Origin of the sequence: Pseudomonas sp. Irchel 3E19 (assembly GCF_900187585.1) — a bacterium.
Lineage (GTDB): Bacteria > Pseudomonadota > Gammaproteobacteria > Pseudomonadales > Pseudomonadaceae > Aquipseudomonas > Aquipseudomonas baetica.
Genome location: NZ_FYDT01000039.1, coordinates 1 through 56,716 on the forward strand (window position 1 = coordinate 1; position 56,716 = coordinate 56,716).

The 56,716-nt window shown below is 59.5% G+C and carries 56 protein-coding genes (1 of these 56 cut by a window edge); 22 read left to right on the forward strand and 34 right to left on the reverse strand.

Features of this window, described 5'->3' with window-relative positions:
• Window positions 1-834: 834 nt before the first annotated feature.
• The 3 genes from CKW18_RS21550 to CKW18_RS21560 all read right to left on the reverse strand — a co-directional run bounded on the left by CKW18_RS21550 (window position 835) and on the right by CKW18_RS21560 (window position 3,894).
• A complete protein-coding gene (locus CKW18_RS21550; RefSeq protein ID WP_095190652.1) occupies window positions 835-2,493 on the reverse strand; it encodes a cation acetate symporter in 1,659 nt (552 codons plus the stop codon).
• Window positions 2,490-2,801 carry a DUF485 domain-containing protein gene (locus tag CKW18_RS21555; RefSeq protein ID WP_047600264.1) on the reverse strand — a complete coding sequence of 104 codons (312 nt, stop codon included), beginning with the start codon at window positions 2,799-2,801 and terminating at the stop codon, window positions 2,490-2,492. Before CKW18_RS21555 ends, CKW18_RS21550 begins: the two co-directional genes overlap by 4 nt.
• 241 nt (window positions 2,802-3,042) lie before the next feature.
• Window positions 3,043-3,894: a glycine betaine ABC transporter substrate-binding protein gene (locus CKW18_RS21560; protein WP_095190653.1), complete on the reverse strand. Its 852-nt coding sequence runs from the start codon at window positions 3,892-3,894 to the stop codon at window positions 3,043-3,045.
• Window positions 3,895-4,181: 287 nt separating this feature from the next.
• Here CKW18_RS21560 and CKW18_RS21570 point away from each other — a divergent pair, with 287 nt between their 5' ends.
• On the forward strand, window positions 4,182-5,777 hold the full coding sequence (locus CKW18_RS21570) for a beta (1-6) glucans synthase (protein WP_095190654.1): 1,596 nt from the start codon (window positions 4,182-4,184) through the stop codon (window positions 5,775-5,777).
• 97 nt (window positions 5,778-5,874) lie between these two features.
• On the opposite strand, the gene CKW18_RS21575 is transcribed toward CKW18_RS21570, so the two are convergent.
• Entirely contained in the window at window positions 5,875-6,243 is a 369-nt protein-coding gene (locus CKW18_RS21575; protein ID WP_095190655.1) for a hypothetical protein, read from the reverse strand.
• A 224-nt stretch (window positions 6,244-6,467) separates the two neighbouring features.
• Between CKW18_RS21575 and CKW18_RS21580 the strand changes: the two genes are divergently transcribed.
• The 7 genes from CKW18_RS21580 to CKW18_RS21610 all read left to right on the forward strand — a co-directional run bounded on the left by CKW18_RS21580 (window position 6,468) and on the right by CKW18_RS21610 (window position 15,158).
• Window positions 6,468-7,766, forward strand: a complete 1,299-nt coding sequence (locus tag CKW18_RS21580) for a serine/threonine protein kinase (protein WP_095190656.1) — start codon at window positions 6,468-6,470, stop codon at window positions 7,764-7,766.
• Window positions 7,759-8,547, forward strand: a complete 789-nt coding sequence (locus CKW18_RS21585) for a VacJ family lipoprotein (protein WP_095190657.1) — start codon at window positions 7,759-7,761, stop codon at window positions 8,545-8,547. Before CKW18_RS21580 ends, CKW18_RS21585 begins: the two co-directional genes overlap by 8 nt.
• A gap of 642 nt (window positions 8,548-9,189) precedes the next feature.
• On the forward strand, window positions 9,190-10,410 hold the full coding sequence (locus CKW18_RS21590) for an MFS transporter (protein WP_238156269.1): 1,221 nt from the start codon (window positions 9,190-9,192) through the stop codon (window positions 10,408-10,410).
• Between the two features lie 115 nt (window positions 10,411-10,525).
• Window positions 10,526-11,725 carry a hypothetical protein gene (locus CKW18_RS21595; protein ID WP_095190659.1) on the forward strand — a complete coding sequence of 400 codons (1,200 nt, stop codon included), beginning with the start codon at window positions 10,526-10,528 and terminating at the stop codon, window positions 11,723-11,725.
• A 14-nt stretch (window positions 11,726-11,739) separates the two neighbouring features.
• Window positions 11,740-13,599 carry an aminotransferase class I/II-fold pyridoxal phosphate-dependent enzyme gene (locus CKW18_RS21600; RefSeq protein WP_095190660.1) on the forward strand — a complete coding sequence of 620 codons (1,860 nt, stop codon included), beginning with the start codon at window positions 11,740-11,742 and terminating at the stop codon, window positions 13,597-13,599.
• Window positions 13,586-14,260, forward strand: a complete 675-nt coding sequence (locus CKW18_RS21605) for a formyltransferase family protein (RefSeq protein WP_170947299.1) — start codon at window positions 13,586-13,588, stop codon at window positions 14,258-14,260. The genes CKW18_RS21600 and CKW18_RS21605 overlap by 14 nt, the downstream gene beginning before the upstream one ends.
• A 73-nt stretch (window positions 14,261-14,333) precedes the next feature.
• Entirely contained in the window at window positions 14,334-15,158 is an 825-nt protein-coding gene (locus CKW18_RS21610) for a Cof-type HAD-IIB family hydrolase (protein WP_095190661.1), read from the forward strand.
• Window positions 15,159-15,173: 15 nt separating this feature from the next.
• Here the strand turns inward: CKW18_RS21610 and CKW18_RS21615 are convergent, their stop codons facing one another.
• Window positions 15,174-16,088 carry a DUF808 domain-containing protein gene (locus CKW18_RS21615; RefSeq protein WP_095190662.1) on the reverse strand — a complete coding sequence of 305 codons (915 nt, stop codon included), beginning with the start codon at window positions 16,086-16,088 and terminating at the stop codon, window positions 15,174-15,176.
• A 135-nt stretch (window positions 16,089-16,223) separates the two neighbouring features.
• On the opposite strand from CKW18_RS21615, the gene CKW18_RS21620 reads away from it, so the two are divergent.
• Entirely contained in the window at window positions 16,224-16,829 is a 606-nt protein-coding gene (locus CKW18_RS21620; protein ID WP_007959290.1) for a TetR/AcrR family transcriptional regulator, read from the forward strand.
• A gap of 113 nt (window positions 16,830-16,942) precedes the next feature.
• Here the strand turns inward: CKW18_RS21620 and CKW18_RS21625 are convergent, their stop codons facing one another.
• Entirely contained in the window at window positions 16,943-17,401 is a 459-nt protein-coding gene (locus tag CKW18_RS21625; protein ID WP_095190663.1) for a transposase, read from the reverse strand.
• Between the two features lie 212 nt (window positions 17,402-17,613).
• Complete coding sequence (locus CKW18_RS21630; protein ID WP_095190664.1) at window positions 17,614-18,054, reverse strand: heme-binding protein; 441 nt, start codon at window positions 18,052-18,054, stop codon at window positions 17,614-17,616.
• A gap of 268 nt (window positions 18,055-18,322) precedes the next feature.
• On the opposite strand from CKW18_RS21630, the gene gcl reads away from it, so the two are divergent.
• The 8 genes from gcl to CKW18_RS21670 all read left to right on the forward strand — a co-directional run bounded on the left by gcl (window position 18,323) and on the right by CKW18_RS21670 (window position 27,982).
• Entirely contained in the window at window positions 18,323-20,098 is a 1,776-nt protein-coding gene (gene gcl, locus CKW18_RS21635) for a glyoxylate carboligase (RefSeq protein WP_095190665.1), read from the forward strand.
• A 140-nt stretch (window positions 20,099-20,238) separates the two neighbouring features.
• Complete coding sequence (hyi, locus tag CKW18_RS21640; protein ID WP_095190666.1) at window positions 20,239-21,021, forward strand: hydroxypyruvate isomerase; 783 nt, start codon at window positions 20,239-20,241, stop codon at window positions 21,019-21,021.
• 158 nt (window positions 21,022-21,179) lie between these two features.
• On the forward strand, window positions 21,180-22,073 hold the full coding sequence (locus CKW18_RS21645; protein ID WP_064594449.1) for a 2-hydroxy-3-oxopropionate reductase: 894 nt from the start codon (window positions 21,180-21,182) through the stop codon (window positions 22,071-22,073).
• Window positions 22,074-22,227: 154 nt separating this feature from the next.
• Window positions 22,228-23,502 (forward strand): glycerate kinase, encoded by a 1,275-nt coding sequence (locus CKW18_RS21650; protein WP_095190667.1) that lies wholly within the window; start codon window positions 22,228-22,230, stop codon window positions 23,500-23,502.
• Entirely contained in the window at window positions 23,499-24,914 is a 1,416-nt protein-coding gene (gene pyk / locus CKW18_RS21655; RefSeq protein ID WP_095190668.1) for a pyruvate kinase, read from the forward strand. The genes CKW18_RS21650 and pyk overlap by 4 nt, the downstream gene beginning before the upstream one ends.
• A gap of 204 nt (window positions 24,915-25,118) precedes the next feature.
• Entirely contained in the window at window positions 25,119-26,033 is a 915-nt protein-coding gene (locus CKW18_RS21660) for an urea transporter (protein ID WP_095190669.1), read from the forward strand.
• A gap of 21 nt (window positions 26,034-26,054) precedes the next feature.
• Complete coding sequence (locus CKW18_RS21665) at window positions 26,055-26,879, forward strand: ion transporter (RefSeq protein WP_095190670.1); 825 nt, start codon at window positions 26,055-26,057, stop codon at window positions 26,877-26,879.
• A gap of 104 nt (window positions 26,880-26,983) precedes the next feature.
• Window positions 26,984-27,982, forward strand: a complete 999-nt coding sequence (locus CKW18_RS21670) for a sulfate ABC transporter substrate-binding protein (protein WP_095190671.1) — start codon at window positions 26,984-26,986, stop codon at window positions 27,980-27,982.
• Between the two features lie 185 nt (window positions 27,983-28,167).
• Here CKW18_RS21670 and CKW18_RS21675 read toward each other — a convergent pair whose 3' ends face one another.
• Window positions 28,168-28,788 carry a DUF5666 domain-containing protein gene (locus CKW18_RS21675; RefSeq protein WP_095190672.1) on the reverse strand — a complete coding sequence of 207 codons (621 nt, stop codon included), beginning with the start codon at window positions 28,786-28,788 and terminating at the stop codon, window positions 28,168-28,170.
• A gap of 243 nt (window positions 28,789-29,031) precedes the next feature.
• On the opposite strand from CKW18_RS21675, the gene CKW18_RS21680 reads away from it, so the two are divergent.
• The 3 genes from CKW18_RS21680 (at window position 29,032) to CKW18_RS21690 (ending at window position 31,609) form a co-directional block, all read left to right on the forward strand.
• Window positions 29,032-30,219 (forward strand): MFS transporter, encoded by a 1,188-nt coding sequence (locus CKW18_RS21680; protein ID WP_095190673.1) that lies wholly within the window; start codon window positions 29,032-29,034, stop codon window positions 30,217-30,219.
• Between the two features lie 156 nt (window positions 30,220-30,375).
• Entirely contained in the window at window positions 30,376-30,576 is a 201-nt protein-coding gene (locus CKW18_RS21685) for an SDR family oxidoreductase (protein WP_256587053.1), read from the forward strand.
• A gap of 145 nt (window positions 30,577-30,721) precedes the next feature.
• Window positions 30,722-31,609 carry a LysR family transcriptional regulator gene (locus tag CKW18_RS21690; protein ID WP_095190674.1) on the forward strand — a complete coding sequence of 296 codons (888 nt, stop codon included), beginning with the start codon at window positions 30,722-30,724 and terminating at the stop codon, window positions 31,607-31,609.
• A gap of 71 nt (window positions 31,610-31,680) precedes the next feature.
• Here the strand turns inward: CKW18_RS21690 and CKW18_RS21695 are convergent, their stop codons facing one another.
• The 12 genes from CKW18_RS21695 to ccmA all read right to left on the reverse strand — a co-directional run bounded on the left by CKW18_RS21695 (window position 31,681) and on the right by ccmA (window position 41,367).
• Window positions 31,681-33,204 carry a hypothetical protein gene (locus CKW18_RS21695; protein ID WP_095190675.1) on the reverse strand — a complete coding sequence of 508 codons (1,524 nt, stop codon included), beginning with the start codon at window positions 33,202-33,204 and terminating at the stop codon, window positions 31,681-31,683.
• Window positions 33,191-33,658, reverse strand: a complete 468-nt coding sequence (locus CKW18_RS21700) for a hypothetical protein (protein WP_095190676.1) — start codon at window positions 33,656-33,658, stop codon at window positions 33,191-33,193. The genes CKW18_RS21695 and CKW18_RS21700 overlap by 14 nt, the downstream gene beginning before the upstream one ends.
• Window positions 33,659-33,989: 331 nt before the next feature.
• Window positions 33,990-34,394 (reverse strand): hypothetical protein, encoded by a 405-nt coding sequence (locus CKW18_RS21705; protein ID WP_095190677.1) that lies wholly within the window; start codon window positions 34,392-34,394, stop codon window positions 33,990-33,992.
• A gap of 25 nt (window positions 34,395-34,419) precedes the next feature.
• On the reverse strand, window positions 34,420-35,619 hold the full coding sequence (ccmI, locus tag CKW18_RS21710; RefSeq protein WP_095190678.1) for a c-type cytochrome biogenesis protein CcmI: 1,200 nt from the start codon (window positions 35,617-35,619) through the stop codon (window positions 34,420-34,422).
• A complete protein-coding gene (locus tag CKW18_RS21715) occupies window positions 35,616-36,086 on the reverse strand; it encodes a cytochrome c-type biogenesis protein (protein WP_095190679.1) in 471 nt (156 codons plus the stop codon). The genes ccmI and CKW18_RS21715 overlap by 4 nt, the downstream gene beginning before the upstream one ends.
• Window positions 36,083-36,619, reverse strand: a complete 537-nt coding sequence (locus CKW18_RS21720; protein ID WP_095190680.1) for a DsbE family thiol:disulfide interchange protein — start codon at window positions 36,617-36,619, stop codon at window positions 36,083-36,085. Before CKW18_RS21720 ends, CKW18_RS21715 begins: the two co-directional genes overlap by 4 nt.
• Complete coding sequence (locus CKW18_RS21725) at window positions 36,616-38,604, reverse strand: heme lyase CcmF/NrfE family subunit (RefSeq protein WP_095190681.1); 1,989 nt, start codon at window positions 38,602-38,604, stop codon at window positions 36,616-36,618. Before CKW18_RS21725 ends, CKW18_RS21720 begins: the two co-directional genes overlap by 4 nt.
• Before the next feature lie 3 nt (window positions 38,605-38,607).
• Window positions 38,608-39,063 carry a cytochrome c maturation protein CcmE gene (gene ccmE / locus CKW18_RS21730; protein ID WP_095190682.1) on the reverse strand — a complete coding sequence of 152 codons (456 nt, stop codon included), beginning with the start codon at window positions 39,061-39,063 and terminating at the stop codon, window positions 38,608-38,610.
• Complete coding sequence (gene ccmD, locus CKW18_RS21735) at window positions 39,060-39,236, reverse strand: heme exporter protein CcmD (protein WP_095190683.1); 177 nt, start codon at window positions 39,234-39,236, stop codon at window positions 39,060-39,062. Before ccmD ends, ccmE begins: the two co-directional genes overlap by 4 nt.
• On the reverse strand, window positions 39,233-39,988 hold the full coding sequence (locus CKW18_RS21740) for a heme ABC transporter permease (RefSeq protein ID WP_095190684.1): 756 nt from the start codon (window positions 39,986-39,988) through the stop codon (window positions 39,233-39,235). Before CKW18_RS21740 ends, ccmD begins: the two co-directional genes overlap by 4 nt.
• A gap of 78 nt (window positions 39,989-40,066) precedes the next feature.
• Complete coding sequence (ccmB, locus tag CKW18_RS21745; RefSeq protein WP_095190685.1) at window positions 40,067-40,735, reverse strand: heme exporter protein CcmB; 669 nt, start codon at window positions 40,733-40,735, stop codon at window positions 40,067-40,069.
• Window positions 40,732-41,367, reverse strand: a complete 636-nt coding sequence (gene ccmA / locus CKW18_RS21750) for a cytochrome c biogenesis heme-transporting ATPase CcmA (protein ID WP_095190686.1) — start codon at window positions 41,365-41,367, stop codon at window positions 40,732-40,734. Before ccmA ends, ccmB begins: the two co-directional genes overlap by 4 nt.
• 197 nt (window positions 41,368-41,564) lie before the next feature.
• Between ccmA and CKW18_RS21755 the strand changes: the two genes are divergently transcribed.
• Window positions 41,565-43,136 carry a flagellar hook-length control protein FliK gene (locus tag CKW18_RS21755; protein ID WP_095190687.1) on the forward strand — a complete coding sequence of 524 codons (1,572 nt, stop codon included), beginning with the start codon at window positions 41,565-41,567 and terminating at the stop codon, window positions 43,134-43,136.
• Window positions 43,133-43,462: an EscU/YscU/HrcU family type III secretion system export apparatus switch protein gene (locus CKW18_RS21760; RefSeq protein ID WP_047599966.1), complete on the forward strand. Its 330-nt coding sequence runs from the start codon at window positions 43,133-43,135 to the stop codon at window positions 43,460-43,462. The genes CKW18_RS21755 and CKW18_RS21760 overlap by 4 nt, the downstream gene beginning before the upstream one ends.
• Window positions 43,463-43,586: 124 nt before the next feature.
• Here CKW18_RS21760 and CKW18_RS21765 read toward each other — a convergent pair whose 3' ends face one another.
• From CKW18_RS21765 to flhA, 14 genes are all read right to left on the reverse strand, one after another.
• A complete protein-coding gene (locus tag CKW18_RS21765) occupies window positions 43,587-43,979 on the reverse strand; it encodes a DUF2802 domain-containing protein (RefSeq protein WP_095190688.1) in 393 nt (130 codons plus the stop codon).
• Window positions 43,980-44,465 (reverse strand): chemotaxis protein CheW, encoded by a 486-nt coding sequence (locus CKW18_RS21770; protein ID WP_095050193.1) that lies wholly within the window; start codon window positions 44,463-44,465, stop codon window positions 43,980-43,982.
• Between the two features lie 90 nt (window positions 44,466-44,555).
• Window positions 44,556-45,500 (reverse strand): CheW domain-containing protein, encoded by a 945-nt coding sequence (locus tag CKW18_RS21775; protein ID WP_095190689.1) that lies wholly within the window; start codon window positions 45,498-45,500, stop codon window positions 44,556-44,558.
• Between the two features lie 117 nt (window positions 45,501-45,617).
• Window positions 45,618-46,406 (reverse strand): ParA family protein, encoded by a 789-nt coding sequence (locus CKW18_RS21780; protein WP_095190690.1) that lies wholly within the window; start codon window positions 46,404-46,406, stop codon window positions 45,618-45,620.
• Window positions 46,407-46,449: 43 nt separating this feature from the next.
• Window positions 46,450-47,340, reverse strand: a complete 891-nt coding sequence (motD, locus tag CKW18_RS21785; protein WP_095190691.1) for a flagellar motor protein MotD — start codon at window positions 47,338-47,340, stop codon at window positions 46,450-46,452.
• Between the two features lie 12 nt (window positions 47,341-47,352).
• Window positions 47,353-48,093 (reverse strand): flagellar motor protein, encoded by a 741-nt coding sequence (locus CKW18_RS21790; protein WP_095190692.1) that lies wholly within the window; start codon window positions 48,091-48,093, stop codon window positions 47,353-47,355.
• On the reverse strand, window positions 48,093-49,241 hold the full coding sequence (locus CKW18_RS21795) for a chemotaxis response regulator protein-glutamate methylesterase (protein WP_095190693.1): 1,149 nt from the start codon (window positions 49,239-49,241) through the stop codon (window positions 48,093-48,095). Before CKW18_RS21795 ends, CKW18_RS21790 begins: the two co-directional genes overlap by 1 nt.
• A 49-nt stretch (window positions 49,242-49,290) precedes the next feature.
• Entirely contained in the window at window positions 49,291-51,558 is a 2,268-nt protein-coding gene (locus tag CKW18_RS21800; protein ID WP_095190694.1) for a chemotaxis protein CheA, read from the reverse strand.
• Between the two features lie 35 nt (window positions 51,559-51,593).
• Window positions 51,594-52,382, reverse strand: coding sequence for a protein phosphatase CheZ (locus CKW18_RS21805; RefSeq protein WP_095190695.1), 789 nt, complete (start codon window positions 52,380-52,382; stop codon window positions 51,594-51,596).
• A 17-nt stretch (window positions 52,383-52,399) separates the two neighbouring features.
• A complete protein-coding gene (locus tag CKW18_RS21810) occupies window positions 52,400-52,771 on the reverse strand; it encodes a chemotaxis response regulator CheY (protein ID WP_008072643.1) in 372 nt (123 codons plus the stop codon).
• 166 nt (window positions 52,772-52,937) lie between these two features.
• Window positions 52,938-53,678: an RNA polymerase sigma factor FliA gene (gene fliA, locus CKW18_RS21815; RefSeq protein ID WP_095190696.1), complete on the reverse strand. Its 741-nt coding sequence runs from the start codon at window positions 53,676-53,678 to the stop codon at window positions 52,938-52,940.
• Window positions 53,675-54,505, reverse strand: coding sequence for a flagellar synthesis regulator FleN (gene fleN, locus CKW18_RS21820; RefSeq protein WP_095190697.1), 831 nt, complete (start codon window positions 54,503-54,505; stop codon window positions 53,675-53,677). The genes fliA and fleN overlap by 4 nt, the downstream gene beginning before the upstream one ends.
• Window positions 54,506-54,621: 116 nt before the next feature.
• Complete coding sequence (gene flhF / locus CKW18_RS21825) at window positions 54,622-55,962, reverse strand: flagellar biosynthesis protein FlhF (RefSeq protein WP_095190698.1); 1,341 nt, start codon at window positions 55,960-55,962, stop codon at window positions 54,622-54,624.
• Between the two features lie 11 nt (window positions 55,963-55,973).
• Window positions 55,974-56,716, reverse strand: the 3' portion of a protein-coding gene (flhA, locus tag CKW18_RS21830; RefSeq protein ID WP_095190699.1) for a flagellar biosynthesis protein FlhA. Its footprint extends 1,387 nt past the window's final position; 743 of the gene's 2,130 nt are visible here — the last part of the coding sequence; its start codon lies off the right edge, out of view — the gene reads right to left on this strand; the stop codon is at window positions 55,974-55,976.

Genomic DNA, 56,716 nt, shown 5'->3' on the forward strand with positions numbered 1-56,716 from the left:
CCGGGGGCATCGCCCACGGTTTGCTTCGCTGCACCTCCTCTCGATGTATGCGGCTTCGCCGCACGGCGCTGCGCGCCTGCCCCCCCCCCCCCCCCGGATGAACACCTACGCTCGGCCTGCCGATGGGCCTGGAGATCAAAAGCAACGTCAAGAGCCTTCGCGACGCGAAGCAAGATCAAAAGATCGTCCGATCGCGGCCCGAGCCTTCGGCAGCTCCTACATTGGAGTTGAGTACACCTGTCAGATATGGGTCGGCTGTCAGGCCGCCTTCGCGAGCAGGCTCGCTCCCACAATGGGGTTGAGTAGACCCGCCAGAGATTGGTCGGCTGTCAGGCCGCCATCGCTGGCAAGCCAGCTCCAGAAAGAGAATAAGAACACCCTGCATGCGGCAAAGCCGCCCCACTCAACACAATGAGCGCAAGCTCAAGTACCGCTCTTGATCTTGATCTCGGAGCCCGTCGGCAGGCTGAGTGAAGGGATTGATCCGGGGGTGGGAGCGCAGCGACCGTTTGGCGAAGCCAAACACATCGAGAGGAGGTGCAGCGCAGCAAACCGCAGGCGACTGCGCCCGGATCAATCCCGCAGCGAAGGGACCCGAGCCTAAGCGAGGGCCGTACGTCAGGGTAAAGCCCTTTTGGTTACTTTTGGCTGGGCCGGCATTCCGGGCGTTTGTCAAAAGTGACCCGCCGTCAGGGCGGAACCCTAAGCCGCCGTTACCGCAGCAACGGATATACACCCAATCAAAAAATACACACCAGAGCCCGATAACCGCCCACAAAAAATGCCCCGATCTCTCAACCGGGGCATTCACTAAAACGTCAAACCATCAAACCATCAGTGCGAAACCGCCCCACTCGCCCCCAACCCCGTCTGCGAACGCACAAACTGCGGGAAGAACAGCGCCCGCTCGTTATCCGCAGCCGCCGACTTGTCAGTGATCGAGAAGAACCAGATCCCAACAAACGCGATGATCATCGAGAACAACGCAGGATACTCGTAAGGGAAGATCGCCTTCTCATGATGCAGAATCTGCACCCAGATGGTCGGGCCAAGCACCATCAGGCCGACCGCACTCACCAGTCCCAGCCAGCCACCGATCATCGCACCGCGAGTAGTCAGCTTCTTCCAGTACATCGAAAGCAGCAGCACCGGGAAGTTGCAGCTCGCCGCGATCGAGAACGCCAGGCCAACCATGAACGCGATGTTCTGGCTTTCGAACAGGATACCCAGACCAATCGCCAGCACTGCCAAGGCAATGGTAGTGATCTTCGATACGCGGATCTCATCCTTCTCGTTTGCCTTGCCCTTCTTGATCACACTGGCATACAGGTCGTGAGACACCGCCGATGCACCGGCCAGGGTCAGACCCGCCACAACCGCCAGAATGGTCGCGAACGCTACAGCCGAAATGAAGCCGAGGAAGATGCTACCGCCGACGGCGTTGGCCAAGTGCACCGCCGCCATGTTGTTGCCGCCGAGTAGCGCGCCAGCAGCATCCTTGAAGGCAGGGTTGGTGCTGACCAGCAGGATCGCGCCGAAGCCGATGATGAAGGTCAGAATGTAGAAGTAGCCAATGAAACCGGTTGCGTACAGCACGCTCTTACGGGCTTCTTTAGCGTCGCTCACGGTGAAGAAGCGCATCAGAATGTGTGGCAGGCCAGCAGTACCGAACATCAGCGCCAGACCGAGGGAGAACGCCGAAACCGGATCTTTCACCAAGCCGCCAGGGCTCATGATCGCTTCACCTTTAGGGTGAACCTTGATCGCCTCGGAGAACAGCATGTTGAAGTCGAAGTTGACGTGCTTCATCACCATCAGCGCCATGAACGAGGCACCGGACAGCAACAGCACAGCCTTGATGATCTGCACCCAAGTGGTCGCCAGCATGCCGCCGAACAGCACGTACATGCACATCAGCACACCGACCAGAATCACCGCCACGTGGTAGTCCAGACCGAACAACAGTTGGATCAACTTGCCGGCACCAACCATTTGCGCGATCAGGTAGAACGCCACCACCACCAGCGAACCGCAGGCAGACAGGGTGCGAATCTGGGTTTGCCCGAGGCGGTAGGACGCCACGTCGGCAAAGGTGTATTTACCCAGGTTACGCAGACGCTCGGCGATCAGGAACAGAATGATCGGCCAGCCCACCAGAAAGCCGATCGAGTAGATCAGGCCATCGTAGCCGGAGGTGAACACCAGCGCTGAAATCCCCAGGAAGGACGCCGCCGACATGTAGTCACCGGCGATCGCCAGACCATTCTGGAAACCGGTGATCTTGCCGCCCGCCGCATAGTAGTCGGCCGCCGAGTTGTTTTTCTTCGAGGCCCAGTAGGTGATGTACAAGGTGGCGCCAACGAACGCCACGAACATCAGGATGGCTGGAATGTTCAGTGGCTGCTTGGCCACTGCGCCCGTCAAGGCGTCAGCCGCAAAAGCACACGGCGCGAAAGCTGCAACGGTCAATAGAGAAAGTAGACGCCGGATCATTGCTGAGCCTCCTTGAGAATCGCATTGTTCAGGTCGTCAAACTCGCCATTGGCGCGGCGCACGTAGATCCCGGTGAGGATGAATGCTGAAAGAATCAGTCCGACACCGATCGGAATGCCCCAGGTAATCGAGGATTCAGGACTGAGTTTGGCGCCCAGTATGTGCGGCCCGTAAGCGATCAGAAGGATGAAGCCAGAGTAGAGCCCGAGCATGATCGCCGAGAGTATCCAGGCGAACTTTTCCCTTTTTCGCACCAGCTCCTTGAATCGGGGACTGTTTTGAATCGAGAGGTAAATGCTGTCGTTCATTGTTTTTATCCTCGCAGCACAGATTATTGTTGGAACGTAGCTAATGTATGCGGCTGCGGGAGAGGTTCCAGACGACCTTAGTAGTAGAACGCCATGACACTTTTGCCAATTTCCGGTACGCCACAAAACAACTGTGGGAGCGAGCCTGCTCGCGAAGGCGTCAGATCAGTCGATATTTGCATCAACTGACAGATCGCATTCGCGAGCAGGCTCGCTCCCACAGGGTTAGGCGGTGAGGCTTTTATTTAGTCCAGTCAGCCACGCGATCCGGGTGTTTGGCTACCCAATCTTTCGCAGCAGCGTCGGGCTTGGCACCATCCTGAATCGCCAGCATCACTTCGCCGATTTCGTCTTTGGAAGCCCACTGGAAGTTCTTCAGGAACTTGGCCACTTCCGGCGCCTTGGCATCCAGCCCTTTGCTGCCGATGCTGTTCACGGTTTCAGCCGCGCCATACACGCCTTTCGGATCGTCGAGGAAGCGCAGTTTCCACTTGGCGAACATCCAGTGCGGCACCCAACCGGTGACGGCGATGGATTCATTTTTCTTCTCGGCACGGGTCAGCTCGGCGATCATGCCGGCGCCAGAACTGGCTTTGAGGGTGTATTTGTCGAGGCCGTAATCCTTGATCGCCTGATCAGTCTTGAGCATCACGCCTGAACCGGCATCAATGCCGACAATGCGATTCTTGAAGGTGTCGTCGGTTTTCAGGTCTTCGATGGACTTGGCTTTAACGTACTCCGGAACGATCAGGCCGATTTTCGCATCCTTGAAGTTCGGGCCGTAATCGACGACCTGATCCTTGTTCTTCGTCCAGTATTCGCCGTGGGTGACCGGCAGCCAGGCGGAGAGCATGGCGTCGAGTTTGCCGGTGGCCACACCTTGCCACATGATCCCGGTGGCGACGGCTTGCAGTTTCACGTCGTAGCCAAGTTTCTGCTTGATCACTTCGGCCGCCACGTGGGTGGTCGCGACGCTGTCGGACCAGCCGTCAACGTAACCGATGTTCAGGGTCTGTTTTTCAGCGCTGGCGAAAGTGGAGCTCATCGCAAGCGCCAGAGCGGCACCTGCGCCTAAAAGTCGTCGCATCTTCATCGTTACTTCCCCGAAATGCTGCGCCCGACGGATGACGGGCGGCGTCAACGTATTGTTATGGTGCACAGCGCCCCCATCACGCCTAATCGCAAACTCGGCCGGACATCAGTGGAGTACTGACGCTTTCGATCATCAACCTGACGCCCGAGGCGACCTGCTCTGTCAGCGACCTCAAGGCAACGAGAAACGACATCAGAAAGCCATTAATCGCACCTATATAAATGACGCCAGAAAATCCGCCCGAACTTTGCATGTCAAAACCATGCAAGCCACCAACCCCCTGCTAAATGCAGGTAACATGCGTCGCTTTGCAGCCACTCGGCCTGACCATGTCCGCGACGTCCCGCTTTGCTTTGCTTCCTTACATATTCGCCTGCCTGCTCGGCCTCTTCGGCCTTGGTGGCTTCTGGTACGGGCTGGGCAAACCGGTGAGCCTGCCGGACGCCGCCACCCCGACGCACAAGCTGCAGTGCGCGTCTTACACGCCGTTCGACAAAGACCAGTCGCCGTTCGACGTGCCGTTCAAGTTGCGTCCGGAGCGCATGGACGCCGACCTCGCCCTGCTGGCGACGCGCTTCGAATGCATCCGGACCTATTCGATGACAGGCCTCGAAGCGCTGCCGGATCTGGCGCGAAAACATGGCCTGAAATTGATGATCGGCGCCTGGGTCAACAGCAACCCGGTGGACACCGAGAAGGAAGTCGATCTGCTGATCCAATCGGCCAATGCCAACCCGGACGTGGTCAACGCGGTGATCGTCGGTAACGAAGCATTACTGCGTAAAGAAGTCACCGCCGCACAACTGGTCAGACTGATCACCAAAGTGAAGAGCCAGATCAAACAACCGGTCACCTATGCCGATGTCTGGGAGTTCTGGCTCAAACACCCGGAAGTCGCGCCGGCGGTGGATTTCCTGACCATTCACTTGCTGCCGTACTGGGAAGACGATCCGTCGAATATCGATGCGGCGCTGCAACACGTGGCGGATGTACGTCAGGTATTCGGCAACAAGTTCGCGCCCAAGGACGTGATGATTGGCGAAACCGGCTGGCCGAGCGAAGGCCGTCAGCGCGAGACCGCCCTGCCGAGCCGGGTCAACGAGGCCAAGTTCATTCGTGGTTTTGTCGCGATGGCCGAGAAAGAAGGCTGGCATTACAACCTGATCGAAGCGTTTGACCAGCCATGGAAACGCGCGAGTGAAGGTGCGGTCGGCGGTTATTGGGGCCTGTTCGATGCCGATCGCCAGGACAAGGGCGTACTCGCTGGCCCGGTAACGAATGTGCCGTACTGGAAACAATGGCTGGCGGTGGGTGGTTTGATTTTTCTTGGGACGCTGATTCTTGGCGGCCGCGTACGCACGACGCGTGCGGCGCTAGTGCTGCCAGTGTTGGGCGCCCTCGCCGCTTGTTCCATCGGTGCCTGGGGTGATCTGGCGCGAGTGACCACGCGGTTTGCCAGCGAGTGGTTGTGGGTGGGCTTGCTGACAGCGTTGAATCTGTTGGTGCTGGCGCATGCCGCGCTGACGCTGAGCGCACGTACCGGCTGGCGTGAACGGGCGTTCAATCTGCTGGAACGTCGCGCTGGGTGGCTCGTGGCAGCGGCAGGGTTCGCGGCGGCGGTGATGATGCTAGAGATGGTATTCGATGCGCGTTATCGCAGTTTTGCGAGCATGGCGTTTGTCGTGCCGGCGCTGGTTTACCTGTGCCGACCGGTCAACGTACCGCGTCGGGAGATTGCGCTGCTGACCTTTATCATCGGCGCCGGCATTGCGCCGCAGTTGTATGAAGAAGGATTGCTGAATCAGCAGGCCTGGGGTTGGGCGCTGGTGAGCTTGTTGATGGTCGCGGCACTGTGGCGCTGCCTTCGCGTCCGCACCCGCTGATCTTCAGCGTCTGTACTGGCCTCTTCGCGAGCAGGCTCGCTCCCACATTTGGAATGCATTCTCCTGTGGGAGCGGGCTTGCTCGCGAAGGCTGATTGTCAGGCGCTACGGGAGGCTCTGACCAGGCGCAGCCCGGCAATCACCACCGCAAACACCGCCAACGTCGTGTTGTACAACGCCAGCGCCGGCAGCCCGAACACCAACGCCAGCACCGCCAGCCACCACCCTGTCCGCCCCGGCACGACATAGCCAATCACCGCCGCACCCAGCGCCGCCCAGCCCAATACCTTGAAATGAATCATAAGCCCCAGGTTCGACCGTAGCTGACACTCCCAGCGACTGGTCTCATCAACGCAGATGCCGACCCACTGCCCATCCTCCATGAAGCCATAACGCGCGCCATAACTGGCGGCCAGCCATAACGGCAGCAAAACGAGCAGCAGAATCACGGGCAAGCGGCGGGACATGGAGCACTCCAATCAACGGAAATCGGCGGCCAGCTTAATCTGCCGCCCGCTATACGCAAGCGCTAACAACACTTAACTGGTCAGCCAAACCTTGCAAAGTGTATCGTCCAGCTACTATTACTCCGAATTCTGCCTGTTTGGTGCCGCAGCATGGCACTTTGGCGCAACCCCGGTGGTCATAGCCTGCGAACTTCATTCGGCACCTTCCTCTAAGGGATCTAGTCATGCTCCGTTCCTTGCGCTTCGCCGCGCTGTTCAGCGGCCTTATTTTGAGTGCGTCCGCACTGGCGGTGGATATCGACGCCGCCAGTTATGGCTATCCCCTGACCAACCCGTTCGAGGCGACCATCGCCACGACACCGCCGGACTTGCGCCCGGAGTTGCCGCTGGACGACGACATCAATCAGTCGGACCGCAGCGTCACCTTGCGCCCGGAACGCGAGTTCATCCTGCCGGACAATTTCTGGCCGGTGAAAAAGCTTACCTACCGCATCGCCGAACAGGACAAGCCAGCGCCGCTGATCTTCCTGATCGCCGGCACCGGCGCGCGCTACGACAGCACGCTCAACGAATACCTGAAAAAGCTCTACTACAAGGCCGGCTATCACGTCGTGCAGCTGTCGTCGCCAACCAGCTTCGACTTCATCAGCGCCGCCTCGCGCTTCGCCACGCCGGGTGTGACCAAGGAAGACGCCGAAGACATGTACCGTGTGATGCAGGCCGTGCGGGCGCAAAACCCGAAACTGCCGGTCACCGAGTACTACCTCACGGGCTATAGCCTCGGCGCTCTCGATGCTGCATTCGTCGCGCATCTGGACGAAACCCGTCGTAGCTTCAACTTCAAGAAAGTCCTGCTGCTCAATCCGCCGGTGAACCTCTACACCTCGATCACCAACCTCGACAAGCTGGTGCAGACCGAGGTCAAAGGCATCAACAACAGCACCACGTTCTATGAACTGGTGCTGTCCAAGTTGACCCGGTACTTCCAGCAGAAAGGCTATATCGACCTCAATGACGCCCTACTCTACGACTTCCAACAGTCCAAGCAGCATCTGAGCAACGAGCAGATGGCGATGCTGATCGGTACCTCGTTCCGCTTTTCGGCTGCCGACATCGCCTTCACTTCGGACCTGATCAACCGTCGAGGCCTGATCACCCCGCCGAAATTCCCGATCACCGAAGGCACCAGCCTGACGCCGTTCCTCAAGCGCGCGCTGCAATGCGACTTCGATTGCTACCTGACTGAACAAGTGATTCCGATGTGGCGCGCGCGCACCGACGGCGGCAGCCTGCTGCAACTGATCGACCAGGTCAGCCTGTACGCCCTGAAGGATTACCTGCACGACAGCCCGAAAATCGCCGTCATGCACAACGCCGACGACGTGATCCTCGGCCCGGGTGACCTCGGTTTCCTGCGCAAGACATTCGGCGATCGCCTGACCGTTTACCCACTGGGTGGCCATTGCGGCAACCTTAACTACCGCGTCAACAGCGACGCCATGCTGGAGTTCTTCCGTGGCTAAATATCTCCTGCTGATTGCAGCGTTACTCTGTGCAGGCGTGGCCCAGGCCGACAACAGCAAAGCCAATGCACCGGTGGTGGTCGACAGCGATGGCTTCAAGGAGCCGCTGTCCAAACTCAAGTTCAACCCGGGGCTGGATCAGCGCGAATTCGAGCGCTCGACGCTCAACGCACTGAACGTCTACGACCCACTGGAATCGTGGAACCGCCGGGTTTACCACTTCAACTACCGCTTCGACCAATGGGTGTTTCTGCCCGTGGTCGATGGTTACCGCTACGTCACACCGGGCTTCGTGCGCACCGGCGTGAGCAACTTCTTCAATAACCTTGGCGACGTGCCGAACCTGGTCAACAGCCTGCTGCAGTTCAAGGGCCAGCGTTCAATGGAAACCACTGCGCGCCTGCTGCTCAACACCACCATCGGCATCGCCGGCCTGTGGGACCCGGCGACCGCCATGGGCCTGCCGCGTCAGAACGAGGACTTCGGTCAGACCCTGGGCTTCTACGGCGTACCGGGCGGCGCCTACTTCGTCCTGCCGATCTTCGGCCCATCCAACCTGCGCGATACCGCAGGCCTGGCTGTCGACTACACCACCGAATCAGCGATCAACTTCCTCAACGTCTCGGAAGTCAGCTCCAACCACCCGGAAATCTGGGCCCTGCGCGCGGTCGACAAGCGCTACCAGACCAGCTTCCGCTATGGTCAGCTGAACTCACCATTCGAATACGAAAAAGTGCGCTACGTATACACCGAGTCACGCAAGCTGCAGATCGCCGAGTAACTGCTGCAAAGCGCTGGCAAGCACCGATTTGTGGGGGCTTGCCAGCGCCCCCGCCTCCCCCCCGCTGCCTCTTTCATGCCAGCACCCGGCGTCCGCCAGGGTAAAGACCGCCATTGCCGATTCGTCTATTAAATTGGGCGCCCTGCGCTTAACGAACTCGGGAGTGACAGCGATACGCGCATTCGAAATCGAACACAAAAATTTAAATGTGAATTTTTTATTAACATTTTGTGACGCTTTATGTAGACTCGGATCAACACTGCCAAGGAAGCAATGATGTGTTCAACGACAATCAAGGAATGATATCGGTCTCGCCCTATCCTCCCTCTCGACGCGTTTCTACCCGCCACTTACAGGTTGTCGGTAGCCGCGGACGTTATTATTCAATTTTCAGCGAAACTTGCGCATAGCGAGTTGCTCGCATGATGAGTAAAACATCCATCGACACGTTAAAACATGCCACTCGACTGGCATAACGCGCCGTGCATCTTCAAATAGATGCGGATGAAATACTACAGCGCGTGACTTTGGCAGTGCATTGATCAAACAACTTCAACCTGCACCAAATCAGAGGTTGAACTGCGGCCACCTTTAAATATGCATATTTCAATAAGAACCGGTATCCGTCGATATCTGTCCGAGATGCCACTGTTCATCTGGATATTGTTTATCGGCACCTTTGTCACCCGCGCAACATCAATGATGGTCTGGCCGTTTATCTCGATCGTGCTGTATACCCGATTTGGTTTCAGTGCGACATTTATCGGTCTGATCCTGACACTGTCCATCGCACTGTCATCGATCGTGAGTTTTTACAGCGGCTACCTGTCAGACAAGATCGGCCGCTTGAAAATCATCGTACTGGGCTGCGTCGTCGCTGCAACTTCTTATCTGCTGCTGGGTGTCAGCAGCAATGCGTATGGCTACATCGCAGGCACTTTGCTGGCGAACCTGTCGTGGGCGCTGGTCAACAACCCGATCAAAACCGTCATTGGCGATATCATCGAGTCACGGGCTCTGATCGAGCGCGCCATGCATCTGCGCTACTTTTTTTTGAATGCCGGAGCGGCGACCGGCCCCTATTTCGGCCTGAAATTGGGGATCTCCTCAGACTCTCTGTCGTTCGTGCTGGTGACAGCCTCCTACGTTCTGCTGCTGGTCAGCGTGCTGGTCTTCGGAAAAGGTGTGAGCCTTAAAGCGGTCAATACCACCAGCTTCAAAAGTACCATGGGCGTACTTGCGAAAGACCGTTTATTCCTGGCGCTGGTGATCAATAACATCATCATGATGTTCATCTTCGGCAGTTTTGACTCCAGCCTGCCGCAACTGATGGCTGCCCTGGCTTTCGACGGCTACCTGCCCTTTGTCGCTTCACTGATCGTCTTGCATGCCTCGACGATCGTCCTGCTGCAACTGCCGCTTGCCAGCGCCCTGTCATCGGTATCGTTGAATACCAAGATCTACCTGGGCTCGGCACTGCTGGTCATCAGCGAGGCGGTTTTTGCCTTGGCCGCGCATTTCTATGACGTCAAACCGCTGTGGTACAGCGCCGTACTGATCATGAGTATCAGCCAGACGTTGCTCTTTCCATGTATCAATATGTTTGTCGACAGCCTGGCCCCGCCGAACTTGCGCGGAGCCTACTTTGGCGCAGCCTCTTTATATAGCATCGGCTTTTCCCTTGCGCCGATTGTCGGCGGCGTGTTTATACAGAGACTCAGCGGAACGGCGCTTTATATATTCCTGACGCTTGCCAGCCTTCTGATGACGGCCATATTTATCGGCATCTTCCGGCACAAAAAAGCCATTGCTGAAACAGACGCTTCGGCGATCAACATCGAAACGGCGCCAGTGCATAACTGACCACTCGACACGAAGTTTCCATAGTTCCATCCCTGCGCACCAACAACGGTAGCGGGAAACTTCTTCGCCTCGAAAAAGTAAATTTCTCGAACTTCTCAACTATCAGGCAAACACCATGAATACGCCGATTTATGACCTCATCCTATGTGGTGCCGGACCCGCCAATATCTCGTTGTTACCTGATCTTATTCACAATGAACAGATACAACGCTGCCTGATACTTGAGAAATCCAAAACACTGGGCAGCGGCGAAATCGGTCAATACCGGATTACCGCCAACTCGCTTGGCGTGGTCTTTCTGGAAAAATTCCAGGACCGTACAGACGATCTGAGCCGCTTCCTGCAGAGCACAGCAGAATGGAAATATTTTTCCGAGCGGCGCACTGAAGCAGTTGAGCTGCACCACGTTGGGCGCTTCCTCGAACACATCGGCACTTACGTTACCGAGCATCAATCGCTCTACAAACGCTTCGAAATTTCCACTGAGTCGACGGTCTGCGAAGTTCGCCTGACCCCGCAAGGCCACTACCGCGTCAGTTACCTGCTCGATGGCCAGCGTGTAGAGGCGCTGTGCAAAAAGATCATCTTCAACATTGGCGGCCGGCTCAATCAAGCCACCGTGCAGCACCCGCATCACAACATCAACTCGGACGCACTGCTCAAGGGCACGTACGACCAGGCATTGAAAAGTGGCGCATACAAGAACCTGACCATCGTTGGTTCTTCGCACAGCGCCATTTCCTGCCTGATTCGTCTGGTTGAACAGCTGGATTTCCCAGGCACCATCACGTTGCTGACCAAACGCGATTTCAAACTGTTCTTTGACTCCCCAGCCTCCGCCCGCGAGCAAGACTATCCGTTTGTCGATGCCGATATTTGCCAGGCAAGTCAAAGGGTCAACCGCTATTCGGGCCTGCGCTACGACTCGTTTGAATTCGCCCGCAAGATCAAACAAGGGCTGATCCGCAATCTCGACATCGTGGACATAGCGCACGCCTCTACCGATCAGGTGCAGGGTCTGATCGCACGATCCGATTTGCTGATTCACAGCACCGGGTACAAGGCCGGGCTGGTGCCCTTGCTGGATGTCGACGGCACACCACTGGAACTTCAACAGGACGACTTCGGGCTGCTCACCAACGCGCAACTCAATCCGATCACTCGCGAGGGTCGGGTGCTGGAAAACTTCCACTCATTCGGCCTCGGTGCCGGGATCAAGACCGGTGGCGACAGCGGTGGCGAGGAGAGCTTTCGCGGCAGGATCGACGGCGTATGGGTCTACCAGCACGTGGTGCCCGGACTCATCTTTCATTAAATAAGGAAATGACAATGAACAACCAGACAGCCATCATTCTGTGTGCCGGACGCGGAAGTCGCCTGGGCAAGCGCACGCGCCACACGCCGAAGCCGTTGGTGAAGACCAACAATATCGCCTTCATCGACAATGCCCTGAACAACCTCCGAACGTTGGGTATCACCAACGTGGTGGTGGTGGTCGGCTATCAGTCCGAAACCATTACCGCTCACCTTCGGGCAATGGACACCGCCATCAACTTTGAGTTTGTCAGCAACCCGGACTGGGCCACGACCAACAACATCTACTCGCTGTATCTGGCGCGCGAGCACATTACCGCAAACACGCTGATCATCGAGGGCGACATTTATTTCTCGGCCTCCAGCCTGCAACAGCTTCTGCAAAAACCCGGTGACCTGATCGCCCTGGTGTCGCCGCTCGGCAAGAACATGGAGGGCACCTACGCCGTGCTCGAGGGAGACCATTTGCAGGGTTTCGGCTCAACCAAGGACATCGGCCACCAAGCGCATGACGGCCAATACAAGACCGTCAACCTGTACCAGATCGGATCAACCACGTTCGCCGAGCACGTCAAAAAACAACTCGCCAGTAACGTGCGCAAAGACAACGTCAACGCCTACTACGAAGACGTGTTCAAAAAAGCCTCGCTTGAGGGCAAGTGGGATATTCAGACGGTCATCGTGCCGACCACCGAATGGTATGAAGTCGACACTTATTACGACCTGAAGGTCTGCAACTACATTTCCAGTCTTGATCGTCTGGGCTTCGTACAAAACCGCCACGGCGGTTACTGGCGCTACCCGATGCTCGACTTCGCCCTGATCTACAACTTCCACTTCCCGCCACAGCAGATGAAAGACAAGATCAGGGACAACTTCGATCACATCCTCCTGAACTACCCTGGCGGCAGAAAGCTCATCGAAGAGTCGCTCAGCGAATTCCTCGGTGTCTCCGCAAGGCACCTGTGCATCGCCAATGGTGCGGCGGAAATCATCAAATTGCTGCCGTCCGTCTATACCGGCAGCGCGTTGGTGACAGTACCGTCCTTCAACGAATACGCGAACGTGTTCGGTGAGCAGCGCACGCTCTGCCACTACACGCGAGAAGAGGATGACTTCGCTATCGACATCGACGCGTTGCTCGCCAGCTGCCGGCAGCAGCGTCCCGAGGTAGTGATCATCGAGTCGCCCAACAACCCGACTGGCGCCCTGACGCCCGCCTCGGCGCTGGCTTCGCTTGCTGTTCAGTTGCTGGAACTGGACATCTCGCTGATCGTCGATGAGTCGTTCCTCGACTTCTCTAACCATGCCAGCAGCACCATGCTCAATGTGCTCGACGACCATCCCAACCTGGTGGTGATTCGCAGCATGAGCAAAACGTTCGGTATCGGCGGAATTCGCATCGGTTACCTGGCCAGTGCCAACCGGACATTGATGGCGCTGATCAATTCGCTGCTGCCGATCTGGAACATCAACGGCTTTGCCGAAGAGTTCCTGTTGCATCTGCCCCAGTATCAACAGGAATACCTGGCCAGTTGCCAACAAGTGATCAACGACACTCGCGCGTTTCAACAGGCGCTGAACGCGATCGACGGCATCAGCGGTTTCGAGACTGAAGCAAACTTCATTTACTGCAAGACCCATCACGCCGACGCCCAGACCATTTCCCGGTTGTTGCTGGACGAGCACCACATGTACATCAAGGAGTGCTCGGGCAAGCGCAATGACGATTCCGATAAGTATTTCCGGATCTCCTGCCGTACGCCTGACGAAAACGCCCGTTTGATCCAGGCCCTGACTTGCGTGATGCAGGATCTGGCATCACTGAAACAAACCAGCAGCCAACCGAAGGAGAGCACCGTTGAACTTGCCTAAGAAGGTAGTGATTTGCGGCAAGGGCGAACTGGCCATTTTCGCCTGTGAGTATTTCAACGCGTCCCCCGACCATACGGTGTCGTACGTGGTGGCCGATCCTTTCGAGCCGGTCAGCACTGAACGCACGTTGATCCAGTATTGCCGGGAGCAAGGGATCGAAGTGGTCGAAAGCGGCTTGATCGAAGACTTGCCCGGTTATGCCGACGGCACGTTCGCCTGTGACATCTGCCTGGTGATTTTCCACAAGAGAATTTTGCCCAAGCGCTACATCGATTGCTGCGCGAAAATCATCAACCTGCACCTTTCCTACCTGCCGAAATACCGCGGCGTACGTCCGGTCAACTGGGCACTGAAGAATGGCGAGCGGATGCACGGCGCGACGTTGCACGAGATCAGCGAGGGCATCGACGAAGGGCCGATCCTCAATCAGGTAGCCTTCAACATCTACCCCGAGTTCGAAGAAGTGATCGACACCTATACCCGCGCGATGGGCTATGCCCGGCAGTTGCTGGTGGATACCTTGCCGCTGATCGAGCGCATCGTCGCGGTCCCGCAGAAACATGCCGACATGAGCATCTACTACGAAAAGGACAATCTCCGGCTGGAAGAGCGGATGACCTTCACCAAAGCACAATCAGAGAAACTGCGCGAACGACAGTAACCTTTGCGGCGCCGCTCGGTTGCTTGCGCACGCGGCAATCGGGTCGGCGGGCGATCCCTTCGAAGGAGCCATCATGTACTTGCTTATTGCCTCTGACCTGGACGGCACGCTGCTGCTGCCAGGCGGTACGTTCGGTGCTTTTACCAAAAGCGTGATTCACAGCCTGAACCACGCCGGCCATCACATCGTGCTGGCTACCGGTCGACACCAGACAGACGTCGAGTCGTTGCTCGACAGTCAGTCGCTGCCGGTTCATTTGATCACGTCCAATGGTGCGCGCATTTCCAGCGCCTGCGGTGGGCTTGCACTGAGCGAAGAGTTACCGGCCAGCGTCGTCCAGACACTGCTGGAGGAAACGCGAGGAGACGCGGATCTGACCATCAACCTTTACTGCCAGTCCAGTTGGTTGATGAGCCGCGAAGACGAAAACCTCAAGGACTTCAGCCAGAATCCAGCCTTTCAGCCGGTGATCTGCGCGTCCGAAAGCCTGCCGTTGACCGCCGTGCAGAAGGTGTTTTTCTTTCAGCGGAACAAGGATCACGGCGCCCTGCTCAGGTTGCAGACACGGCTGAACCAACTGCTGGGCGATCAGATCAGCACTGTCTTCACCTTCCCATGGTGTCTGGAGGTCATGACCCGAGACGTCTCCAAGGGCAATGCCTTGAAACAGCTCGCCGACTTCCTGAACGTGCCCGTGCAGGCATGCATCGCGTTTGGCGACGGATTGAACGACGCCGACATGTTGTCCGGCGTCGGCAAAGGGGTGCTCATGGGTAACGCGCATGCCGAGTTGATGCAGGCGCTTCCCGACGCGGAGGTCATTGGCCCGTGCACGGATGAAGCCGTCGCGCAGTACCTGTGGAACCATTTGCTACAGAACGCTACCGTCCCGGCATGATCAAGCGCGGGCGTTTTATGCCCGCGCAGCCTTCCACAGTTTGCCAACCAGGCTCACAGCAAGTAACACCACGCCACCGGCAATAATCCCCACCACCCCGTTGAGCAACATCGGCACTGCAAACCCGGCAGCGCCCGCCGCCGCGCCAACACCCTCAATCCAGTGCCCCACCACCGGTACGCCATGGGTCAGGATGCCACCACCGACCAGAAACATTGCCGCGGTGCCCACCACCGACAGGGTTTTCATCATGTACGGTGCCGCGACCAGGATGCCGTTACCGATTTTTTTGGCGATCTGCCCAGGCTTCTGCGTCAGCCAGAGACCGAGATCGTCGAGCTTGACGATACCGGCCACCAGACCGTAAACGCCCACGGTCATGACGATGGCGATGCCTGACATCACGATCACTTGCTGGGACAGCGAAGCAGTAGCCACGGTGCCGAGGGTGATCGCGATGATTTCTGCCGAGAGAATGAAGTCAGTGCGGATCGCACCTTTGATCTTGTCCTTCTCGTACGCCACCAGATCGGTTGCCGGATCGGCCACCGCTTCGGTCAGTTGCGCATGCTCGGCGTCATCTTCCGCCTTGCTGTGGAGAAACTTGTGCGCCAGCTTCTCGAAACCCTCGAAACACAGATACGCGCCACCGACCATCAACAGCGGCGTTACCAGCCACGGCACGAACGCACTGATCGCCAGTGCCGATGGCACCAGGATCAGTTTGTTGACGAACGAACCTTTGGCCACTGCCCAGACAACCGGGATTTCTCGTTCGGCGCGTACGCCGGAGACTTGCTGGGCATTCAGCGCCAAGTCGTCACCGAGCACGCCTGCGGTCTTCTTGGCGGCCATTTTGGTCATCAACGCAACGTCATCCAGAACGGTGGCGATGTCGTCGATCAGCACCAGCAAACTGCTTCCTGCCATGAATCCTGTTTCCTTTTATGTATGAATGGTGCGAAGCATAACGCGACCACTGACCACACGGGGCATTCTTGAGCGCCGCGCGAGGCCGGTGCTACCATGCGCAACCGCCAGAACAGGCAAGGAACCACCGGGTTTATGAGCACAATCCGCGAGCGCAACAAAGAACTGATCCTGCGTGCCGCCAGTGAGGAGTTTGCCGACAAGGGCTTCGCTGCGACCAAAACCAGCGACATCGCCGCCAAGGCAGGATTGCCCAAGCCCAACGTCTACTACTACTTCAAGTCCAAGGAAAACCTCTACCGCGAGGTGCTGGAAAGTATCATCGTGCCGATTCTGCAGGCGTCGACCCCGTTCAATCCGGACGGCGTGCCGAGCGAAGTCCTCAGCGGCTACATCCGCTCGAAAATCCGCATCTCCCGCGACCTGCCCTTCGCCTCCAAAGTGTTCGCCAGCGAAATCATGCACGGCGCCCCACACCTGAGCGCCGACCTGGTCGAACAGCTCAACGGCCAGGCCAAACACAACATCGACTGCATCCAGACCTGGATCGACCGCGGCCAGATCGCCCCGATCGACCCCAACCATCTGATGTTCAGCATCTGGGCCGCGACCCAGACCTACGCCGACTTCGACTGGCAGATCTCAGCGGTGACCGGTAAGGACAAGCTGGACGAGGCGGACTATGAAGCGGCGGCGCAGACGATTATCCGTTTGGTGCTGAAGGGGTGTGAGCCGGACTGAGACACTGCGGCAACTGCCTCGCGAGCGGCTCGCTCCCACATTGGGTCTTTGGTGTTCACAAATTCCCTGTGGGAGCGAGCCTGCTCGCGAATGGCAGCAACACAGAATTATGTTCAGATCCAAATAGCATCCCACAGCGGATAATCCCCAAGCGTCTCAACCAGACCAGCCCGCAACGGGTTGGCCACGATATACCGAGCCAGCTTCACCAGATCTTCTTCTTTGCGCAGCGCACGATCATGAAAGCCTGATTGCCAAAGACTGGTATTTCGACCGGTCGAGAGATTCACGGCTTTGGTGCTGAGGGATTTGGTTCGTTGCATCAACTCACCTAGCGAACCGCGCTTCAATTCAATCAGCCAGTGAAAATGATCTGGCATGACAACCCAGGCCAACGAGTTGGCAAGTCCCCTTTCTTCTGCGACGCGAAACTGGCTGACGACCAATCGACCCAGTTTAAAGTCACCGAAAACAGGCAGCCTTCCTGCAGTATTGGTAGTCAGTAGGTAGATGCGGTTGTGTTCGGAGTAGCGGCCAATGCGCAAGCGATGTGAAGCTGATAAATCCGGCATTCCTTTGCCTTCCTCATGCTGAGTTCATGAAGAGGCTAGTTCTGGGAATGGTGGAAGGTGTGGCAAGGTTTTTAGCAGATATGTATTCAAGATCGCCTTCGCGAGCAGGCTCGCTCCCACAGGGGGCTCGAAGGCATTCAGACATTTTGTGTCTGACTACGATCCTGTAGGAGTAAGCCTGCTCGCGATAGCGGTTAATCAGGCGCTAAAGATCAAGCCGCCACCCCCGCATCCGCCTTCAAATCCAGCGCCTGCACCGCTTTGATCGCCACCTGCTCATCAACATCCGACAGATCGCCACTGATCCCGATCGCCCCCAACACCTCCCCCGCCTGATCACGGATCAACACACCGCCCGGTGCCGGCACGACGCTGCCCTGCCCCATGCTGTTGAGCGCGGCGATGAAGGCCGGGCGTTGTTGGGCGTCCAGGGCCAGCAGACGCGAGCCTTTGCCCAGGGCGATGGCGCCCCAGGCTTTGCCGATGGCGATTTGCGGGCGCAGCAGGCTGGCGCCGTCTTCGCGTTGCAGGGTGATCAGGTGGCCGCCGGTATCGAGTACCGCGATGGTCAGCGGCGCGGCGGAGATGGCCCGCCCTGCGCTGATGGCTTCATTGACCAGGTTGACTGCGACTTTCAAGGTTAAAGCGCTCATGGTGCCGTCCTCATTTTGTTATAGGGAACATCGTGGGACTGCGCGTTTGTGCCGCAGTCCGATGCAACAAATAGAACACAATAAGTTATTTTTTTGTATACAATAATTCTCGAAAAGCGCCACATGCGACGAAAAGCCACAGTAGAAACGGCTTCCGACAAATGAAACAGCCGCTTGAGAAAATGGATTGACCTGCGCCGTCCGCCGTGAATACACTCTGCGAAAAGCCACTTGTATACAATTACAAAACGTAAAGAGGCACAAAACCATGAGCAAAATGAGAGCAATCGAAGCCGCCGTTCTGGTGATGCGCCGTGAAGGGGTTGATACCGCTTTTGGCATTCCAGGCGCTGCCATCAACCCGCTGTACTCCGCCTTGCAGAAAGTCGGTGGCATCGATCACGTCCTCGCTCGCCACGTTGAAGGCGCCTCGCACATGGCCGAGGGCTACACCCGCACCAAGGCCGGCAACATCGGCGTGTGCATCGGGACTTCCGGCCCTGCCGGTACCGATATGGTCACCGGGCTCTACAGCGCCTCGGCCGACTCGATTCCCATCCTCTGCATTACCGGCCAGGCACCCCGCGCCCGTATGCACAAGGAAGACTTCCAGGCGGTCGACATCACCAGCATCGTCAAGCCAGTCACCAAGTGGGCGACCACTGTTCTGGAGCCGGGCCAAGTGCCGTACGCGTTCCAGAAAGCGTTCTTTGAAATGCGCTCCGGCCGTCCAGGCCCTGTGCTGATCGATCTGCCGTTCGACGTGCAGATGGCCGAAATCGAATTCGACATCGACGCTTACCAGCCTCTGCCGCTGGCCAAGCCGACCGCCACCCGCGTTCAGGTCGAGAAGGCTTTGGCCCTGCTCGATCAGGCCGAGCGTCCATTGCTGGTAGCCGGTGGTGGCATCATCAACGCCGACGCCAGCGACTTGCTGGTCGAGTTCGCCGAATTGACCGGCATCCCGGTCATCCCGACCCTGATGGGCTGGGGCACCATCCCGGACGATCACCCGTTGATGGTCGGCATGGTCGGTCTGCAGACTTCGCACCGCTACGGCAACGCCACCATGCTCAAATCCGACGTGGTGCTGGGCATCGGTAACCGTTGGGCCAACCGTCACACCGGTTCGGTTGACGTGTACACCGAAGGCCGCAAGTTCATTCACATCGACATCGAAGGCACGCAGATCGGTCGTGTGTTCACGCCGGATCTGGGCATCGTGTCTGACGCGGCTGCCGCGCTGACCGTGTTCATCGAAGTCGCCCGTGAGTGGCAAGCCGCCGGCAAGCTGAAAAACCGCAGTGCCTGGCTGCAGGATTGCCAGCAGCGCAAAGCCAGCCTGCATCGCAAAACCCACTTCGACAACGTGCCGGTGAAACCACAGCGCGTTTACGAAGAAATGAATCAGGTGTTCGGCAAGGACACCTGCTACGTCAGCACCATTGGTCTGTCGCAGATTGCCGGCGCGCAGTTCCTGCACGTCTACAAGCCGCGTCACTGGATCAACTGCGGCCAGGCAGGCCCGTTGGGCTGGACCATTCCGGCAGCGCTGGGCGTGGTCAAGGCCGATCCGAACCGTAAAGTCGTGGCCCTGTCGGGGGATTATGATTTCCAGTTCATGATCGAAGAACTGGCGGTCGGCGCTCAGTTCAAACTGCCTTACATCCACGTCGTGGTGAACAACTCGTACCTGGGCCTGATCCGTCAGGCACAGCGCGGGTTCGAAATGGACTACTGCGTGCAGCTGTCCTTCGATAACCTGAACGCGCCGGAACTCAATGGTTACGGTGTTGACCACGTCGCAGTCGCCGAAGGCCTCGGTTGCAAGGCGCTGCGTGTGTTCGAACCATCGGAAATCGCCCCTGCCCTGCGCAAGGCCGAACAGATGATCGAAGAGTTCAAGGTGCCGGTGATCGTCGAGATCATTCTGGAGCGTGTGACCAACATCTCCATGGGTACCGAGATCAACGCCGTCAACGAGTTCGAAGACCTGGCGCTGGTCGGCAACGATGCGCCAACGGCGATTTCGCTGCTTGATTAACTGCTGACCGCTCTCCTTGTGGGAGCGAGCCTGCTCGCGAAGACGGCTTCATATCCAACACCGATGTTGGCTGACAGACCGCTTTCGCGAGCAGGCTCGCTCCCACAAGGGGAACCTCACAAGATTTACGGGAGACCACCATGCCGCGTTTCGCAGCCAACCTGTCCATGCTGTTCACCGAACAGGATTTCCTTGCCCGTTTCGACGCCGCCGCCAAGGCCGGTTTCAGTGGTGTGGAATACCTGTTCCCGTACGACTTCAACTCTGCCGAAATCAAGGCCAGGCTCGACGCCAACGGTCTGACCCAAGTGCTGTTCAACCTGCCGGCCGGTGACTGGGCCAAGGGCGAGCGCGGTATCGCCTGCCTGCCGGATCGGGTTGAAGAGTTCCGCGCCGGGGTCGATCTGGCCATTGCCTACGCACAAGTGCTGGGCAACACCCAGATCAACTGCCTGGCCGGTATCCGTCCGCAAGGCGTGGACGATGCCACCGTGGAAAAAACCTTCGTCGCCAACCTCAAGTACGCCGCCGACAAGCTGCAAGCCGTCGGCATCAAACTGGTGATGGAAGCGATCAACACCAGCGACATTCCGGGCTTCTACCTGAATAACACGGCGCAAGCCCTGTCGATTCGCGAGCAGGTCGGCAGCGCCAATCTGTTCCTGCAATACGACATCTATCACATGCAAATCATGGAAGGCGATCTGGCCCGTACCCTGCAATCGCACCTGGGCGAGATCAACCATGTGCAGCTCGCGGACAACCCGGGGCGCAACGAACCAGGCACCGGTGAAATCAACTACCGCTTCCTGTTCGAACACCTCGACCGCATTGGTTATCAGGGTTGGGTCGGCTGTGAATACAAGCCGCTGACCACCACCGAAGCAGGTCTGGGCTGGCTGAAAACCCATAACGCAATTTAAGAACAACGCAAAACCTGTGGGAGCGGGCTTGCTCGCGAAGAGGCCGGCACATTCACCATCAGTGGCGCCTGGCATACCGCATTCGCGAGCAGGCTCGCTCCCACATAAAAGCAGCTCTCCTATTTGCTTGAGCAAGACAAAAACAAGAGGATTTTCTCATGGCTAAAATCGGATTTATCGGCACCGGCATCATGGGCCACCCAATGGCGGCGAACCTGCAGAAAGCCGGTCACAGCCTGTTCCTGTCAGCGCACCACGACGCCGCGCCTGCCGACCTGGTGGCCGCTGGCGCCGTCGCGTTGGCGAACCCGCGCGAAGTGGCGCAGGAAGCCGAGTTCATCATCGTCATGGTCCCGGATACCCCGCAGGTCGATGACGTGCTGTTCCGCGCCGACGGCGTGGCTGCCGGTATCGGCAAAGGCAAAGTCGTCATCGACATGAGCTCGATCTCGCCGACCGCCACCAAGGCGTTCGCCGCCAAGATCAACGAAAAAGGCGCGCAGTACCTCGACGCACCGGTATCCGGCGGTGAAGTCGGCGCCAAAGCCGCAACGCTGAGCATCATGGTCGGTGGCGACGCCGATGCCTTCGAACGCGCGCTGCCGCTGTTCCAGGCCATGGGCAAGAACATCACGCTGGTCGGCGGCAATGGCGACGGTCAGACCGCGAAAGTGGCAAACCAGATCATCGTTGCCCTGAACATTCAGGCCGTCGCTGAAGCTTTGCTGTTCGCTTCGAAAAACGGTGCGGATCCAGCCAAGGTGCGTGAAGCGCTGATGGGTGGTTTCGCCTCCTCGAAGATCCTCGAAGTACACGGCGAGCGCATGATCAAAGGCACCTTCGATCCGGGCTTCCGTATCAGCCTGCACCAGAAGGACCTGAACCTGGCCCTGCAAGGTGCCAAGGAGCTGAACATCAATCTGCCGAACACTGCCAACGCCCAGCAAGTGTTCAGCACCTGCGCGGCCATCGGTGGCAGCAACTGGGACCACTCGGCGCTGATCAAGGGTCTGGAACACATGGCCAACTTCTCGATTCGCGACAAAAAATAAGCCCTGCACAAAACCCTGTGGGAGCGAGCCTGCTCGCGAAAGCGGTTGCACATTCAACATCCATGTTGGCTGACACACCGCCTTCGCGAGCAGGCTCGCTCCCACAAGGGATCTGAGTTGCCCTTTCGAATAACAAGAATTCCGGGAGCCCGCCATGTCGGTCGATCCGCAACAACTGCTGCGCGAGCTGTTTGCCACAGCCATCGACGCGGCCCATCCGAACCAAGTCCTCGAAGCTCATCTGCCCGCCGACCGCACCGGCCGCGTGATCGTCATCGGCGCCGGCAAAGCCGCCGCCGCCATGGCGCAAGTGGTCGAGCGCTGCTGGGAAGGTGAAGTCACAGGCCTGGTCGTGACCCGTTACGGTCACGGCGCCCCATGCGAAAAAATCGAAGTGGTCGAAGCCGCGCACCCGGTCCCGGACGCTGCCGGCCTGGCCGTGGCCAAACGCGTGCTGGAGCTGGTCAGCAACCTGACTGAAGACGACCGCGTGATCTTCCTGCTCTCCGGTGGCGGCTCTGCCCTGTTGGCGCTGCCGGCCGACGGCATCACCCTCGCCGACAAACAGTCGATCAACAAAGCCCTGCTCAAATCCGGCGCGACCATCGGTGAGATGAACTGTGTGCGCAAGCACCTCTCGGCGATCAAGGGCGGCCGTCTCGGCAAGGCCTGCTGGCCGGCGACTGTTTATACCTATGCGATTTCCGATGTACCGGGCGACCTCGCTACGGTCATCGCTTCCGGCCCGACCGTGGCCGACCCAAGCACCTCCACCGAAGCGCTGGCGATCATCAAGCGCTACGGCATCGAGATCCCGGCCTCGGTACGCAACTGGCTACAAAGCCCCGAGTCGGAAACCGTCAAACCCGGTGATCCGAGCCTGGCCCGCAGTCACTTCCAGTTGATCGCCCGTCCGCAGCAATCGCTGGACGCCGCTGCGGTGAAATGCCGTCAGGCCGGTTTCAGCACGCTGATCCTCGGCGACCTGGAAGGTGAATCCCGCGAGGTGGCAAAAGTCCACGCCGGTATCGCCCGGCAGATCATCAACCATGGCCAGCCACTGGCTGCGCCGTGCGTGATCCTCTCCGGCGGCGAAACCACGGTGACCGTGCGCGGCAATGGCCGTGGCGGACGTAACGCCGAATTCCTCCTCAGCCTGACCGACAGCCTCAAGGGTCAGCCCGGCGTCTACGCCCTGGCCGGTGACACCGACGGCATCGACGGCTCGGAAGACAACGCCGGCGCGATCATGACCCCGGACAGCTACGCCCGCGCCGCCGCTCTGGGCCTAAGCGCCAGCGACGAACTGGATAACAACAACGGCTACGGCTATTTCGCGGCGCTCGATGCGCTGATCGTCACCGAGCCGACCCGCACCAACGTCAACGACTTCCGCGCCATCCTGATCCTTGAGAACTCTAAATCATGACGCCTGATAAAAAGGTCAAAATCCTCGCCACCCTCGGGCCTGCGGTCGATGGCATCGACGACATCCGTGAACTGGTCGAGGCCGGGGTGAATATCTTCCGCCTCAACTTCAGCCACGGCGATCACGCCGACCACGCCAAGCGCTATCAGTGGATCCGCGAGGTCGAGCGCCAGCTCAACTATCCGCTGGGCATTCTGATGGACCTGCAAGGGCCGAAACTGCGCGTCGGCAAGTTCGCCGACGGCAAGGTGCAATTGCATCGCGGTCAGGCATTCCGGCTTGATCTGGACGTCACACCGGGCGATGAACGCCGGGTGAACCTGCCGCATCCGGAGATCATCGCGGCGCTGGAAGCCGGCATGGATCTGCTGCTCGACGACGGCAAACTGCGTCTGCGCGTAGTGACCAAGTACTCCGACGCGATCGACACCACCGTGCTCAACGGCGGCGAACTGTCCGACCGTAAAGGTGTGAACGTGCCGCAAGCAGTGCTCGACCTGAGCCCACTGACCGCCAAGGATCGTCGCGACCTGAGCTTCGGTCTGGAGCTGGGCGTGGATTGGGTCGCGCTGTCGTTTGTGCAGCGTCCGCAAGACATCATCGAAGCGCGCGAACTGATCGGCGACAAAGCCTTTCTGATGGCGAAAATCGAGAAGCCATCGGCAGTCGAGCAACTGCGCGAAATCGCCGAACTGAGCGACGCGATCATGGTGGCCCGCGGTGATCTGGGCGTCGAAGTGCCCGCCGAGAGCGTGCCGCAGATTCAGAAAAACATCATCACCACATGCCGCGAACTCGGTAAACCGGTGGTGGTGGCAACCCAGATGCTGGAATCGATGCGCTTCTCCCCTGCCCCGACCCGCGCTGAGGTGACCGACGTTGCCAACGCTGTGGCCGAAGGCGCCGATGCGGTCATGCTCTCGGCAGAAACCGCGTCGGGCGAATACCCGCTGGAAGCCGTGCAGATGATGAGCAAGATCATCCGCCAGGTGGAAAACGGCCCGGACTACCAGACGCAACTCGACGTCAGCCGACCAAAAGCCGAAGCGACGGTTTCCGATGCGATCAGTTGCGCGATCCGTCGCATCAGCAACGTGCTGCCGGTGGCGGTGCTGGTCAACTACAGCGAGTCGGGCACCTCGAGTTTGCGTGCGGCGCGGGAACGGCCGAAAGCACCGATCCTCAACCTGACGCCGAACCTGCAGACCGCGCGCCGTTTGAGCGTGGCCTGGGGGATTCATTCGGTGGTCAACGATCGTTTGCGGCAGGTCGACGAGGTGTGTTCGACCGCACTGGAAATTGCCCAGGCACAAGGTATGGCCGAGCGCGGTGACACGCTGTTGATCACCGCCGGTGTGCCGTTCGGGCAGCCGGGGTCGACCAACTCGCTGCGTATCGAAACATTGATCTAAACATGCTCAAAAAGCACCTGTGGGAATAGCGGTTATTCCTTCAATCAAAATGCTTGAGCGCTACAACTGGCCTCTTCGCGAGCAAGCCCGCTCCCACAGTTGATTTGTGTGCATCACAAACTCAATGACTGAACAAAGATTCAATGTGGGAGCCAGCCTGCTGGCGAAGCAGGCGACTCGGTTTCACTGACCTTCAGAACTGCCATGTCTGCCAACTCTTTCAACACCCACTGCCCCGACTGGGCCGAGGCTTTGCTCAACGGTTTCAGTCAAATATTCCTCCAGCGCCATCCGCTGTGCGGCCTGCTGTGTCTGCTGGCGATCCTGCTGACAGCGCCAGTGCTGTTCTCCGGTGCGCTGCTCGGCGCCGTCGCCGGATTACTCACCGCGCAACGGCGCAACTATGCCAAGGCTGATCGTCAGGCCGGGTTGTTCAGCTACAACGGCGTGTTGCTTGGTTTGTTGCTGAGCCTGTATTTCCCCTGGTCGCCATTGCTGCCGCCGCTGATTCTCGCCGCCGGCGGCCTCAGTGCGATGGTCACGCAGCAATGGCTCAAACATGTTTACCGCAGCCGAGCCATACCGGCCTACACCTCGCCGTTCGTGGCCATGAGCTGGATCCTGCTGCTGTTCGCCGAGCCTTCGGCGCCAATGGCGCACATCGAGATGAACACGCTGAACCTGTTCGCCGCTGAACTGCGCGGTTTGGGTCAGGTGATGTTTCTCGGTCATCCGCTGGCCGGCGCACTGATCGCCGCTGGTTTGCTGATCGCTGATCGCCGGGCTTTTTGCTGGGCGCTGCTGGCCTCGGCGATTGGCCTCGGTTCGAGCCTGCTGCACCACGAAACCAGCGCCGCACTGTTCGGCCTCGGCAGTTTCAACGCGGTACTCGCCGCCCTCGCCTTCAGCGCCCAGCGTCAACAACCGTGGTTGCCGTTGCTCGGCATTGTTGTGGCGCTGCTGGTCACACCGCTGTTCGCCGCCATCGGCCTGGCCACGCTGACCGCGCCGTTCATCCTCGCCTGCTGGCTGATCCGCGCCGGTATCCAGATGCTTGGCAAGGCCAACGTCGACAGCACGCCTTGCGCTCATGGGGAGAATCAACCTAGGCTGCGCTGATCTTTGATTCAGGCGTTTTCCATGGACAGCAGCAACAACTGGCGTGAGCGGCTTTACGTCATGATTTTCCAGAGCGACACCCTCGCCGGGCGGCGCTTCGACGGCATCTTGCTGTTGATCATCCTCGCCAGTCTGGTGATCGTGATGCTCGACAGTATCGACAGCATCCACCAGAACTATGCTGATGTGCTGGCTTACATCGAGTGGGGCTTCACGATCATCTTTCTCGGTGAGTACATCCTGCGTCTGTATTGCTCACCGAAGCCGCTGCGCTACGCCTTCAGTTTTTATGGGCTGGTGGATTTGCTGGCGATCGTGCCCGGCATCCTCGCGCTGTATTACAGCGATGCGCAGTACCTGCTGATCATCCGGATTATCCGGATGCTGCGGATTTTCCGCGTACTCAAGCTCAGTCCGTATCTCAAACAAGCCAACTATCTGATGTCGGCGCTGCGCGGCAGCAAGCAGAAGATCGTTGTGTTTCTGGTCAGCGTCTGCACCCTGGTGACGGTGTTCGGCACCCTGATGTACGTGATTGAAGGCCCGGAGCACGGCTTCACCAGCATTCCCAAAGGCATCTATTGGGCTATCGTCACGTTGACCACCGTGGGTTTCGGCGACATCGTGCCAAAGACACCGCTGGGTCAGGTGATTTCGTCGCTGGTGATGATCACCGGTTACTCGATCATCGCTGTACCCACCGGGATTTTCACCGCCGAACTGGCCAACGCCATGCGCGGCGAACAACTGCAACACGACTGCCCGGCGTGCAAGAAAAACAGCCACGAACACGGCGCTGCGTTCTGCTCGCGTTGCGGCAATCAGCTGTTCAAGAAAATCGAATAAGCACAGAGCTTTTTAATCTTTAAGCGACTATGCGAGCCCCGTTATAGTCAGTGGCAATTGAACATCACCCCCTGCTCCTACACAGATAGAACAAGGAATGCGCAGTGAAAAAACTCTTTGGCGCCTCACTTCTCGCCGCCGGTCTCGCCTTCGGTAGCGTGGCTCAAGCCGCACCGACCTTGCTGAACGTTTCCTACGACGTGATGCGCGATTTCTACAAGGACTACAACGCCGCGTTCCAGAAACACTGGCAAGCCGAACACAACGAAAACATCACCGTACAGATGTCCTTCGGCGGTTCGAGCAAGCAAGCGCGCTCGGTGATCGATGGCCTGCCGGCTGACGTCATCACCATGAACATGGCGACCGACATCAACGCTCTGGCCGACAACGGCAAACTGGTTCCGGACAACTGGGTCACGCGCCTGCCGAACAACAGCGCGCCCTTCACCTCGGCCACTGTGTTCATCGTCCGCAAGGGCAACCCGAAAGCCCTGAAAGACTGGCCGGATCTGCTCAAGGATGGCGTGCAGGTGATCGTGCCGAACCCGAAAACCTCGGGCAACGGCCGCTACACCTACCTCTCGGCCTGGGGTTATGTGCTGAAGAACGGTGGCGACGAAAACAAGGCCAAGGACTTTGTCGGCAAACTGTTCAAGCAAGCACCTGTGCTGGATACCGGCGGCCGCGCCGCGACCACCACGTTCATGACCAACCAGATTGGCGACGTGCTGGTGACCTTCGAGAACGAAGCGGAAATGATCGCCCGCGAATTTGGTCGTGATCAGTTCGAAGTGATCTACCCGAGCGTTTCTGCTGAGGCTGAGCCGCCGGTGTCGGTGGTCGACAAAGTCGTCGACAAGAAAGGTTCGCGCGCAGCGGCGGATGAGTACCTGAAGTACCTGTGGTCACCGCAAGGTCAGGAGATTGCTGCGGCGAACTACCTGCGCCCACGTGATCCGGCGGTGCTGGCGAAGTACACCGACCGTTTCCCGAAAGTCGACTTCCTGTCGGTGGAGAAGACCTTTGGTGACTGGCGCACCGTGCAGAAGACCCACTTCAATGATGGTGGGGTGTTTGATCAGATTTACACGGGCCAGTAAGGCTTGAGCTGAAATGAAAAAGGCGACCCACTGAGGTCGCCTTTTTTGTGCGCATATTGACATCTAACACCGCCCCCTGTGGGAACGAGCCTGCTCGCGAAAGCGTCAGATCAGCCAGCACATCATTGAATGCCAGACCGCTTTCGCGAGCAGGCTCGCTCCCACAGTGATAGGTGTTCAGGCGGTTACATCGGTGGCGTCACCCCATCCTTGCCTGCAGAAATCGATTGCGCCGTCAGCGTGCCATCCACCCCTTGCGTGACGAACGTAACGATCTTCACCCCGACCTTCAGCAAGCTTCTATCGCCCGGCGTCAGGTTGACGATCGGCACGTCCTCCGGCACCAGGATCTTCTGCTGGCCGCCCTTGTAGTTCACCGTCAGCACCCGACCATTGCTCACTACCAGGTCGCCGACACTGCCATTGGTCATGCTGCTGCCCTTGGCCAGGTCGAACGGTCGATGCCCGTCACCGCTGCCCGCCAGCTCCGGCGGAAACACATGCACCTCCAGCGCCTTGAGTGTGCCGTCCTCCTGCGGCATGGCCGCCGCGCCAATGTAACTGCCGGGTTTGATGTCTTCGATATTGGCCAGGGTGACGGCGCGGACCTTGGTGTCACTGGTCAACTGAATCAGCACGTTTTCACCGCTGTTGACGTGGACTTTCAGTGAGTCGGCACTGACCCCGGCGATCTCGCCGCGCACGCCGAGGCGCATGCCGGGGGCATCAGCAGCCTGCACGCTCACCGCGCCCAGCAGACTGATCAGGACAATCGTTGCTATGTGGTGAAGCCTCTGACGAAACATTGCAATCCTCCGGTCATCAATGTTGAACAAGCCAATGCAGACATAAGCACGCTATCGAACAGGATGTAAGTGAATGTATCATCGACCCGCAACGGTCGGACGCAAGGTCCGCCGATGGATGACACGCCGCTAGCACCCAGCCATTCCGCAACGGAATAACTGATATCAATCGCCGGCGCCTTCTGCCCTTGCGGATTAACCCTTAGCCTCACCGCATTCCCTTTCGCTGCATCGAGAACCCTTATGACCGCCACAACCCACACGATGACCCGAGGCATGGTGCTGCTGTTCGCCTTCTGCTGCGGCGCCATCGTTGCCAACATCTACTACGCGCAGCCGATCATCGGCTTGATCGCACCGGACATTGGCCTCACCGACACCATGGCCAGCTTCATCGTCTCGCTGACGCAGATCGGTTATGCGCTGGGCCTGTTCTTCCTGGTGCCGTTGGGTGATCTGCTGGAAAACCGTCGGCTGATGATCATCACCACGGTGGTGGCGATTGCCAGCCTGTTGGCGGCGGCGTTTACCGATCAGCCCAACCTGTTTCTGCTGATCTCGCTACTGGTGGGTTTCAGTTCGGTGTCGGTGCAGATTCTGATTCCGCTGGCCGCGCATCTGGCGCCGGAAGAATCTCGTGGTCGCGTGGTCGGCGGGATCATGGGCGGCTTGCTGTTGGGTATCCTGCTGGCGCGGCCGGTGTCGAGCGTGGTCGCCGACCATTTCGGTTGGCGGGCGATGTTCATGATCGCGGCAGCATTGATGGCGGCGATCAGTGTGGTGCTGGCGCTGACTGTGCCCAAGCGCCAACCGGATCACAGCGCCACGTACGGGCAACTGCTCGGGTCGCTGTGGACACTGCTGCGCCAACAACCAGTGCTGCGTCAGCGTGCGTTTTACCAGGGTTGCATGTTCGCCACGTTCAGTCTGTTCTGGACCGCGGTGCCGCTGGAGCTGGCACGTAACCATGGCCTGCCGCAAAGCGAGATCGCGATTTTCGCCCTGGTCGGCGCCATCGGTGCCATCGCCGCCCCCATCGCCGGACGCCTGGCCGACGCTGGCCACACCCGCCTCGCCTCGCTGTTGGCCATGCTGTTCGCCAGCCTGAGCTTCCTGCCCGCCTTCATCCACCCGGCCTACAGCGTGATCGGCCTGGCGGTAACCGGCGTGGTGCTCGACTTCTGCGTGCAGATGAACATGGTCCTCGGCCAACGTGCGGTGTACTCGCTGGACGCCAAAAGCCGCGGTCGCCTGAACGCGCTGTACATGACCAGCATCTTCATCGGCGGCGCCTTTGGCTCGTCGGTGGCCAGCGCGGTATATGAGTATGGCGGCTGGTTGTGGATCGTGATTGTTGGCAGTGCGTTTCCGTTGTTGGCGTTGTTGCGGTTTTTGAGTGCATCGCAGGGACGTTCGCTGGCGACGGCTTAACTTCATCCTCGCGCTAACAGCGTCAATTCGATACGGCGATCCCTCTGTAGGAGCTGCGGCACGCTGCTCCAGTGTTTATGTTCAGCAAAGACCCGCTCCACACGCTTCGGTCAGATTACACTCACGACCGTCCGACAGACCTTCCAAGGAGTTGCCATGACCCGACGTACTTTCCTCATCACCGGTGCCAGCAAGGGCATTGGGCGGGCGCTGGCCGGAGTGCCGATGGGGCGTTTGGGACATCCGGAAGAGATCGCTTCGGCGATTGCGTTTCTGTTGTCCGAACAAAGCGGTTTCATCACCGGGCAGACACTGTTTGTCGATGGCGGTGCGTCCGTCGGCAAAGCTGCGTTCTGATCAACAACACATTCCCCCTGCAGGAGTGAGCCTGCTCGCGAATACGGTGTATCAGACACATTGATGTTGCTGAATCACCGCTATCGCGAGCAGGCTCACTCCTACAGGGTTATTCAACAGCCTCAAGATTGTGCAAGGACATGAGATGGACCGCCTCGCCGCCATGGAGACCTTCGTCTACGTCGTGGAAACCGGCTCGTTTTCCGCCGCCGCCCGGCGTTTGGAAATCGGCCAGCCCGCCGTGTCGAAGACCATCGCTCAACTGGAAAAGCGCCTGGCCGTAAGTCTGTTGTTGCGCTCGACCCGCGGCCTGACCCCGACCGAAGCCGGGCTGGCATTCTTCGAGCGGGCCAAGCGCGCCATCGAAGAAACCAACGAAGCGGACAACGCCGCCCGTGGCAGCGCCAGTGGTTTGAGCGGCAACCTGCGTATCAGCGCCGCCGTGACCTTCGGCCGCCTGCACATCGTGCCGCAACTGGGTCCCTTCCTCGACCAGCATCCACAACTGAACATCGACCTGCTTCTCGACGACCGCAACATCAACCTCGTCGAGGAAGGCATCGACGTCGCTTTGCGTATGGGCCCGCTCAGCGACTCGAGCCTGACCGCGCGCAAGATCGCCGACTGCCGCCGTGTAGTGCTCGGCTCGCCGGCGTATTTCGCCCGTCACGGCGTACCCACCTGCCCTGCCGAACTGGAACTGCATCAAGGCATCGTCTACAACCTGAGCGGCGGCGCCACCTGGACTTTCACTCAAGGCACAGCGCAACACACGCAAACCCTCAGCGGCCGCATCCGTGTCAGCGCCGCCGAGGGTTTGCGCGCCTCCGTCCTGGCCGATCAGGGCCTGACGATTGCCTCGCAATGGATGTTCGCCCCGGAACTGGCCAGCGGCGCAGTCGTGCCGGTAATGCAGGACTGGACGCTGCCGGACCAGGATCTGTGGGCGGTGTTTCCGACAGGCCGGATGGCGAGTGCAAAGGCACGGGTGTTTGTTGAGTATGTGCAGAATTTGCTAGAGGCGAGCCGCTGATGTCGCCAACTTTTAGCGTCGCGCGCCATCGTCCCTGACTGTAGTTCCTGGCCATCCATGGCCTGAAAGGTTCAAGGTTGTTTCGGCTCTTTCCCGCGCTGTAACACCTCGTCCGCCATGGCCGGCAAATCGGCGCGCTTGGTATTCGGGCTGACATGGGTAATCAGATCAGCCAGCGCCACGCCCTCCATACCCAGCCTGTCGCGCAGGCCTTCATAGCCTGCGGGAACATTCCCGTCTTTCCAGAAAGAAGGCACGCGTACTTCCTTGGGCAGTCGCGCGCTCTGATCGACGATTTTGTAGGGATAAGGTGTTTCTTCGAGTTTTCTTGACTGGCTCATCAGAGGCGCCTTGCCCGCGACCATCTCGGGATGGGTCAGGCTGCCCGCGCGGTATTGCTGTTCGAGCAGGACGCTGCGTTCCTTCAGTTGTTGGATCTTGCTTTGGTGGCGCTCGTTTTCGCGGATGAGTTCGTCCGGCGTTTTCGCGATCAGCGCTGGCGGCCTGTCCAGTTGCTTCTGGATAAAGATCGCCTTGACCGCGGCCAGGCTGGGCGGAGTCAGCCACACTTGCTCGTTGTGGTCCGTATGGGCTCCGGGCGTCTCGAGGATGTCCTTCAAGTGCGTATGGCTCTCGCTGGCAATCCGCGCCAACCGGTCGGGGTTCAGAGCCTTCAATGGATACAGGCGCTCTAGGTCGTCACGCTTGTAATACAAGGGATTGCGCTGACCGAGATACCTTTCGCCGCTCCTGCCGACCTTGGCGCCCTCTCGCTCACTGGGTGCCTGCGCGACCCGACCGAGAATACGCCCCGCGGAATCCCGGTCGTTATGCCAAAGCTCCAGGGGATGGCTGATCTTGCTCAGGGCTGTCTTGCCATCGAGGGTAATGGTTATGCCTGAATTACCAATGGAACCGATCCCTAACGGAGGCAGTTGCTGGTAGGCCGCTGCGGTCTTGGCCTGGTCGATACGTTTGTCTGACACCACCCGTGTATAGGTGCCCATGGCCCCGCCACGGTTGAAGTCGGCCATTTTTCTGATTCGCCCTATCCCGTTCAACTGGCGCTCATTGACCGATAGAAAACGCTCGGACTTGAGCAGGCCCTGCATTTCGCGAAAGTCCACATCACGGGTGAAGACACTTTTCCCGACACTATGATCAAGAATGCTTTCCAGCGGCGCCGACAACTTCTGCACGTGCCTGGCTTCTTTTCCATGAGGAGCCCCTTCACGGATCTCTCTGGACAGCTGCATTTCCTGGGCAATTGCTTTGGACAGATAGTTGGCATTCGATCGCCATGCGTTCAGCTGATTCAGCTCGCGCTCGGGCAGCTTTTCTCCGGCGGTAAAGCGTTGCAACTGAGTGACCATATGACGTTCGAAGTCAGCGTCACTGGCAAAGGCGTTTTTCGCGATGAACTCGCGCTGGGCCACGGCCGCTGGAGCATGGGCAGCAGGCTGCGCCGGAGCATGAAGAGGGTTGGTGACCGACCTGATAGACATTCCTGCGGGGGTGGCGGCAGGCTGCGGATCGGTTTGCGCTGCCTGTACAGAGAAGGCAACACTGACGCCGGGAATATTATGTATCGGCATGTGGAAACTCCTTGATGAGGGTGCACAGCACCTCAAGCCGGCGATGGAACTGCTCGATGACCAGGGAAAATCCTGGTTCGTGTTCCAGGCTGCGCAAATCGACCAGTCCCTTCAACTCGTAACCCTCGGCCCCTTCACTCAGCGCCAGTTGCCCTGTTTCGAAACCGAATACAGGCTTGCTCAACAAGGAAAACACCTCGGCCGCGTTGGCCACGAGCATAGGCAGACGCAGGTCGGCGAGCACACTCCAGACCCATAAGCGATCGTCGTCCACGGTGATGAAAACATCCGAGACGCCATCAAGCTCGATTGCGATTGTGGAGTGCTGGTCAAAATCGAGCAATTTATGCTCGGGGCATTGGTATCGCCGTAGCAACGCATCCATCAGTTCCTTCAGCGTGAATCTTGACTGCTCACGGAAGGAGTAAGGATCTTGCACATCTTCTTTCACCATGGGGGCACCTGGAAGGTCTGAAGTCACCAGCGTTGTTTTGATATCCCGACCATTCGGAATAAAAAATCGCTGGCCTGTCAGGAATCAGGCTTTGGCTCTACTCAGGTCCTTGGGTATCTCCACCAGACCAGATTGGCGAACTGCCCACTTTGATAACCATCACCATGACCCGTTGGCGAAGTATGCAAATCAAAGCTCTGAATTATCTGCCGAAAAAAACGCATGAAATTTTAGCCCACGGCCGATATCCATTCAGCCTCGGGTCTACAGGCTTTAATGTTTTCAGCAGCACCCATTATCAAAACGGCGATCCGAAGATCGCCGTTTTCATTTACTGACCGAATCGCTTGCCCAATCCCGGCGGCACGCCGTGGATGTCGGTGTCTTCCCACGGGCCGTTGGGGCTGATCGAGCGGCTCCAGCCATTGTTCCAGCGGAAGTAGGTGCGTTGGCGGTAGAAGGTGTTGGACTGGTCGTCGAGCACGTAAACACCGAGTTTCTGATCCCAATGGCTATTGCCACCCGGTGGCGGAGCGAAGCTTGCCGAAGTGCGCGGGACCGGTTTTGCCGGTTTGGCCGGAATGCTTTTGCCTGGTGTCGGTGAGGTCGACGGGGTCGCGCTGGGTTGCGACGGCGGGATCGGCGGCAGGTTGGTGTGCGATTCCGGTCGTTGCACCGCACATGCACTCAAGCCCAGGGCCAATGTGAGAACCGTGATTCGGGCGAGGGTATGCATGGCGGTGCTTTCCTGTGTTACCCGGTTACTTGTCCGGGCTGTCGATGGTCAGTTTTTGTAGCGCGGTGGTGCTGCTGGCAAGAGGCCCGCTGCGACCAATCCACTCCCCGGCGGTCGGCTGACCGGCCCGGGAGATGCGCGCAACCAGTTGGACTTCAGGGAAGTTCGACAGTTTCAACTGCGGCATCATGGCGTCGGCATCGCCCAGTTCGACCGTTACCGGCAGATCCGCCACGGTCAGACGCTTGGCCGCCAGCGGCGCCGGAGGCCCGGAAGTAGCGCGGGCGAAGATGAACACGCTGTCACCCGGTTGCACCTTGCCTTTGAGTTCGCTGGCGAGATCGACGCTGACCTTCAACAAGGCTGCTTTTGGCGCTGTTGCCTGAGCGACTTTGCCACCACTGGCTTGCAGGCGCTCTACGGCTCGCTCGATCCCGCCTTGCAGCGCTTCGCGGGATTTGTCGTCCGGCGGCAATTGCGCCAACAGGCGGTTCCAGTAATCGATGGCTTGCTGATAGCGCTCACCTTCGAATGCGGCGATGCCGAGCAGACCGAGGCTGGTGACTTCTTTCGGATCTGCCTTCAACGCTTCATCGGTCAGGGCCTGAATTTTGTCCGACCATTTTTTGCCATCGGCAAAATACTGCGCCTGTGCCCACTGGCCGAGCAGTTCCGGCTGACGACCGGCGAGGTTGGCGGCGCGCTCGAACATCTTCGCCGCGTCTGCCGGACGCTCCTGAGCCATGTAGGTGCGCCCGAGGAAGTACAGCCCTTCAGCGGAGTCCGGCTGCGCGGCAACGGCGCGCTCCAGACGCTGGGTCATCTCTTCCATCGACTGCGGTGCCTGGGCGAATTCGCGGGTCAGTTCGACCTTGTCGGCAGCGCCGAAGTGCAGATACAGGCCCAGGCCCAAGACCGGCACCAGCACTGCCGCCAGCAGCGGCAACGGTTTGCCCAGCTTCGAGACGCGCGGCGCCGCCACACCTTCGGTATCGGCGAGCAGTTCACGCGCGGCTTCGGCACGACCGCTGTCCATCTGCGCGGCATCCAGCACACCCTCGGCCTGTTGCGACTGCAACTCGGCAACACGCTCCTGATACATCGCGACGTTCAGGGCAGTACGATCCTCTTCACGCTGGGCGCGGCGTTCACGCAGAACAGGGATCAGCAGAAAACTCAGGGCGACCAGAAGCAACAGCCCTGCGGCAAGCCAGAAATCAATCATTCTTGGTTTTTATCCAACAGTTGGTCGAGGCGCTGACGCTCTTCGATGGACAGCGCTTGCGGGGTCTCGGCGCGCTGGCCGCGACGACGGCGGACGATCACCGCGATCACCACAAAACCGCCGAGCAACAAGCCCGCCGGGCCGAACCACAGCAACGCCGTCTTGGCGTTGAGTGCCGGTTTGTAGCGGACGAAATCACCGTAGCGATCAACCATGAAATCGATGATCTGCTGGTTGTCCTTGCCCTCGCCGAGCATGCGAAAAATCTCTTTGCGCAGGTCAGCGGCAATCGGTGCGTTGGAATCGGCGATGTCCTGATTCTGGCACTTGGGGCAGCGCAGCTCCTTGGTCAGCTCGCGAAAACGCTCACGGTCACCTTCTTTGGCGAACTCGTAGGTGTCGATGGCAGCGTGGGCTACACCGACCAGACTCAAGCCCAACACCACGGCGGCTAGAAAGCGCTTCATGGCTTGGCCTCATCGACCAGCGCCTGATACTTGGCCGCGAGTTTCTCGCGCCAGACTTGCTCATCGATCACACCCACGTACTTGTCGCGAATGATGCCCTTGGCGTCGATGAAGAAGGTTTCCGGCGCGCCATACACGCCGAGGTTCAGGCCCAGCGAACCCTCGTCGTCGCGGATGTCCAGCGCATACGGATTGTGAAATTCGGCCAGCCACTTCAAGGCATCGGCGTTGGTGTCCTTGTAGTTGATGCCGTAGATCACCACGCCGCGCTCGGCGAGTTTATTCAGCACCGGGTGTTCGACCCGGCAGGAAATGCACCACGTGCCCCAGACATTGACCAGCGCCGGTTTGCCGAGAATGTCAGCGCGGGTCAGGGTCTTGTCGCCCTGCACCGACGGCAGCGAAAACTCCGGAAACGGTTTGTTGATCATCGCCGACGGCAGCTCCGCCGGATCGAGGTACAGACCGCGATAAAGGAATACCGCCACCAGCAGGAAAATCGCCAGTGGCGCCAGCATCAACCAACGTCTCATGCAGCCGCTCCCGTCATGCCCAGCGCTTCACGCACTTTGGATTTCACCTTGACCCGATAACGTCGATCCATTGCCGCTAGCAGCCCGCCTGCGCCTGTGAGCAGGCCGCCGAACCAGATCCAGCGCACGAACGGTTTAACGTGTACACGCACCGCCCACGCACCGTTTTCCAGCGGCTCGCCGAGCGCGACGTAAAGGTCACGGGTGAAACCGGCGTCGATCCCGGCTTCGGTCATCACCGAGTTCTGTACGGTGTACAGACGTTTTTCCGGGTGCAGCACACTGATTTCCTTGCCGTCACGGATCACCCGAATGGTGCCCTTGTCGGAGGTGAAGTTCGGCCCTTCGAAGTGCTTGGCGCCTTCGAACACAAATTGATAACCGGCCAGGGCCATCGACTCGCCCGGCGCCAGACGCAAGTCGCGTTCAGCACTGTTCTGACTCGACAACACCACGCCCAGCGCGCAGACGGCGATGCCGAGGTGGGCGATCTGCATGCCCCAGTAGCTGCGGGTCAACGTCGGCAAGCCTTTGATCAAACCTTTGTGGCGGGTCTTGTCGAAGATGTCGCGCACCCCGGCGAGCAACACCCACGCTGCGAGCAGGAAGGTGGCGATCACCGCCCAGTTGAAATCGCCGTAAGCGATACCGGCCACCACTGCCAGCGCAACACTGCCGAGCAACACTGGCGTGAGCATGCCAACCAGCCATTTCACCGGCGTGTCTTTCCAACGCACGACCACACCGACCGCCATCACCAGCATCAACAGCGCCATCAACGGAATGAACAGCGCGTTGAAATACGGCGGGCCGACCGACAGCTTGGCGCCGCTGATGGCATCAAGAATCAGCGGGTACAGCGTGCCGAGCAGGATCATCGACGCGGCGACGACCAGAACGAGGTTATTGCCCAGCAGCAGGGTTTCCCGCGACCACAGGTTGAAACCGACCTGGCTCTTGACCACGGGCGCGCGCAGGGCGAACAACGTCAGCGAACCACCGACGACAAACAGCAGGAAGATCAGGATGAATACACCACGTTCCGGGTCGGAGGCGAACGCGTGTACCGAGGTCAGCACGCCGGAACGCACGAGGAACGTACCGAGCAGGCTCAGCGAGAATGCAGCAATCGCCAGCAACACCGTCCAGCTCTTGAACACGCCACGTTTCTCGGTGACCGCCAGCGAGTGAATCAACGCGGTGCCGACCAGCCAAGGCATGAACGAGGCGTTTTCCACCGGGTCCCAGAACCACCAGCCGCCCCAGCCGAGTTCGTAGTACGCCCACCACGAGCCGAGGGTGATGCCGATGCCGAGAAAGGCCCAGGCAACGATGGTCCATGGACGCGACCAGCGTGCCCACGCGGCATCAAGTCGCCCGCCCATCAACGCCGCAATGGCGAAGGCGAACGCCACCGAAAAGCCGACATAACCCATGTACAACATCGGCGGATGCACGATCAGGCCGATGTCTTGCAACAACGGGTTCAGGTCGGCGCCATTGCTGGGCATTTGCGGCAGGATGCGCTTGAACGGGTTGGACGTGAGGATCAGGAACAGCAGGAAACCGGTGCTGATCATGCCCATTACCGCCAGCACCCGCGCCAGCATGACTTGCGGCAATTGCCGGGAGAACACCGACACGGCGAAAGTCCAGCCGCCGAGGATCAGTGCCCACAGCAGCAGCGAACCTTCGTGGGCGCCCCACACCGCGCTGAATTTGTAGAACCACGGCAACGCGGTATTGGAGTTGTTCGCCACATAGGCAACGGAGAAGTCGTCGGTCATGAACGCGTAGGTCAACGCGCCAAACGCGAACAGCAAAAACGCAAACTGCCCCCACGCCGCCGGCTGGGCCAGACTCATCCAGAAACGATCACCGCGCCAGGCACCGACCAACGGCACCACGGCCTGCACCAGCGCAAAACACAGCGCCAGAATCATCGCCAGATGGCCGAGTTCAGGGATAAAAATTGCGGAAGTCATCGATCAACCCTCCTTCGCTGGGGTCGGAGCGGATTGACCGCTGTCTTTCAACGCCTTGGTCACTTCCGGCGGCATGTACTTCTCGTCGTGCTTGGCCAGCACTTCATCAGCCACCACCACGCCGTCAGCATTGATTTTGCCCAAGGCGACGATGCCCTGCCCTTCGCGGAACAGATCCGGGAGGATCCCGCGATAGGTGATGGTCACGGCTTTGTTGAAGTCGGTGACGACGAATTTGACGTCCAGCGAATCCGGAGAACGTTGCAGCGAGCCCTTCTCGACCATGCCACCCGCGCGAATACGCGTGTCCTGCGGTGCTTCGCCGTTGGCGATCTGGGTCGGCGTGTAAAACAGATTGATGTTCTGCTGCAGGGCGCTCAAGGCCAGGCCGACGGCAGCGCCGACCCCGACCAGAATGGCCAGAATGATGATCAGACGTTTCTTGCGCAGCGGATTCACTTGCCGTTCTCCCGGCGCAGTCGACGCGCCTCTTGTTGCAAATAGCGCCTGCGGGCCGCGATCGGCTCCACCACGTTAATGATCAGCACAGCCAGACAGATGCCGTAGGCCGACCAGACATACAGGCCATGATGGCCCATGGCGAGAAAGTCGCCGAATGAAGCAAAACTCATCGCGCGGCCTCCAGACTGTTCTGCACTTCTTCTTTGACCCAACTGGCGCGAGCTTCGCGCTTGAGCACTTCAAGGCGCATGCGCAGCAACAGCACGGTGCCGAAGAAGCAGTAGAAACCCAACACGGTCAGCAGCAGCGGCAGCCACATTTCCGCCGGCATCGCCGGTTTTTCGGTGAGGGTGAAGGTCGCGCCCTGGTGCAGGGTGTTCCACCACTCCACCGAGTATTTGATGATCGGGATGTTGATCACGCCAACGATGGCCAGAACGGCGCAGGCCTTGGCGGCGCTGTCGCGGTTGCTGATGGCGTTGCCCAGCGCGATCACACCGAAATACAGAAACAGCAGAATCAGCATCGAGGTCAACCGCGCATCCCAGACCCACCACGAGCCCCAGGTCGGCTTGCCCCAGATCGCCCCGGTGACCAGCGCCACGGCGGTCATCCATGCGCCGATCGGTGCGGCGCATTGCAGGGCGACGTCGGCCAGTTTCATCTTCCACACCAACCCGACCACGCCGCACACCGCCAGCATCACGTAGATCGACTGAGCAAGCATCGCGGCAGGCACGTGGATATAGATGATGCGAAAGCTGTTGCCTTGCTGATAGTCCGGCGGCGCGAAGGCCAGGCCCCAAACGACGCCGACACCAATCAGCAGCAACGCTGCGATGCTCAACCACGGCAAAAACTTGCTGCTGATGCCGTAGAACCACTTGGGCGAGCCGAGCTTGTGAAACCAGGTCCAGTTCATACTGTTTCCATCACGGGTGCCGCTCATCAGTGTGAGCGGTCTCAGGGTCTTTGCTGGTTAATTTTTAACCAGACCTCATTATTCGCCGACGCTGATCTTCAGGCCAGCCGCTATTGCAAAAGGTGTCAGGGTGATCGCCAGGGCGGTCAGGCTACCCAGCCACAGCAGATACCCGGTCGCCGGCATGCCTTGCAAGGCCGCCTGCAAGGCGCCACTGCCGAGGATCAACACCGGGATGTACAACGGCAGAATCAGCAGCGCCAACAACAGGCCGCCACGTTTCAAACCGACCGTCAGCGCCGCGCCCACTGCGCCGAGCAAGCTCAGCACCGGTGTGCCCAGCAGCAACGAACACAACAGCACTGGCAGACAAGCGACCGGCAAACCGAGCATCAGCGCCAGCAACGGCGAGAGCAAAACCAGCGCCAGTCCGGAAAAAAGCCAGTGTGCCAGCACCTTGGCCAGAACCAGAAGGGGTAGCGGGTGCGGCGAAAGGACCCACTGTTCCAGGGAACCGTCTTCGAAGTCACTGCGAAACAGCCCGTCCAGCGAAAGCAGGACCGACAACAGCGCGGCCACCCAGACTAACCCCGGGGACAGGTTTTGCAAGACTTGAGTTTCCGGGCCGACGGCCAGCGGGAACAGTGCGATGACAATGGCAAAGAAAATCAGTGGATTGGCCAGCTCCGCCGGGCGGCGAAACAGCAATCGGGATTCACGGGCAACCAGCAGGCCGAACACACTCATACCGCCCAGTTCCCCAGATCGATGTCGCGATAACCGGCCGGCATCCGCGCCAATGTGTGGTGGGTGGTCAGGACGACGAGGCCACCGCGCTCGCAGTGCCCGGCCAGGTGTTCCTCGAGTTGCGCCACGCCCTGCTTGTCGAGTGCGGTGAACGGCTCATCGAGAATCCACAGCGGCGGGCTGTCGAGATACAGACGCGCCAGCGCTACGCGGCGTTGCTGACCGGCGGAAAGCGTGTGGCAGGGAACATCTTCGAATCCGCGCAATCCTACCGCTGCCAGTGCTTGCCAGATGGCGTCGCGCTCGGCCGGTTGGTGCAGGGCACACAGCCAGGAGAGGTTTTCTTCCGGAGTCAGCAGGTCTTTGATTCCGGCAGCATGACCGATCCACAAGAGGTTGCGCGCCAGTTCGCCAGGCTGTTCAGTCAGGGGCTGACCGTTGAGCAGGACTTGACCGCTGGTCGGCTGCATCAAACCGGACAACAACCGCAACAAACTGGTTTTACCGCTGCCGTTGGGACCGCTGATCTGCACCATATCGCCACTGGCCAGTCTCAATTCGAGATTTTCGAAGAGCAGTCGCAGGTCTCGCTCACACGCGAGGGCAACGGTTTGCAGGACAGGACTGGTCAAGGGATCACGGGCCTTATACGGTTCAAGTCGGCTCTGGTGCGGCCGTTAAAGAGATGCAGAATAGATGCATTGACGGCGCAATCTAGAGAGCTGCGTCAAACAATTGTTATGTTTTTTGATCGAAGCGCAAGACGCGCGGCATTATACATGCCGTGCCTTACTCTCAAGAGTGCAATTTCCTCAGGTTGTGTCCGCGTATGACAGGCGAAATGAACATCCTCCCGCTCCCGCCCACCACCCCGGCGGCCGCTCGCCCGCAGGTCGGCGAGTTGCTCAAGCTGCTGACGCCGGTCGAAGGCTTGATCGGTACAGGGCAAAGCGCCAAGGCCGAGGTGTTATCGCTGAAACAGGCGGATCAGACCTTTCAATTGTTGCTGAAGGTGACGCTGGACAGCGGCCGCCAGACCACCGTGCAAGCGACCAGCAATCTACCGCTGGCGCAAGGCACAAGTCTGGCGATCACTCAGCCGTCAGCGGGCAATCTGGCGATTACCGTGCAACAGGCGATTGCCAGTAGTGTCACCACCCTCACCCGCATCGATACCGCGCAATTGCCGGTGGGCACCTTGTTGCAAGGCAAAGTGGTGACCTCGCAAGCGTTGCCACAGACGCCGGGACAAGCGGCGGTATTTCGTTCGATGGTCAGTTTGCTCAACACGGCGTTGAGCGGGAGCACCTTGACCATCGACAGCCCGCAGCCGTTGCGCATCGGCACGCTGCTTTCGGCACTGGTGCAGGATTCGCAAACGCTCAAGTTCGTGCCGCTGAGCAGCCGACAGGAGCAGTTGGCGGTGAGCCAGCAATTGGTCGGCCAGCAGAGCCGCCAAGGCTCGCTGGATGGCTTGCTGAAACTTCTGCAGAGCCTGCCGGCCGACAGCCAGACCTCGCAGGACTTGCGCGCAGCGGTCGACAAATTGCTCGCCGGCCTGCCTGACGTGCAGCAACTGAGCACGCCGAAAGGTCTGGCCATGGCGCTGGCCAACAGCGGCATGTTTCTCGAAGCCAAACTGCTGACAGGCCAGAACCCGACGCTGGCCCCGGACATGAAAGCCGATCTGCTCAAGTTGATCGCACAACTCACGCCCGGCCTGCCCGGCAACACCAACCTGAATGCGATCATCGCGGCAAACACCTTGGCGCAGGCAATGCCGAGCTTTGTGCGTAACGCCCTCGGCATGCTCGGTCAAGTCAGCGCCAAACCGCTGCCAGGCGGCTTCCCGCTGCCCGACCGACTGCTGCAAAGCCAGGACGGCGAAGGTGATCTGGAACATTTGCTGCGCCTCGCCGCCGCCGCGGTCTCCCGCCTGCAAAGCCACCAATTGTCGAGCCTGGAACAGACTGGCGTCACCGACGACGGCCGTCTGCTCAGCACCTGGCAACTGGAAATCCCCATGCGCAACCTGCAGGACATCGTGCCGCTGCAGGTCAAGTTCCAGCGCGAGGAAGCGCCGGAGAAAGAGCCGCAAGCCAACGAACGCCGCGATGAACGCGAACCCAAACAGCAACTGTGGCGCGTCGATCTGGCGTTCGACATGGAACCGCTGGGGCCGATGCAGATTCAGGCGCAGTTGATCGCCGGCAGCCTGTCGAGTCAGCTCTGGGCCGAACGGCCGTACACCGCCGATCTGATCGAAAACAATCTGTTCGCCCTGCGCCAGCGCCTGCTCGATTCCGGCCTGAGCGTCGGCGATCTCGACTGCCACCACGGCACCCCGCCGCAAGGCAACCAAACCCGTCTCGACCACCGCTGGGTTGACGAAACCGCATGAACGATTCCACCGCTCCACGACAGGCCATCGCCCTCAAATACGACGGCAACCACGCCCCGACCCTCACCGCCAAGGGTGACGAGGAACTGGCCGAAGAAATCCTGCGCATTGCTCGCGATTGCGAAGTGCCGATCTACGAAAACGCCGAGCTGGTGCGGCTGTTGGCGCGAATGGAGTTGGGCGACAGTATTCCGGAAGAGTTGTACCGGACAATCGCCGAGATCATCGCGTTTGCGTGGAATCTGAAGGGGAAATTCCCCGAGGGGCAGGATCCGGATGCGCCGATGGTCGAGAAGGATGTCACCGCACGCGGGGATGATTACTGAGGTTTCAAAGGCGCTTTCGCGAGCAGGCTCGCTCCCACATTTGACCGCGCTCCTACCGGAGGAATGCGATCGAATGTGGGAGCGAGCCTGCTCGCGAATAGCACTTTGAGCTTGAGCGCAAAAATCAGCTCTTGTGCAACTTGCGCATCAACTCCGCCTCAGCCTGGGTCAACCCGCAGGACTGAGTCAGCTCATCAACGCTCGCGCCCATGCCCACCAGTTTCGCCGCTTGCGCGAACGACAGGCTCGACGGGTCGCGCTGTTCCAGCGCAACAATCTTGTCCGGCAACGGACCGACTACCGCGCGCAGCTCGTGCAGGGCTTCGCCCATGCGCACGTTGCCGTTCTGGTAGTCGTCGACGCGTTTGGCCAGGTCCTTGATGCGCTGATCACGCAGCGCATCGCCCTGAGCCTGTTGCGCAGCGATGGCCCGCTGCGCCTTGATGTACGCCAGAAACATTGCCAGCGTGCCTGCCCAGAAGAGGAACAGGACAATGACCGCAACCTCGAGAATCAATCAGATGCTCTCCAGTTCCGACCATTCTTCTTCGCTCATCATCTTGTCCAGCTCGACCAGGATCAGCAACTCGTTGTTCTTGTTGCACACGCCCTGGATGAACTTGGCCGACTCTTCGTTACCGACGTTCGGTGCGGTTTCGATTTCCGACTGACGCAGGTAAACCACTTCGGCCACGCTGTCGACCATGATCCCGACCACTTGCTTGTCGGCTTCGATGATGACGATACGGGTGTTGTCGCTGATCTCGCCGGTGCTCAGGCCGAAGCGCTGGCGGGTGTCGATCACGGTTACAACGTTACCGCGCAGGTTGATGATGCCCAGCACATAGCTTGGCGCACCCGGCACTGGAGCGATTTCGGTGTAGCGCAGCACTTCCTGAACGCGCATCACGTTGATGCCGTAGGTTTCGTTGTCCAGCTTGAAGGTCACCCATTGCAGGATCGGATCTTCAGAACCTTTTGCATTCGTCGCCTGACTACTCATACCCTGACCCCTCGAAAAAACCGCTCTGAGCGGTGTGTGTTCTGTGTGGCGGCATTCAACAATGCCGTCGCCTGATTGTTATGTCGGCTGCTATGTCGGTTTATGTAGCGGCTTGTTGCCGCCCAGGTGCTTTGCCCCACCGCTGGCGATCAACTCGGCCAGTGCGGAAACGTCAAGCAATGCACACATGTGCTCAATCACGGTGCCGGCAAGCCATGGCCGCTGACCCCGGTGACTTCTCCATTTGATTTCATTCGGATCCAGACGCAACGAGCGGCTGACTTGATGTACCGCCAGACCCCACTCGTAACCTTGTACCGAAATCACGTACTGCAAGCCCTGACGGAAGTCATCGCGATAGCGATCCGGCATGACCCAGCGCGCGGTGTCCAACACTTTCAGATTGCCGGCCTGGCTCGGCAGAATCCCGAGGAACCATTCTGGCTGACCGAACAGCGGCGTCAGCTCGTGACCGGCCAGCGAATAGATCGAACCCAGGCACACCAGCGGCACCGCGAGGGTCAGCCCGGCGACGTCGAACAGCAGGCATTCGAAGGCTTCGGATGCCCAGACTGGGCGACCATCGGTTTCCACCGGTGGCGGTGTGTTGCTCGGCGGCAGGTGCACTTCCACCAGTGGCGGCACCAGCGTCTGCTCCACTGGCGCCGGTACGACTGGTGCAGGCTCGACCACTGCCGGTTCCGGCGCAGTCTTCAGCAACTGAGTTTGCAGCAGCGGTGCCAACGTCGAGAGCGATGCGCGAACCGGCTCGGCCTCTTCGATCAACACCGCTGGCGCCTTGGCGACGGGCGCGAAGGCAGGCGCGGCAACAGGTGCAACAGCTTTTTGCGCATCACGCGCCTGCTCTTCCAGTACCGCCGCCTGGAATTCATCCAGCGCTTCAGCGCTTTCAATCACCTCAGGCTGCGCCGCAACCTGCGCCGGCAATTCGTCAGGAATCTCCTCCAGCAAACTGTCCAGATACGACTGCAAGGCCAACTGCGGCTTCGACGTCAACTTCACCGGCCGATTCATGCACAACTCCCTGTAGGAGCTGCGCAACGCTGCGATCTTTTGATCTTTTCAGGAGCACCGCCAAGCCAGATCAAAAGATCGCAGCCTGCGGCAGCTCCTACCGGGGTCAAAATCATTTCAAGCCACCTGCGGAACAAGTTGTTGCGCCAACAGATGCTTGAGCAGCGCGCGGTAAGCCAGCACGCCACGGCTCTTGCCGTCGAATTGCGAAGGCGTGACACCGGCGCGGCTGGCATCACGCAGACGCGTATCAACCGGGATGTAACCTTGCCAGATCTCCTCCGGAAACTTGTCGCGCAGCACGCGCAATGTACCGAGCGACGCTTGGGTGCGACGGTCGAACAGGGTCGGCACGATGCTGAACGGCAGCGCCTGTTTGCGCGAGCGGTTGATCATCGCCAGGGTGTTGACCATGCGTTCCAGGCCTTTGACCGCCAGGTGCTCGGTCTGCACCGGGATCACCAGTTGCTGTGCCGCCGCGAGGGCGTTGACCATCAGCACACCGAGCAGCGGCGGGCTGTCGATGACGGCGTAATCGAAGTCCTGCCACAACTGCGCCAGACTCTTGGCGATCACCAGACCCAGACCACTCTGCCCCGGCGACTGACGCTCAAGGGTCGCGAGTGCGGTGCTGGACGGCAACAGGGAAATGCGTTCGTCGCTGGTCGACAGCAGCAACTGCCCCGGCAGGCCTTGCGGCACGCTGCCCTTGTGCAGAAACAGGTCGTAGTTGCTGTGTTCCAGGCTGTCGGGGTCGTAGCCAAAATAGCTGGTCATCGAGCCGTGCGGGTCGAGATCGACCACGACCACGCGCTTGCCCGCCTCCGCCAGCAAACCGGCTAAAGCGATAGAAGATGTGGTTTTACCAACACCACCCTTTTGATTGGCGACTGCCCAGACTCTCATTCGTTTCTTTCCTCCCGGCCGAGATGCTCGACCGAGACATGGCTCAGCGTATTAATGCGGGTGACGGAGAATTGACGGCACTCTCGCGTCCCGGCGTCTTGACCGGGGTCGGTGCAGTTTGTGTGCCAGCGCGCTTGAGTGCGGCATCCGGTTGCGCGTTGGCGGTTCCGGTGCCCGTGAGGCTGCGACGTACATCAAGATTGCGCGACACCACCAACACCACACGACGGTTTTTCGCCCGGCCTTCGGCGGTGGCGTTGTTGGCCACTGGCTGGAACTCGCCGTAACCCACCGAGGCGAGGCGACCAGGGTTGACACCCTGCATCGCCAGCATGCGCACGATGCTCGCCGAACGCGCCGAGGACAGCTCCCAGTTGGTCGGGTACTGCGCGGTGCGGATCGGTTGATCGTCGGTAAAACCTTCGACGTGGATCGGGTTGTCGAACGGTTTGAGAATCGCGGCAACCTTGTCGATGATATTGAACGCGATGTCGCTCGGCATCGCGTCACCGCTGCCGAACAACAGGCTGGAGTTGAGTTCGATCTCGACCCACAACTCGTTGCCGCGCACGGTCATCTGGTTGGAGCTGATCAAATCACCGAACGCCGCGCTGATATCGTCGGCAATGCTTTTCAGCGGATCGCTGGCACCGGCAATGCCGGCGTCGATCTGCTCGGCGTCCTTGACCAGCGGTTTGGCCGGGGTCACGGTCTTCGGTCGTTCGTCACCGATCGGGATCGGTTTGAGCGCGCGGTCGGAATCCTTGAAAACCCCGACCAGCGCTTCGGAAATTTCCTTGTACTTGCCTTCGTTGATCGACGAAATCGAGTACATGACCACGAAGAACGCGAACAGCAGCGTGATGAAGTCGGCGTAGGAAACCAGCCAGCGCTCGTGGTTGACGTGTTCTTCCTGATGTCTGCGACGAGCCATGAGGTTATTCCCTTAGTCCATGAAGCCTTGCAGCTTCAACTCGATGGAGCGTGGGTTTTCACCTTCGGCGATCGACAGAATGCCTTCCAACAACATTTCGCGATAACGCGACTGTCGCAACGCGATTGACTTCAACTTGGCCGCCACCGGCAGCAGGATCAGGTTGGCACTGGCCACGCCGTAGATGGTCGCAACGAACGCTACGGCAATGCCGCTACCCAACTGCGTCGGATCGGCGAGGTTGCCCATCACGTGGATCAGGCCCATCACCGCACCGATGATGCCGATGGTTGGCGCATAGCCGCCCATGCTTTCGAAGACTTTGGCCGCTTCGATGTCGCGGGCTTCCTGAGTGTAGAAATCCACTTCGAGGATGCTGCGGATCGCTTCCGGCTCGGCGCCGTCGACCAGCAATTGCAGGCCTTTGCGCGAGTAGCTGTCGGGTTCGGCGTCGGCCACCCCTTCCAGGCCGAGCAGGCCTTCTTTACGTGCGGTGAGGCTCCAGTTGACCACGCGGTCGATGCCGCCGGCCAGGTCCACGCGTGGCGGAAAGAAGATCCAGGCAAGAATCTGCATCGCGCGTTTGAACGCGCTCATCGGCGATTGCAGCAGCGCGGCACCGATGGTGCCGCCCAGTACGATCAGTGCCGCCGGGCCGTTGGCCAGCGCACCGAGGTGACCACCTTCCAGGTAGTTGCCGCCGATGATGGCGACGAACGCCATGATGATCCCGATAAGGCTTAGAACATCCATCAGATACACGCCTCGACGATGTGCTTGCCAATATCGTCCAGACCGTACACCGCGTCAGCGAGGTCGGCTTTGACGATGGCCATCGGCATGCCGTAGATCACGCAGCTTGCCTCGTCCTGCGCCCACACCGAACTGCCGCCCTGCTTGAGCAGCCGTGCGCCTTCGCGACCGTCGGCGCCCATGCCGGTCAACACGACCGCCAGAACTTTGTCACCGTAGGATTTCGCTGCAGAACCGAACGTGATGTCCACGCACGGCTTGTAGTTCAGACGCTCGTCGCCGGGGAGGATTTTCACCGCACCACGGCCGTCGATCATCATTTGCTTGCCACCAGGGGCCAGCAGCGCCAGGCCCGGACGCAGGATGTCGCCATCCTCGGCTTCCTTGACGCTGATGCGGCAGAGTTTGTCGAGACGTTCGGCGAACGCCTTGGTGAACGCTGCCGGCATGTGCTGGATCAGCACGATTGGCGCCGGGAAGTTTGCCGGCAACTGCGTCAGGACGCGTTGCAGGGCGACCGGGCCGCCCGTCGAGGTGCCGATGGCAACCAGTTTGTAGGCTTTGCGTTTCGGTGCAGGCGACGAAGCGCTGGCAGCCGGGGCGCGAGTCGGTGCCGGTGCAGGTGCCGGACGTGCCGGAGTACTGGTGCTGTGACTGCTGCTGTGGCTGCCAAAGCTCGACGCAGCAGGAGCAGGTGTCGGTGCAGGCGCCGCAACCGGGGCCGGCGCGCTGTAGGCACTGAAACGACGATTACTGCGCGAGATGCTATGCACTTTCTCGCACAGCAGTTGCTTGACCTTATCCGGGTTACGCGAGATGTCTTCGAAATTCTTCGGCAGGAAATCCACCGCGCCGGCGTCCAGCGCATCGAGGGTCACCCGGGCGCCTTCGTGGGTCAGCGAGGAGAACATCAACACCGGGGTCGGGCAGCGCTGCATGATGTGCCGCACGGCCGTGATGCCATCCATCATCGGCATCTCGTAGTCCATGGTGATCACGTCCGGCTTGAGGGCCAGGGCCTGATCGATCGCCTCTTTACCGTTGGTGGCCGTACCGACCACCTGGATGCTCGGATCCGCTGAAAGAATTTCCGAGACGCGGCGGCGGAAAAACCCCGAATCGTCCACCACCAGGACTTTGACTGCCATAAACACTCCATTAGGTGCAGCGGGACATTGTCGCCCCGCTGCCCCGGATTCAAATACGCCGTGCGGCGTAACGCTTGAGCATGCTTGGAACATCGAGAATCAGCGCGATGCGGCCGTCACCGGTGATGGTGGCGCCGGACATGCCTGGAGTGCCCTGCAGCATTTTGCCCAATGGCTTGATGACCACTTCTTCCTGGCCAACCAGTTGATCAACGACGAAGCCAATCCGCTGCGTGCCCACCGAAAGGATCACCACATGGCCTTCGCGCTGCTCTTCGTGAGCGGCGGAGCTGACCAGCCAGCGCTTGAGGTAGAACAATGGCAATGCCTTGTCCCGCACGATGACCACTTCCTGACCGTCCACAACATTGGTGGTCGACAGGTCGAGGTGGAAGATTTCGTTGACGTTGACCAGCGGGAACGCGAACGCTTGATTGCCGAGCATCACCATCAGGGTCGGCATGATCGCCAAGGTCAGCGGCACCTTGATGACAATCTTCGAGCCCTGGCCCTTGGTCGAGTAGATGTTGATCGAACCGTTGAGCTGGGAAATCTTGGTCTTCACCACGTCCATGCCGACACCGCGGCCGGACACGTCGGAGATCTCGGTTTTGGTCGAGAAACCCGGGGCGAAAATCAGGTTGTAGCACTCGGTATCGCTCAGGCGATCCGCTGCATCCTTGTCCATCACGCCGCGCTTTACCGCGATCGCACGCAGGACGTCCGGATCCATGCCTTTGCCGTCATCGGAAATCGACAGCAGGATGTGGTCGCCTTCCTGTTCGGCCGCCAGTACCACGCGACCGCCACGGGCCTTGCCCGAGGCTTCGCGTTCTTCCGGCGACTCGATGCCGTGGTCGACAGCGTTGCGCACCAAGTGGACCAGCGGGTCGGCCAGGGCCTCGACAAGGTTTTTGTCGAGGTCGGTTTCTTCGCCGACCAGCTCCAGGTTGATCTCTTTCTTGAGCTGACGCGCCAGGTCGCGAACCAGACGCGGGAAGCGCCCGAAGACCTTCTTGATCGGCTGCATCCGCGTTTTCATCACCGCGGTCTGCAAGTCAGCCGTGACCACGTCGAGGTTCGACACGGCCTTTTGCATGGCTTCATCGCCGCTGTTCAGGCCCAGGCGCACCAGACGGTTACGCACCAGCACCAGCTCGCCAACCATGTTCATGATTTCGTCGAGACGTGCAGTGTCGACCCGCACGGTGGTCTCGGCTTCGCTCGCCGGTTTTTCCGGTGGCGGTGCAGCCGGCGCACGGGCTGGAGCCGGTGCAGCAGCGGCGGCCGGTTTCGGCGTTTCGGCTTTCGGCTCAGGCTTGGCCGCAGGTTTCGGCGCCGCAGCGGCCGGTGCCTTGGCGGCTGGCGTAGCGACGGTCGAAGCGGAGCCCGCAGAGGCAGTACCGACTTCGCTGAACTTGCCTTTGCCGTGCAATTCGTCGAGCAGCGATTCGAACTCGTGATCGCTGATCAGATCACTGCCGGCAGCAGCGGCCGCCGGTGCGGCTGGCGCAGCAGGGGCCGAGGCAATCGCCGACTCCAGTGCTTCAACAGCGAAGTTGCCTTTGCCGTGCAACTGATCGAGCAGTGCTTCGAATTCGTCGTCGGTGATGTCCGAGCTGTCGCCGGCAGCAGGTGCTGCAGGTTTGGCCGCAGCAGGCGTCACCGCGTCAGCTGCAAACTGACCTTTGCCGTGCAACTGATCGAGCAACGACTCGAATTCAGCGTCGGTAATTTCATCGCTGGCTGCCTCGCCGGCAGTTTGCGCAGGTGCAGCAGCGGCCGGGGCTTCGGCTTCGGCCTTGACGGCGTTCAGCGAGTCCAGCAGTTGTTCGAATTCGTTATCGGTGATGTCGCCCGAATCGCCTTCGGCGACCAGCTCTTCGATCATCTCGGCCACTGGCGAAGCCGGGGCTTCATCCGCCGTTTGCGGCTCGGCCAGACGTGCCAGCGCAGCCAGCAGCTCCGGCGTCGCAGCCGTGATCGGTGCACGCTCACGGACTTCGCTGAACATGCTGTTCACCGCGTCCAGTGCTTCGAGGACAACGTCCATCAGTTCTGCATCAACGCGACGCTCACCCTTGCGCAGGATGTCGAACACGTTTTCGGCGATGTGACAGCACTCCACCAGCTCATTGAGCTGAAGGAAGCCGGCGCCCCCTTTTACAGTGTGGAAACCGCGAAAAATTGCGTTGAGCAGATCTGCATCATCCGGACGGCTTTCCAGCTCGACCAGTTGTTCGGACAGTTGCTCAAGAATCTCGCCGGCCTCAACCAGGAAATCCTGAAGGATCTCTTCATCGGCGCCGAAGCTCATTAATGGGGTGCTCCTACAGGTCTAAAAACCTAAACTCAAAATCCAAGGCTGGATAGCAAATCGTCCACATCGTCCTGACCGGACACAACGTCTTCTCGTTTATCGGCATGAATCTGCGGACCTTCACCCTGCGAGAGATGTTTTTGTGGATCTTTTTCTGCAAGCATCGCCGCACGGTCATGTTCGATGCCCGCAAAGCGGTCCACCTGACTGGCCATGAGCACGAGTTTGAGCAAATTGCTTTCAACTTCGGTGACCAGTTGGGTCACGCGCTTGATCACTTGACCGGTCAGGTCCTGATAATCCTGAGCCAGCAGGATGTCGTTCAGATTGCTCGACACCGCACGGTTGTCCGTGCTGCTGCGCGACAGAAAACCGTCGACCCGGCGCGCCAGTTCGCGGAACTCTTCAGCCCCGACTTCACGACGCATGAAACGACCCCAGTCGGTACTCAAGGCCTGGGCTTCATCAGCCAGGCCATTGACCACCGGTGTGGCGCTTTCCACCAGATCCATGGTGCGGTTGGCCGCGGCCTCTGTCAGCTTGACCACATAGCCCAGGCGTTCGGTGGCGTCGGTGATTTGCGACACTTCCTCGGCCTGCGGCATGTGCGGATCGATCTGGAAGTTGACGATCGCACTGTGCAGTTCGCGTGTGAGCTTGCCCACTTCCTGATACAGGCCGCGGTCACGGGTCTGATTGAGCTCATGGATCAGTTGCACAGCGTCGCCGAACCTGCCTTTTTCAAGGCTCTCGACCAGTTCGACCGCGTGTTTTTTCAGGGTCGATTCGAAATCGCCCTGTGAAGATTCGTTATGCTCCATAGCTCCCCCGCGCGTCATCAGCCGATGCGTTCGAAAATCTTCTCGATTTTGTCTTTCAACGCCTGAGCCGTGAAAGGTTTGACCACGTAGCCGTTCACACCGGCCTGAGCGGCCTCGATGATTTGCTCGCGCTTGGCTTCAGCGGTCACCATCAGCACGGGCAGATGCTTGAGTTTTTCATCGGCACGCACGTGACGCAGCAAGTCGATACCGGTCATGCCCGGCATGTTCCAGTCCGTTACCAGAAAGTCGATGCTTCCGCTGTTGAGTACCGGAATGGCAGTAATGCCATCGTCGGCCTCGACGGTGTTGGTGAACCCAAGATCGCGCAGCAGGTTCTTGATGATCCGCCGCATCGTTGAGAAGTCATCAACGATGAGGATTTTCATGTCTTTGTTCAATTCGACCTCCAAGCAGTCTTAAACGCGCCCAGCACCTGGGCGCGCCACTTCAATCAATCGGCGCAGCACTCGAAGACTGTCTGGAGCACAACAGAGCAAGACCGGTGCCGTTCATCACCGCACCAGCCTCGTTCGCAGTGTCCCCACACTGCCTTCAGCGCGCTCGCCACTCCCCCAAACGCCCCCGCAAACGGGCCGCGCACTGGCTGTGTAACTGGCTGACCCGCGATTCACTGACGCCAAGGACTTCACCGATCTCCTTGAGGTTCAGCTCTTCGTCGTAGTACAGCGCCAACACCAGTCGCTCACGCTCCGGCAAATTGGCAATCGCGTCCGCCAGCGCCGCCTGGAAGCGTTCATCTTCCAGATCGCGTGACGGCTCAAGATGAGCACTGGCGCCATCCTCGTGCAGCCCTTCGTGTTCGCCGTCCTGCAAGAGGTCGTCGAAACTGAACAAGCGGCTGCCCAGGGTGTCATTCAAAATCCCGTAGTAATCGTCGAGACTCAATTGGAGTTCGGCCGCAACTTCGTGATCTTTAGCATCACGGCCGGTTTTAGCTTCAATTGCGCGAATTGCGTCGCTAACCATACGGGTATTGCGGTGAACCGAGCGTGGCGCCCAGTCCCCTTTGCGCACTTCGTCGAGCATCGCGCCGCGGATTCGAATGCCCGCGTACGTTTCGAAACTGGCGCCTTTACTGGCGTCGTATTTGGTCGAGACTTCGAGCAGGCCGATCATCCCGGCCTGGATCAGGTCTTCGACCTGGACACTGGCCGGCAGACGCGCCAGCAAGTGGTAAGCAATGCGTTTGACCAGTGGCGCGTAACGCTCGACCAGCTCGTATTGCGCATCACGGGCCGACTTCTTGTAGAGGTTGTAGCCACTGGCTGTCATAGGACGGATCCTGCGGTCTGTTGCACGAGGCGCTCGACGAAAAACTCGAGGTGCCCGCGCGGGTTCGCCGGCAGCGGCCAGGTATCGACCTTCTGCGCGATCGCCTTGAACGCCAGCGCGCACTTGGAACGCGGAAAGGCTTCATAGACGGCGCGCTGCTTCTGCACGGCCTTGCGCACGCTTTCGTCGTACGGCACGGCGCCGACGTATTGTAGGGCCACATCAAGGAAGCGATCCGTGACCTTGGTCAACTTGGCGAACAGGTTGCGACCTTCCTGCGGGCTCTGCGCCATGTTGGCCAGAACGCGGAAGCGGTTCATGCCGTAATCGCGATTGAGCAATTTGATCAGTGCGTAGGCGTCAGTGATCGAGGTCGGCTCATCGCAGACCACCAGCAACACTTCCTGGGCGGCGCGAACGAAACTGACTACCGAGTCACCAATACCCGCAGCGGTGTCGATCACCAGCACGTCGAGATTGTCGCCGATATCACTGAAGGCCTGAATCAGACCGGCATGTTGCGCCGGGCTCAGGTGAACCATGCTCTGGGTGCCGGAAGCGGCCGGCACGATGCGAATCCCGCCGGGGCCTTGCAACAAAACGTCGCGCAGTTCGCAACGGCCTTCGATGACGTCGGCCAGTGTGCGTTTGGGTGTCAGCCCCAGCAGAACGTCAACGTTCGCCAGCCCCAGGTCAGCGTCCAGCAGCATGACCCGACGGCCAAGTTCTGCCAGCGCCAGAGACAAGTTCACTGACACGTTAGTCTTGCCGACGCCACCTTTGCCGCCGGTCACCGCGATCACCTGTACGGGATGCATGCTGCCCATGTTATTTCTTTACCTTGTCTTGCATAGACGGAGGCCACATTACTGGCTGCGCGTTCACAACCGGAACAATGCGTGGCAGACCATCGATGTAGGTACAAAAACTGTTCATGAATACCTCAGCCAACCTGCTTGGTCGGGCTGTGATAGATATCAGCGAACATGTCAGCCATGGCTTCTTCGCTGGGTTCTTCCTGCATTTGCACGCTGACGGCGCGGCTGACCAGTTGATGACGGCGCGGCAGATGCAGATCATCCGGAATCCGTGGGCCATCGGTCAGGTACGCGACCGGCAATTCATGACTGATCGCCAGGCTTAACACTTCGCCAAGGCTGGCCGTTTCATCCAGTTTAGTCAGGATGCACCCGGCAAGCCCGCAACGCTTGTAACTGTGATAAGCGGCGGTTAGAACCTGTTTCTGGCTGGTGGTTGCCAGCACGAGATAATTTTTTGAACGAATACCACGACCGGCCAGGCTTTCGAGCTGCATGCGCAGGGCCGGATCGCTGGCTTGCAGGCCGGCGGTATCGATCAGCACCACGCGTTTGCGCAGCAGTGGGTCCAGCGCCTGGACCAGCGACTGGCCCGGGTCGACGTGCGTTACCGGTACGTTGAGAATCCGCCCCAAGGTTTTCAGTTGTTCCTGAGCACCGATGCGGAAACTGTCCATGCTCACCAGCGCGACATTCTGCGCGCCGTACTTGAGCACGTAGCGGGCAGCAAGCTTGGCCAGCGTGGTGGTCTTGCCCATGCCGGCAGGGCCGACCATCGCAATCACACCGCCCTCTTCCAGCGGCTCGACTTCCGGTACGGCAATCATCCGCGCCAGGTGCGCCAGCAGCATGCGCCAGGCCTGACGAGGTTCTTCAATATCGGTGATCATCGCCAGCAGGTCGCGCGACAAAGGGCCGGACAGGCCGATACGTTGCAGACGACGATACAGGTTGGCTTGCGCCGGACGGCTGCCTTGCAGCTGATTCCAGGCGAGAGTGCCGAGCTGCACTTCCATCAGCTCGCGCAGACTGTTCAATTCGAAACGCATCGAATCCAGCGCACGTGGGTCAACACCGCCAGACGACTGCGCAGGTGCTGGCGCCGGACGTGCCGGGGCGGCGTAAGTCGGCTCGCTCAACGGTTCGGCAGCGGTCAGCGGCAGGCCGGCCGTCAACGGCAGCCCGGCGAACAACTGGCGATTGGTGTTGCCGTCGGCCTCACCACGCATGCTCAATTCGGCCTGGGCGGTGACGATGCGCGACTGCGTCTTGCGCAGCTCGTCTTCGAGCTCCATGTTCGGAACCCGTGGCGCCAGAGCCGACAATTTGTAATCCAGTGCCGCCGTCAACTCGACACCGCCGGCAATGCGGCGATTGCCAATGATGGCGGCATCAGCGCCCAGCTCATCACGAACCAGCTTCATGGCCTGACGCATATCGGCGGCAAAGAAACGCTTAACTTGCATAAACCACTACCTCAGCCGTTGGGCCCTACTGTCGCAACGATGGTCACTTGCTTGTTGTCCGGTATTTCCTGGTAGGCCAGCACGTGCAGTCCAGGGACTGCCAGGCGGCCAAAGCGCGAAAGCATCGCGCGGATCGGGCCGGCTACCAAGAGGATCACCGGCTGACCTTGCATTTCCTGACGCTGCGCCGCTTCAATCAGCGAACGTTGCAGCTTCTCGGCCATGCTTGGCTCCAGCAGAACGCCCTCTTCCGAGCCTTGTCCTGCCTTCTGCAGACTATTGAGCAATATTTGTTCCAACCTTGGCTCCAAGGTGATCACAGGCAGCTCGGACTCAGTGCCTACAATGCTTTGGACGATGGCGCGCGATACGCCAACCCGCACCGCCGCCACCAACGCGGCGGTATCTTGACTCTTCGCAGCGTTGTTGGCGATGGCTTCGGCAATACTGCGGATATCACGGACCGGTACGTGCTCGGCCAGTAGCGCTTGCAGCACTTTGAGCAGTTGCGACAGCGAAACCACACCCGGCACCAGCTCTTCGGCCAGTTTCGGCGAGCTTTTGGCCAGCAATTGCATGAGTTGCTGCACTTCCTCGTGGCCGATCAGCTCGCTGGAGTGTTTGTACAGAATCTGGTTCAAGTGGGTCGCGACCACGGTGCTCGCGTCCACCACGGTGTAGCCGAGCGATTGTGCCTGGGCACGCTGGCTGATTTCGATCCACACCGCTTCCAGACCGAAAGCCGGATCTTTGG

Excerpts from the sequence above, each read along its gene's own strand:
- CKW18_RS21550 (WP_095190652.1), bottom strand. The coding sequence starts at position 2,493 with ATGATCCGGCGTCTACTTTCTCTATTGACCGTTGCAGCTTTCGCGCCG.
- CKW18_RS21555 (WP_047600264.1), bottom strand. The coding sequence starts at position 2,801 with ATGAACGACAGCATTTACCTCTCGATTCAAAACAGTCCCCGATTCAAG.
- CKW18_RS21560 (WP_095190653.1), bottom strand. The coding sequence starts at position 3,894 with ATGAAGATGCGACGACTTTTAGGCGCAGGTGCCGCTCTGGCGCTTGCG.
- CKW18_RS21570 (WP_095190654.1), top strand. The coding sequence starts at position 4,182 with ATGCAGGTAACATGCGTCGCTTTGCAGCCACTCGGCCTGACCATGTCC.
- CKW18_RS21575 (WP_095190655.1), bottom strand. The coding sequence starts at position 6,243 with ATGTCCCGCCGCTTGCCCGTGATTCTGCTGCTCGTTTTGCTGCCGTTA.
- CKW18_RS21580 (WP_095190656.1), top strand. The coding sequence starts at position 6,468 with ATGCTCCGTTCCTTGCGCTTCGCCGCGCTGTTCAGCGGCCTTATTTTG.
- CKW18_RS21590 (WP_238156269.1), top strand. The coding sequence starts at position 9,190 with ATGCCACTGTTCATCTGGATATTGTTTATCGGCACCTTTGTCACCCGC.
- CKW18_RS21595 (WP_095190659.1), top strand. The coding sequence starts at position 10,526 with ATGAATACGCCGATTTATGACCTCATCCTATGTGGTGCCGGACCCGCC.
- CKW18_RS21600 (WP_095190660.1), top strand. The coding sequence starts at position 11,740 with ATGAACAACCAGACAGCCATCATTCTGTGTGCCGGACGCGGAAGTCGC.
- CKW18_RS21610 (WP_095190661.1), top strand. The coding sequence starts at position 14,334 with ATGTACTTGCTTATTGCCTCTGACCTGGACGGCACGCTGCTGCTGCCA.
- CKW18_RS21615 (WP_095190662.1), bottom strand. The coding sequence starts at position 16,088 with ATGGCAGGAAGCAGTTTGCTGGTGCTGATCGACGACATCGCCACCGTT.
- CKW18_RS21620 (WP_007959290.1), top strand. The coding sequence starts at position 16,224 with ATGAGCACAATCCGCGAGCGCAACAAAGAACTGATCCTGCGTGCCGCC.
- CKW18_RS21625 (WP_095190663.1), bottom strand. The coding sequence starts at position 17,401 with ATGCCGGATTTATCAGCTTCACATCGCTTGCGCATTGGCCGCTACTCC.
- CKW18_RS21630 (WP_095190664.1), bottom strand. The coding sequence starts at position 18,054 with ATGAGCGCTTTAACCTTGAAAGTCGCAGTCAACCTGGTCAATGAAGCC.
- gcl (WP_095190665.1), top strand. The coding sequence starts at position 18,323 with ATGAGCAAAATGAGAGCAATCGAAGCCGCCGTTCTGGTGATGCGCCGT.
- hyi (WP_095190666.1), top strand. The coding sequence starts at position 20,239 with ATGCCGCGTTTCGCAGCCAACCTGTCCATGCTGTTCACCGAACAGGAT.
- CKW18_RS21645 (WP_064594449.1), top strand. The coding sequence starts at position 21,180 with ATGGCTAAAATCGGATTTATCGGCACCGGCATCATGGGCCACCCAATG.
- CKW18_RS21650 (WP_095190667.1), top strand. The coding sequence starts at position 22,228 with ATGTCGGTCGATCCGCAACAACTGCTGCGCGAGCTGTTTGCCACAGCC.
- pyk (WP_095190668.1), top strand. The coding sequence starts at position 23,499 with ATGACGCCTGATAAAAAGGTCAAAATCCTCGCCACCCTCGGGCCTGCG.
- CKW18_RS21660 (WP_095190669.1), top strand. The coding sequence starts at position 25,119 with ATGTCTGCCAACTCTTTCAACACCCACTGCCCCGACTGGGCCGAGGCT.
- CKW18_RS21665 (WP_095190670.1), top strand. The coding sequence starts at position 26,055 with ATGGACAGCAGCAACAACTGGCGTGAGCGGCTTTACGTCATGATTTTC.
- CKW18_RS21675 (WP_095190672.1), bottom strand. The coding sequence starts at position 28,788 with ATGTTTCGTCAGAGGCTTCACCACATAGCAACGATTGTCCTGATCAGT.
- CKW18_RS21680 (WP_095190673.1), top strand. The coding sequence starts at position 29,032 with ATGACCGCCACAACCCACACGATGACCCGAGGCATGGTGCTGCTGTTC.
- CKW18_RS21685 (WP_256587053.1), top strand. The coding sequence starts at position 30,376 with ATGACCCGACGTACTTTCCTCATCACCGGTGCCAGCAAGGGCATTGGG.
- CKW18_RS21690 (WP_095190674.1), top strand. The coding sequence starts at position 30,722 with ATGGACCGCCTCGCCGCCATGGAGACCTTCGTCTACGTCGTGGAAACC.
- CKW18_RS21695 (WP_095190675.1), bottom strand. The coding sequence starts at position 33,204 with ATGCCGATACATAATATTCCCGGCGTCAGTGTTGCCTTCTCTGTACAG.
- CKW18_RS21700 (WP_095190676.1), bottom strand. The coding sequence starts at position 33,658 with ATGGTGAAAGAAGATGTGCAAGATCCTTACTCCTTCCGTGAGCAGTCA.
- CKW18_RS21705 (WP_095190677.1), bottom strand. The coding sequence starts at position 34,394 with ATGCATACCCTCGCCCGAATCACGGTTCTCACATTGGCCCTGGGCTTG.
- ccmI (WP_095190678.1), bottom strand. The coding sequence starts at position 35,619 with ATGATTGATTTCTGGCTTGCCGCAGGGCTGTTGCTTCTGGTCGCCCTG.
- CKW18_RS21715 (WP_095190679.1), bottom strand. The coding sequence starts at position 36,086 with ATGAAGCGCTTTCTAGCCGCCGTGGTGTTGGGCTTGAGTCTGGTCGGT.
- CKW18_RS21720 (WP_095190680.1), bottom strand. The coding sequence starts at position 36,619 with ATGAGACGTTGGTTGATGCTGGCGCCACTGGCGATTTTCCTGCTGGTG.
- CKW18_RS21725 (WP_095190681.1), bottom strand. The coding sequence starts at position 38,604 with ATGACTTCCGCAATTTTTATCCCTGAACTCGGCCATCTGGCGATGATT.
- ccmD (WP_095190683.1), bottom strand. The coding sequence starts at position 39,236 with ATGAGTTTTGCTTCATTCGGCGACTTTCTCGCCATGGGCCATCATGGC.
- CKW18_RS21740 (WP_095190684.1), bottom strand. The coding sequence starts at position 39,988 with ATGAACTGGACCTGGTTTCACAAGCTCGGCTCGCCCAAGTGGTTCTAC.
- ccmB (WP_095190685.1), bottom strand. The coding sequence starts at position 40,735 with ATGAGTGTGTTCGGCCTGCTGGTTGCCCGTGAATCCCGATTGCTGTTT.
- CKW18_RS21755 (WP_095190687.1), top strand. The coding sequence starts at position 41,565 with ATGACAGGCGAAATGAACATCCTCCCGCTCCCGCCCACCACCCCGGCG.
- CKW18_RS21760 (WP_047599966.1), top strand. The coding sequence starts at position 43,133 with ATGAACGATTCCACCGCTCCACGACAGGCCATCGCCCTCAAATACGAC.
- CKW18_RS21770 (WP_095050193.1), bottom strand. The coding sequence starts at position 44,465 with ATGAGTAGTCAGGCGACGAATGCAAAAGGTTCTGAAGATCCGATCCTG.
- CKW18_RS21775 (WP_095190689.1), bottom strand. The coding sequence starts at position 45,500 with ATGAATCGGCCGGTGAAGTTGACGTCGAAGCCGCAGTTGGCCTTGCAG.
- CKW18_RS21780 (WP_095190690.1), bottom strand. The coding sequence starts at position 46,406 with ATGAGAGTCTGGGCAGTCGCCAATCAAAAGGGTGGTGTTGGTAAAACC.
- motD (WP_095190691.1), bottom strand. The coding sequence starts at position 47,340 with ATGGCTCGTCGCAGACATCAGGAAGAACACGTCAACCACGAGCGCTGG.
- CKW18_RS21790 (WP_095190692.1), bottom strand. The coding sequence starts at position 48,093 with ATGGATGTTCTAAGCCTTATCGGGATCATCATGGCGTTCGTCGCCATC.
- CKW18_RS21795 (WP_095190693.1), bottom strand. The coding sequence starts at position 49,241 with ATGGCAGTCAAAGTCCTGGTGGTGGACGATTCGGGGTTTTTCCGCCGC.
- CKW18_RS21800 (WP_095190694.1), bottom strand. The coding sequence starts at position 51,558 with ATGAGCTTCGGCGCCGATGAAGAGATCCTTCAGGATTTCCTGGTTGAG.
- CKW18_RS21805 (WP_095190695.1), bottom strand. The coding sequence starts at position 52,382 with ATGGAGCATAACGAATCTTCACAGGGCGATTTCGAATCGACCCTGAAA.
- CKW18_RS21810 (WP_008072643.1), bottom strand. The coding sequence starts at position 52,771 with ATGAAAATCCTCATCGTTGATGACTTCTCAACGATGCGGCGGATCATC.
- fliA (WP_095190696.1), bottom strand. The coding sequence starts at position 53,678 with ATGACAGCCAGTGGCTACAACCTCTACAAGAAGTCGGCCCGTGATGCG.
- fleN (WP_095190697.1), bottom strand. The coding sequence starts at position 54,505 with ATGGGCAGCATGCATCCCGTACAGGTGATCGCGGTGACCGGCGGCAAA.
- flhF (WP_095190698.1), bottom strand. The coding sequence starts at position 55,962 with ATGCAAGTTAAGCGTTTCTTTGCCGCCGATATGCGTCAGGCCATGAAG.